The following is a 54021-nucleotide window of genomic DNA, read 5'->3' on the forward strand; positions in this document are numbered from 1 at the left end:
GTCTGGACGTAACCGCGCGCCACCGAGCGCACGGCGCGGCCGATCTGCGAATAGGCTTCGTCATTGAGGTTGGCGAAGGAGACGCGTGCCGACCAGCTCGGCGCATCGAAACCCGAGCCGTTGAGCAGCACGATGCCGTGGTCCTCGGCAAGCCGGAAGGGAATGTCGAGCGGGTGGATGTTGTCCTTCACCCAGGTGACGACATCCTCGCCGACATATTTGCGCAGCCAGAACTCGAAGTCGATGATGCCGTAATAGTGGTCGAAATAGATGCCCGGATTGGACTCGACCCCCATGCCCTCGATCAGGTTCCAGAAGCGCTTGGTGCAGATGGCGATGCAGGCCTTCTGGTAAGCCTTCTCGACGTCCATCAGCTCGACCAGGCCGAAGAGCGTCATCATCACCTGCTGGGGCAGCGACAGGCCGGCGGTGTGGTTCAGCGCCACGTCGCGGCTGTCGGCGACGATGCGGTCGATGAACTTCACCTCGCGCGGCTTCGGCGTCATCGCCTTGTAGCGTTTTTCGAGGAGCTTCTGGATCGGTTCACCATGGGCCTTGATCTTCTCGTCGAAGATGTTGTCCTCGGCGACGGCAATGACGCCGAGGCGCCAGCCGGTGCAGCCGAAGTACTTCGAATAGGAGTAGACGCCGATCGTGTTGCGCGGCAGATGCCCAAGCAGCGACTGGAAGCCCGGAACGAAGGTGCCGTAGACGTCGTCCGTCAGCACGATCAGGTCGGGGCGCTTCTTGTTGACGAGGTCGACAAGGCGCTTGATCGAATCCGGATCCATCGCCACGGCGGACGGGTTGCCGGGGTTGACCAGGAACAACGCCTTCACCTTGGGGTTCTCCAGCGCCTTGATGTCTTCGTCGGTGAACTGGAACCGGTCCTCCTGCTCGGCGCTGACGTTGATGGTCTTGAGATCGTAGTCCTCCAGCTCCGGCATTTCGAGATAGGGCGTGAAGATCGGCGTTCCGAGCGCGATCGTGTCGCCGGCGTTAAGCAGGCGGGCGTTCTTCAGTGCCTTGAAGATGTAGCACATGGCGGCGGTGCCGCCTTCGACCGGGTAAAGGTCGAACTTTGCCTTCGGTCGGTGGCCGGCGCACATCGCCCACATCAGGTATTCGTGGGTGATGATCTCGTTGTGGTGCAGCGCCCGATCGGGAACCGGATAGTTGTCGCCGATGATCGAGTCCGTGAGCTCGTGCACGAAGGCGTCCGCATCGAAGCGGAAGGTGGTGATGGCGTAGTTGACGGCGTCGGAAAGCGTCTTTGCCGGCGGGATGCCTTCATCCTCTTCGTCCCAGTCGGCCGTGTTCTGCAGCAGCTTCTTCGTCCACTTTTCGAACCGCGCGTGGGCGCCGTCCTTCGGCGGCATGCCGGCCACACCGGCCTTCGGGTCGTAATAGGCGCGCTTGGCTTCCGTCAGCGCAAACTGGCCGAGCAGGAAGAAGGCTTCGCGAGCGCGTGTCGCCGTCCAGTTCGGGTTGCCGCGGCCGGCATTGAGGAAAGCCTTGGCGGATTTCTGTGAGCTCGACTTGGCGAGCTTGATCAGTTCGTCCTTGATTTCGAACGGGCTGAGATCGGATAGGCTGTCGTAGAAATTTCTGTCCAACATGGTCCACACTCCCTGTGATCTATGCATTTTGAACGATGGTCGGCTTCGCCCGTTCGCCTCAGGCGAGCATGATGACGATGACGAGGCCGAAGATGGTCAGCAGCGTGTTTCCGATGGCGTAGGGCATGCCGTAGCCGAGCGCCGGCACCTTGCTCTTGGCCGCCTCCTGGATCATGCCGAGCGCTGCCGTCGTCGTTCGCACACCGGCGCAGGCGCCAAACAGGATCGCCGGGTGGAACTTGAAGACATAGTGGCCGAGGAGCACCGAAGCGATCATCGGGATCGACGTGGCGACCACGCCCCAGATGAACAGCGAAATGCCGACCTCCTGCAGGCCCGCGACAAAGCCCGGGCCGGCGCCGATCCCGACGACGGCGATGAAGATGTTGAGGCCGAGCGTGTTCATCAGCCACAGCGCCGGTGACGGGATGCGGCCGAAGGCGGGGTAGGTGGTGCGCAGCCAGCCGAGCACGAGGCCCGCCAGAAGCGCGCCGCCGGAGGTCGAAAGGCCGATCGGGATGCCGCCGATCGTGATCGTCAGCGCACCGATCATCGCGCCGATGAAAAGCCCCCAGCCGAGAAAGGCGATGTCGGTCGTCTCGACAGGCCGGTCGGCAAAGCCGAGCGCCTTGATCGCCGCTTCGACATGGCGTTTCGCGCCACCGATGGTGACGATGTCGCCGCGCTCGACCGTCGTCCCGGGCAGCACCGGGATCTCGACCAGCGAGCGGATGATCTTGCGAGCATAGACGCCGCGCGCCCAATCCATGGTGCTGACTTCCGCCAGCGTCTTGCCGGCGAGCGCCTTGCTGGTCACGTAGACATCGAGGACTTCGGCTTCCGCGTTGAGCAGCTCCTTGTCCTCGACCTCGAGCAGCTTGTTGTCGAGGTTTTCGACGAGCAGCGAACGCCGGCCCGAAAAGGCGACGACGTCGCCCGGCTGCAGCACGGTGTTGCCATCGGCCTCGATGATCTGGTCGCCGCGCCGCAGGCGCTCGACGAAGACGCGGATCCCGGGAAGGATGTCCTTCACCGGTTTCCCGGTGAGCCCGCTTGCCGCGTCGACGCGATAGGCCCGGAGGCCGAAGTCGTGATAGGCGCGGGTAATGCCGGGCTCGCTGCTTTCGCTGCCACCGCCGAGCTTGGCCTCGTATTCGCGGCAGGCCGCCGGAAGGTCGATGCCGAGAAGCTTGGGACCGAGCTGGGCGAGGATGATCGCCGAGCCGATCGTGCCCCAGATATAGGTCACCGCATAGGCGATCGGGATCTGGTCGGCAAAGGTCTTGGCCTGCTCCGGCGTCAGCCCGAGCGAATTGATCTGGTCGGTCGCAACCCCGATTGCAGCCGAGATCGTCTGCGAGCCGGCATACATGCCGGCGCCATAGCCGAGCGGCAGCCCGGCAATCAGCGCGCAGAGATAGGGAACGACGAGGCACAGCACCAGCACGGAGAGCGCAAAGGCGATCTGTTTCGGTCCATCGGTGCTCAAGCCCCGCACGAATTGCGGCCCGACGCCGTAGCCGACGGCGAAGAGGAAAATCAAAAACAGGGTGGATTTCAGGTCGCCGGAAACCTGGATACCCAGCTGTCCGATGAGAACGCCCGCAAGCAGCGTGGCGGTGACATTTCCAAGGTTGAACCCCGCGACCTTGATCGGACCGATGAGGAAGCCGATGCCGAGGGCGAGGAAGACGGCGACAGGCGGATAGGTCCGAAGCGTGTCGACGAAGAAATCAATGGGATTCACTGATGCTATTCCCTTCTGAAAGTTGAGTTGCCGTCACTTCATTTCGGGATCTGCGCGGCTAAGTTGAGCTTGTTTCCGAGGCTTGTCGATGCCCAATCTTAATCCCGGCAATTGTCGCTTCGGTCGTCGAAATTCTCAACGGGCATAGGGTTACGTGAGCGTAACGTATGTTACATTTCAGCGTTTTTACTTGGGGTTGGGGATCGAGGCCGCCGCGATGTGTCGGTCGCATTCGATCGCAAGACCGCGGCACTGGCCCGGATCGCGATGGCACTTCAACTCTGGTGTTGTAATTCGTAACGTTATCTCCCAACGTGAGGCATGAGGCGTTTTCTCTTGGTTATGCCTGGAAAAGTTGCTGGGCACGGAACGGCGCGTCTTGCTGCTTGCGATAGGGGCGGCAGAATTTCGAGGGCTTGAGAAAAAAGCGGTGTCGTCTCCGCAAGGCGGCCGGTTCGTAAGGTGACGAGGAGGGGAAGCAATGATGGACGAGGTTATCCGAAGGCTCGGCGCACTTGGCGTTCAGCTCCCGACGCCGCCGAGGCCGCTCGGCGCCTATCGCGCGGTGATCGAGGCGGGTGAGATGCTTCATGTTTCGATGCAGGGGCCATTGCTGGACGGGCGCTTCGTGCATACGGGGCTGCTCGGGCGCGATGTGACCATCGACGAGGGGCGCAAGGCCGCAGAGTTGGCAGTGCTCAACGCGCTGGCGCAGATCCATGAGCATCTCGGCCGTTTCGAGCGTATTCGCCAGATCGTCCGGCTGGAGGGACATGTCGCCTGCACTGAGGATTTCCTGGAGCACCCGAAGGTACTCGACGGTGCTTCCGAGCTTCTGGCGGCCGCCTTTGGCGAAAGGGCTGGCCATGTTCGCTCCGTCTGCGGCGTGCGCAACCTGCCGGGCAACGCCTCTGTCGCGGTGACGCTGACGGCCGAACTCTTGCCGCCGGAGTTCTGAGGTAGCACGGCACGTCTTTTAGCGTGGTCGCTATCGCGGGCGTCGGATTGTGTCCGGCGCCCAATTTTTGGCTTGCGCTACGTAATGTTATTTTATAACAAATCTCGCATGACGAAACGCCGCATGTTGATAGATCCCTCCCGCCTGTGTCGTGCGGTTGTCTCATCCGCCGATTCATGCGAGGAAGGCGTTGATGGTGCTGCGTCCGCGACAATGCGGAAGCGGCTGAAAAGGGAACACGGAACGGACGACCCTGATGGGGCCGAGACCGTGGCTGCCCCCGCAACTGTGAGCGGAAAGCGCATTCACACCATGTCACTGGTCGAAGACCGGGAAGACGTGGATGCGCCACGACCCGCGAGCCAGGAGACCTGCCATCGAACCGATCAACCACAACGGACGGGGTGTTCCGATGGAAAAGAACTGGCTTTCATACGACGGTTTTCCGTCCTCTTGCCGCTTCGCCATCTCTTGCCGTCAGTCCGGCGGAGGGCAGGAATGGCTGAGCCGAATTTCCGACAGCACAAGATAACGGTCTGCACCGATTGCCGCTTCACCGGCGGCCCATGCGTGCCCGGTGCCGAGCTGATCAAGCGGCTCAACCTGAGCATCGCAGCGCTCGGCGCACCGCTCGATCGCGATTTCTCGATCGCCGGAACGGTCTGCATGGCGGCCTGCACGCGGCCCTGCACCATCGCCTTCCAGGCGACGGGGAAGGCGACCTATCTCTTCGGCGACGTCTCGCCGGAAGAGGACATCGACGATCTCGTGCGCTTTGCCACAACCTATGCCGAGCGTGGCGATGGCATGACGCGGGCGGCGGAACGGCCGCGCGGGCTGAAAGGCAAGACGCTTGCCCGCATTCCCGCGGCGATGCTCGTCTCCGAAGATCTTGGCGGGCACTTCCAATGAGGTCGCGCAGAGGAACGAACCCATGAGCTGCAACGCAACGGGTGCAGCCCTCACGGTCGAGGGCCTTCGCTGGGGGCCGCGTTCGGGCCTGACGCTGGTCAACGACATCGGCTTTGCGATCGCGGCCGGCAGCCGGCTTGCGATCCTCGGGCCGAATGGCGCCGGCAAGACCTCGCTTCTGCGCTGCCTCTACCGGGCGGTGCAGCCGAACGCCGGCCGTGTTTCGGTCGATGGCGTCGATCTCTGGTCGATCTCAGCGCGCGAGGCGGCAAGGACAATCGCCGTCGTCTTGCAGGAGATGCCCGGCGATTTTCCCTTCAGCGTGCGCGACGTCGTGATGATGGGACGCATTCCGCGGCGGGAGGGCCTGAGCGGCTGGAACGATTTCGACCGCGAGCGGGTGCAGCATGCGCTCGCGCATCTCGATCTCGCCCATCTTGCCGGTCGCCAGTTCTCGACGCTTTCGGGCGGTGAGAAGCAGCGGGTGCTGATCGCCCGCGCGCTGGCGCAGGAACCGCGCATCATCATCCTCGACGAGCCGACGAACCATCTCGACATCCGCCACCAGCTCGAAATCCTCGAGCTCTTGCAGACGCTGAAGCTGACAATCGTCTCGACGCTGCACGACATCAACCTCGCCGCCGAGTTTGCGACAGATGTCGCGATCTTGACCGCCGGGCGGCTGACGGCCTTCGGCCCGCCCGAAGAGGTGCTCAGCCCCAGCGAGCTTTCGGCCGCCTTCGGCGTCACCGCCACCGTTCACAATGCCGCTGCCGGCGGCGCCCGCTTTTCCTTTTCACTTCCTCGACAGGGATCGATTTCATGAAGATCAATATTGCCCCATTTTCCCTTCTTTTCGTGCTTGCCGCCGCCACGCCGGCGCTCGCCTATCCGGTCACCGTCAAGAGCTGCAACCGCGAGGTGACCTTCGACGCGGCGCCGAAGCGCGCGATCGCCAACGACGTCAACCTGGTGGAGATGATGCTGGCGCTGAGGCTCCAGGACCGCATGGTCGGCTATACCGGCGTTTCCGGCTGGAAGACGCTGGACGAGAAGCTGCGCGAAGGCGTCAAGGAACTGCCGGAGCTTTCGGAGAAATATCCGATCAAGGAAGTGCTGCTCAACGCCGATGCCGATTTCCTCTTTGCCGGCTGGAACTACGGCATGAAGGTCGGCGGCGAGGTCACGCCCGAGACATTGGCGCCCTTCAAGATCGGCGTCTACGAGCTGACCGAATCCTGCATCCACGTGATGGCCAAGCAGAAGCCTGATATGAACGACATGTTCGTCGATCTTCTCAATCTCGGCCGCATCTTCGGCGTCGAGGATCGCGCCGAGACGCTGGTTGACGGCTATCGCCGCCAGCTTGCCGAAATCACCAAGGCGACCGCCGGCAAGGCTAACCCGACGCGGGTCTTCGTCTATGATTCCGGCGAAGAGAAGCCGTTTACTTCCGGCCGCTTCGGCATTCCGACGGCGATGATCGAGGCCGCCGGCGGCGCCAACATCATGGACGACGTGGAAAAGAGCTGGGTGGAAATCTCCTGGGAACCGGTGATCGAGCGCAACCCGGAAGTGGTGGTCATCGTCAACTACGGCGAGGTGAAGGCCGAGGACAAGATCGCCTTCATGAAGAACAATGCGGCCTTCAAGAATGTCGATGCCGTCAAGAACGATCGCTTCGTCGTGCTCGATTATGTCGAGGCGACGCCAGGCCCGCGCAACATCGACGCCATTGCCAGGCTTGCCAAGGCCTTTCAGGGCGAGGGCCTGTAAGCGATGCTGGCTGAGGATGCGTCGCCTGGTCCCGTCGCCGTTTCACGCCTAGCGCCGGCACGGGCGCTGAAGGCGGGTGCCGGTCTCATGACGGCGCTTTTGCTGCTGGCCTTGACCGTCACGGCCGGCGTATCGCTCGGCTCGGCGCCGATCCCGGTTGCGACCGTCTGGTCGATCATCGCCAGCAAGATTTCGCCGGGCAGCGTCGAGGCTTTCTGGTCGGCGGGGCGCGAGAGCATCGTCTGGGACGTGCGCCTGCCGCGCGTCATGCTGGCGGGCCTCGTCGGCGCCGGGCTGGGGCTGACTGGCGCCGTGCTGCAGGCGGTCACGCGCAATCCACTTGCCGATCCGCATCTGCTCGGCGTTTCCTCCGGCGGCGCGCTCGGCGCGATCGTGGCGCTGCTGCACACCGGCATGATCCTCGGTCTTGCCACGGTGCCGCTCTTTGCCTTTGCCGGCGCGCTGCTCGCAACCGTGCTCGTCGCCTTCGTCTCCCGCGTGCTCGGCAGCAGCGCCGACCGTCTCGTGCTGGCCGGCGTCGCGGTCGCCTTCGTCTTGACATCCGTCGGCAACCTCATGATTTTCCTTGGGGACCCGAGGGCGACCCATACGGTCATCTTCTGGATGCTCGGCGGTCTTGGCCTGGCGCAATGGTCGCAGCTCGTCTATCCCGGCGTGGTGCTTTTCGCCTCCCTCGGCTGGCTGATGATCCGGGCGCGCGAAATCAATGCGCTCGCCATGGGCGACGAAACCGCGATGACGCTCGGCATTCCCGTGCGCCGCTTCCGGCTGACGCTGTTCGTCGTCACCGCACTTCTGACCGGGGTGATGGTCGCCTTTTCCGGCGCGATTGGTTTCGTCGGGCTGATGGTGCCACATTTCGTGCGGCTTCTGGCCGGCAGCGACAACGTGCGGGTCATTCCGCTCTCGGCCTTCTTCGGGGCGCTGACGCTCATCCTTGCGGATCTGGCCGCCCGCGTCATCATGGCGCCGGAGGACATGCCGATCGGCGTCGTCACCGGGCTCGTCGGCGGCATCGCCTTCATTGCCATCCTGAAGCGACGCGCGTAAGGCGGGTAGGAACACGTTATGGACAAGGGCCGGTTCCGGCCTATGTGTTAGCGCAGCCGAGGGATCGGCGATTGGCCCGCATGAGGAGCATATGGCGAACGAAGCTGACATCTGCACGCCGCAGGACGTTCTGAATTTCTGGTTTGGCGAACTCACCTATGACGACTGGTTCGGGACGAGCCACGAACTCGACCAGGCCTGTATCCGCCGCTTCCAGGCGTCGCACCTGGCGCTGGCCCGTGGTGTCGACGAGATCTGGCGCGCGAGCCCGGAAAACCGGCTGGCGGCGATCGTGCTTTTGGACCAGATGCCGCGCAACATGTTTCGCGGCACGCCGCTCGCCTTTGCCACCGATTGCCTGGCACTGCACGAGGCCAAGCTCGCCGTTGGCGCCGGTGCCGACATGGCGATCAAGCCGGAATGGCGCGCCTTCGTCTATCTGCCCTTCGAGCATTCGGAAAACCTTACCGACCAGACCATGTCGGTGAAGCTCTTTGCCGAGCTCGGCGATGCCGATTATCTCGACTATGCCATCCGGCACCGCGAGGTGATCGAGCAGTTCGGTCGTTTCCCGCATCGCAACGCCTTCCTGGCGCGGCCCTCGACGGAGGCCGAACTTGCCTATCTGGCGCAGCCCGGCGCCGGTTTTTAACGGGAAAGCGGGCGCTGACGGGGATTTATCGCCGTTCTTTGCATCTTTCCGCCGTCTTTCGTATTCACATCGAAACGTGAAGACGGCCGGAGCGATTCCGGACCACGGTCTCAATCTGCAAGGATCATGAAATTGCGTTCTGTCGGAAAACTGCCCGCCATTCTCGTCTGCCTGCTGGCGCTTGCCGTGGGCGGCCCGGTCATGGCCCAGAAGGCGGCGCAGCCGACAGCGCAACAAACCGCACAGGCAAACGGGCAGGCGGGCCAGAAATCGGCACAGCCGGCGCAATCGCCGCAAGGGGCACAATCGTCCCAGACCGCCGCCCAGCCTGCTGCCGGCAAGCCGGCGCAGGAGGCGCAGCCAGCGGAGAACGGGGCGACCCCCGGTGCCACGGCGACAACCACACAGCCTGCCCAGAATGCCCAGCCGGCGGCCGATGCCTTGCCGGCGGATGCGACGCCGCCGGCCCAGAGCCAGGCGGCCGAGCAGCTGACCAAGGCCGACGAGGAACTGAAGGGACTGACCGAACGGGTCGAGAAAGCCAAGGACGACGACATCGTGCTTGCCGACCTCAAGGTTCAGGTCGACGCGCTCGCCAAACAGATCATCGGCGTTTCGGTTTCGACCCGCCCGCGCCTCGACGAAATCAAGGCGCGGCTGACCGAACTTGGCGATCCGCCGGCCGAGGGGCAACCGCCCGAAGCCGACATTGTGACGGCCGAGCGCAAGCGGCTGATGGCCGAACGTGGTGCCATCAATGCGCTGACCGGCGAGGCGGAAGGCCTGTCGGTGCAGGCGACGAAGCTCTCCAACGCCATTACCGCGACAAGGCGCGCGCTGTTTTCCAATACGCTCCTGAAGAATACCGAAGTGTCGACCGGAATGTTCGACGACGCGCTGACGGCGACGGCGGACGAGACCCGGGTGCTGTCGCGCAGCGTCGGTAGCTGGCTGAGCTTTGCCTGGAACTACAAGCGCGTGCCGCTCCTGACGGCGCTGTTCCTGTCGCTGCTGGCGGCGCTCGTGTTCCTTTCCGGCAGCCGCAGGCTCTTTCGCCCGCTGATCGAGCATGACATTACCGATGAGGAGCCGAGCTACTTCCGGCGGCTCTCCGTCGCATTCTGGTCGACACTGATCCCGACCATCGCGTCGGCCGCCTTCGCGGTCTCGAGCTTTCTGTTCCTGCGCGGCTTCAACGTGCTGCGTTCCGATATCGCACCGATCATTGCAATCACGCTCGGGGTCGCCGTCGTCGTCTTCTTCGTGACGAGGCTCGCTCAGGCCGTGTTGTCGCCGCGCGATTCGCGCTGGCGGCTCGTCCGGGTTTCCGATCGCGGCGCGCGGATGCTGATGATCGCGATCTTCGCCATGGCGCTGGTCAACGGCCTCGACTACCTCTTCGGCGGCGTCAGCGAGGCGCTCGGTTCGCCTGTCGTCCTGACCGTCGTCAAGAGCTACATTGCCTCCATCGTCATCGGCCTCATCATCATGGCTTCGGCCTGGATCAAGCCGACGCTCAGGAAGGATGAATCCTTCGATGCCCATGGCCGCGCCTGGCCGCGGGTGGTGTCCTTCGCGCTGCTCGCGACCGGCGCCTTGCTCATCATTGCCGCTGTGTCGGGCTATGTCGGTCTTGCCCGCTTCATCGCCACGCAGATCATCATTACGGGCGCGATCCTCGTCACGATGTATATCGGCATCCTCACCGGCCGGGCGGTTGCCAAGCAGGGCGCCTTTGCGGAGACCGCCGCCGGGCGTTATCTCGAGCGGCGCTATAATCTCGAACAGGTGGCGCTCGACCAGATCGGCCTTGCCGCGGGCCTCAGCATCTACGCGCTGGTCGTGATGTTCTTCATCCCGCTGATCCTCTTGCAGTGGGGCTTCCAGGTCGCCGACATCGAGTCCTGGGCCTACCGGATGGTGACCGAGATCAAGATCGGCTCGATCACGATTTCGCTGGTTGGCATCCTCGCCGGCATCCTGTTCTTCGCGCTCGGCTACGCCGTCACCCGTTTCGTGCAGCGCTGGATCGACGGCAACATCATGGCACGCAGCCGGGTCGATGCGGGCGTGCGCAACTCGATCCGCACCGGCATCGGCTATACCGGCGTCGGGCTTGCGGGGCTGATCGGCCTGTCGGCGGCCGGCATCGACCTCTCCAACCTCGCGCTCGTTGCCGGTGCTCTCTCGCTCGGCGTCGGTTTCGGCCTGCAGAATATCGTCTCGAACTTCGTTTCGGGGCTCATCCTGCTCGTCGAGCGCCCGTTCAAGGTGGGGGACTGGATCGTCAGCGGTACGACGGAAGGTTTCGTCAAGCGCATCTCTGTCCGCGCGACCGAGATCGAGACCTTCCAGCACCAGTCGATCATGATGCCGAACTCGCTGCTCATCAACGCCTCGGTCGGCAACTGGACGCACCGCAACAAGCTCGGCCGCTCCGAAATCGCCATCACCGTCACCTATGCCAGCGAGCCGCGCCGGATCATGGAGCTGCTCGCCGAGATCGCGGCCGCCCATCCCATGGTCTTGAAGAACCCGTCGCCGAGCGTCGGCTTCACCGCCTTTGGCGATGACCGCATGACCTTCGAATTGCGCATCTACGTGGCCGACGTCCTGACCGGCGGCGGCGTGCGCAACGACCTGCGTGTCTCGATCTACGAACGCTTCCGGGACGAGGGCATCGGTGCGCCGTTCCCGGTCAAGATCGAGGACGTGCCGGTCGAGGACCAGACCGGCATCGAAAGCCACCACCCGGAAGAGGTCGGCGAGCCGAAGGGCGCCACCTCCGCCGAGGAAAGGGCCGCAGCCAAGTCTGCCGCTTCGGACAAGAAAACTGCCGCTGCGGCGCCGCTCGACGAGGAGCGCGAAGTGGAGGGGGCAAGCAGCCGCCGGAGCGCAAGCCGCCGGGCAAACCCAAACCGCTGATAAACGGACCGTTCAGCCACTATTCAGCCGGCCTGCCATAAAAAGCATGCAATTCTTCTGGTGACCGACTACGCTGGTCATCGGCTGAAGAGGTGGCCGGCGCAGCGTCGCGTAACCGACGGGGCGGCCGGCTCGGCAAGAGGGCGGCGCGTCTGGCGTCGATGGGCGATGAAGAAATTTGTGATTGCTTTGCTTTCCGGTTTGCTGATGGCCGGCGCGCCGATGGCCGGTGCTGCCAGTGCCGCGACTGTCACGAACAAGGACAGCGAGACCGCCGTTCTGATCGTCGTCGAGGGTGAAAGCCGTGTGGAAGTGGCGATCGCATCCGGAGCGACCGAAATGATCTGCCCCAGCGGCTGTTTCGTCACCGCGCCGAGCGGTGACCGCATCGGCCTGCAGGGCGATGAGAACGTCGAGATCGTCAACGGCAACGTCGTCGTCAAGTAACCTTTCATTCCGCGACAGCGGTGCGGCAGGCGCGCCGCTGTCGGGCGGCACTCCATTCGCTCGATAGGTCGGCAGGTGCCGTCGCTGATGGCGCCGGCAGCCCCTTTAGTAACGGTCGCGGTGCTCTCTTCGCTCGAAGCCTAATCCCAAGGGATGGGCGAGGGCGCCGAAGCTCTCATTCGTTCGGGCGGGCAAGCCCGCGTCGGGCCTGCCGGACACTCTCCTTGCATTGACAGGCTGCATTGCCGGTAGCACGCTTGGGCGTTGGGGTGACGCTCGTGGTCGCGATCATCCGCGCATTGCCGGGGGGAGCCATGCCATTCCTTCGCATCGCCTTGTCCGTTCTGCTGGTGCTTTTCGCATCGGAGGCGCTGGCCGAAAAGCGTGTGGCGCTGGTCATCGGCAATTCCGCCTATCAGCATGTGGCCACCTTGCCCAATCCCGGCAATGACGCGCGCGACATGGCGGCAAAGCTCGAAGGGCTGGGCTTCGAGGTGGTGACGGGCGCCGATCTCGACCTCTCGGGCGTGCGCCGTGCGGTGCGGGACTTCGTCGGCCGGCTCGACGGCGCCGACCTCGCGTTGTTCTTCTATGCCGGCCACGGCCTGCAGGTGAACGGCGAAAACTATCTCGCCCCCGTCGATGCCACGCTCGCTTCCTCTGTCGATCTCGAATTCGAGGCGGTGCCGATGAACCTGATCCTGTCGGCGATGGAGCGCAGTACACGGGTCAATATCATCCTGCTCGACGCCTGCCGCGACAATCCGCTAGCGGTCAATCTCGCCCGCTCGATGGGCACGCGCTCCGCCTCGGTCGGCCGCGGCCTTGCCAAGGTCGGCACCGGCATCGGCACGCTGATCGCTTTCTCCACCCAGCCCGGCAATGTTGCCCTCGACGGATCGGGGGGCAATTCGCCGTTCACATCGGCGCTCTTGAAACATCTCGGCCAGCCGGGGCGCGACATTACCCGCGAACTGATCGACGTGCGCCGCGACGTGCTGGCGGCAACCGGCGGCAAGCAGGTGCCCTGGGACAATTCCTCGCTGACCGGCGAAGTGGTGCTGAAGCCCGCCGTTGACGGCAAGCCGGCGCCGGCCGAGGCGCCTGCGACGGGTCAGGCCGCCGAGCTTGCCTATTGGGAAACGATCAAGGATGCGACCGACCGCGACCTCTTCGACGCCTATCTGCAGCAATATCCCGACGGTGCGTTCGCATCGCTCGCCAAGGCAAAGATCAAGATCATCGAGCGGGCTTCAGTGCCTACATCCGAAGGCGTGCCCGGCGGATCGGGTGGCCAGGCCGTGGCGGCCATCGATCCGGCGCTGGCCGCGCCCAATGCCGACGACACGACATTGGCCCGTTCCGTACAGGTGGAGCTCAACCGGCTGGGCTGTCGCGCCGGCAGCGAGGATGGCGTCTGGGGTGCCGGCAGCCGCAAGGCGCTCGAAGCCTTCGGCAAGTTCGCAAAGGTCGACCTTGCGACGCTCGAACCCTCCAGCGACGTGCTCGGTCGCCTGAAGTCGGAGAAGGTGCGGATCTGCCCGCTTGCTTGCGGCCGTAACGAAGAGGCGAAGGATGGGCGCTGCGTCACAATCCGGCGCGAGGCGAAGCTGCCGCAACCAGGCGAGACGCAAGGCACGATCAAGGCACCGCAGAAAAACACCGGCACCCGTGCGATCAGCCCACCGGCCGAACTGCAGAAAAAGAGCTTTGCCAATTGCCCCGCAAATGCCGATGTCGCGTTCCGGCAGATGTTTGCCCGCGGCTCGGGCCGGGGCCGCATGACGATTTCCGCCACCCATTCCTGCGGCCGGGCCTTTGCCTGTCATCGCACCGCAAGGGGCCAGCCGTGGGATTGCGGCTGGCGGTGAAGCGGACAGCGCATGCTGGCGCCATCGAACGGGGTTGGCGTGAAGGACGGCGGCGTTTCTCAACCCTCGCGCGTCATTTCAGGGCTTGATTTCGCTGCCGCATGCGCAAGGATCGCCGCGATGGTCAAGGCCGGTTCCGGCAAGGGAGGACACCCCATGAAGCTCCAGCTTATCCGCAATGCGACACTCAAGCTCGACTATGCCGGTCACACGGTGCTGATCGATCCCTTTCTAGGGCCGAAGGACAGCCTGCCGTCCTTTGCGGGGCGGGCGCCCAATCCGCTGGTCGGGCTGCCGTTCGACACCGATACCATTCTTGCCGGGGTCGAACTCGTCATTATCTCGCATCTGCACGAGGACCACTTCGACGACACCGCCAAGCATCGCTTGCCGAAGGGGCTGCCGATCTTCTGCCAGCCGGGCGACGAGGAGGCGATCCGTGGCGCTGGTTTTCGCGACGTCACGCCCCTTCTCGGCAAGGCGCAGTGGCAGGGCCTGAAGCTCACCCGACGTGACGGCAGCCACGGCCTTGGTCCTGTCGTTCAGGACATGGGGCCGGTCATGGGTTTCAGCCTTGAGGCCAAGGGCGAGCCGACGGTTTACTGGGCCGGCGACACGGTGCTCTATCCGGCCATCGAAAAGACCATCCACGATACGAAGCCGGATGTGATCGTCACCCATTCCTGCGGCGCACGCTGGGACGGCGCCCTGATCGTGATGGATGCGGCGCAGACGATCGCGGTCTGCGAGGCCTCCAAGAAGAGCATCGTGGTTGCAACGCACATGGAGGCGCTCGACCATGCGACGGTCAGCCGAGGTGATCTCCGCGCTGCTGCCAGCGCCCACGGCATCGCTTTGCCCAGGCTGCTCATTCCGGATGATGGCGACGTGTTGACCCTGATACCGACCGTGGTCTAGGCGGCCGACAGGTCGCAGCAGGCAAGCTGTTGTGCGGCACGGCTGCCGGGGGCGCCTTCTTGACCGGCTGCGGTCTTGATCCGCTCTCGCTTGCCACAGGTATCTGTGAATATTCGAAAATTCGCGCATATTAAACACAACGAAATCCTCCGCCGCAGGAGCGGTCACCGTTGTGGATCGAAAGCTCGCAGCCATCCTTGCGGCCGATGTCGCCGGCTTCAGTCGCCTCGCAGCGCTCGACGAAGAGAACACGCTTCGCGCGCTCGACCTTTGCCGGGGGCGGATTGCCGAATTGGTGGATGACCATGGCGGCCGCATCTTCGGCAGTGCCGGCGATGGTCTCGTCGCCGAGTTTCCAAGCGCTGTTCAGGCCGTCCGCTGCGCGGTGGAAATCCAGCGCGGTCTTCTCGATGCGCAGGATCTGCCCCCCGAACGCCACCTGCAGTTTCGCATTGGTGTCAATCTCGGCGACATCGTCGTCTCGGGAGACGATCTGCTTGGCGACGGAGTCAATATCGCCGCGCGCCTGCAGGAGATCGCGGTCCCGTCGGGCATCTGTATTTCCGGGGCGGTGCGCGAACATCTCGACGGCAAGGTGCCCTTCGCGCTGACCAGCCTCGGCGAGCGGACCTTGAAGAACATCCCCCGGCCCATTCTGGTTTTCCGGGTCGACTGGCAAGACGAGATCGCTGTCGGAGGTGGCGTCCTCGATGGGGCGCCGCTGGCCGGTCGCAGCAAGGACCAGCCGTCGCTCGTCGTCATGCCCTTCGACAATCTGAGCGGTCCAGGCGACGAGTACTTCGTCGACGGTGTCGTGGAGGAGATCACTGCGGCGCTCTCGCGCGTCCGGGATTTCTTCGTCATCGCGCGCCAGTCCGCCTTCACCTACAAGGGGCGCTTCGTCGACGTGCGTGACGTCGGCCGGGAGCTCGGTGTCACCTATGTGGTTGAAGGCACCGTGCGCCGCGGTGGCGACCGGCTGCGCATTTCCGTGCAACTGGTCGACGCCGAGACGCGGACCCAATCCTGGTCGGATCGCTACGAGGGCGCGATCGAGGATATTTTCGAGTTCCAGGATCGGATCGCCGCGCAGGTGGCAGGCGCCATTCACCCCGCCATCCGCGATGCCGAGATCGAGCTTGCCAAGCGCAAGCCGCCGGCCAGTCTGCGCGCCTATGATTTCGTCATGCGCGCCTTCCCCAGTCTCTGGGGGCGCCGCAGGGATAGCAACAACCAGGCGATCGAACTGCTTCGGCAGGCGATCCTGGTCGATCCCGGCTACGGCCGCGCGCATGCGCTTCTGGCGTGGTGCCATGCCTCGAGCGCCTCCTACCTATGGACCGACCGGCCGGAGCAGGAACTGGATCAGGCGCGTGCAGCGATCGAAGGTGCAGGCTCGATCAGCGACGATCCGACCGCTTTGACTGCGGCTGGCGCGGCAATGAGCATCTGCGGCGATCAGGATCGCGCCGCCACCTTTATCGAAAAGGCGCTGGCGCTTGATCCGAACAATGCCTGGGCATGGGCTCGGCTCGGCTGGATCGCGATCTTCACGGACGATCCCGCACGCGCAACGGAGCGCTTCCGGCGTGGGATGACGCTGAGCCCGAGAGACCCGCTCGCATTCAACATGAGACTGGGGATGGCTTTTTCCATGGCCATGCAAGGGGCTCTCTCCGAAGCCATTGCGATCGCCCAGGACGTCGTCAACAACTATCCTGACGTGACCTGGTCCTATCGCCACCTCGCGGCCTGGTCGGCGATGACCGGGGACATGGAGACCGCCCGATGGGCGGCGCAGAAGCTGCTGGCAGCAGAGCCGGGGTTCACGATCGAGCGGTATCGGGCACTGCCCTGGTTTCAGAGGATACCGCAGTGGCAGCATCAGATGGCCGAGGCGCTACGGCAAGCCGGCTTGCCCGAACGCTGATCGCCGCTCGCGGGATATGGGCGTTCCGTTCCCGGCCAGCCTCACGGGATCGAGAAAATGCTGATCTCGTTCGTGATGCCTCTGAGCGCGACATTGTGCGATTGCGGGTTGAGGCCGCGATCGCTGAGCAGGCTCGAGGCGCGCGGATCGTCGAGCACCGAACCGGTCGCAAAGATTTCGCGCGAGCTGGCGAGGTGTTGCACCCGAGAGGCGATGTTGACCGTCTGGCCGAAATAGTCCTGCCGCTCGTTGAGGCTGACGGCGATGCACGGTCCCTCGTGGATGCCGATTTTCAGCAGCAGGTCTTCCGAGCCGCGGTCCTCGTTCAGCTGTCGCATGGCGTCGCGCATGCGCATGGCGGCCGCAACCGCCCGGTCCGGCGTCGGGAAGGTGGCCATGACGGCGTCGCCGATCGTCTTGACCACCGCGCCGGCTTCCGCCGCAACGATCTCGTTGACGACGCTGAAATGGGTCTTCACCAGATCGAAGGCGGCGAGGTCGCCGACCCGCTCGTAAAGCTCGGTCGAGCCGCGCAGGTCGGAGAAGAGAAAGGTGAGACTGGTGATCTTCAGCCGCTGGTCTACGTCGATCGTGTCGGTGCGGTAGATGTCGCGGAAGGTCTGGTTGGAGAGCAGCCGCTTGGCGGTCAGGAACGGCCGGCGGCGGCCGAGGATATCGTGCAGCGCGTCGTTGGCGATGCAGACCGAGGGCAGGGTGCGGACATCCGTGTGGTTTTCCACCTGGATGCGCAAGGGACCGGGCTGCATGGTCAGCGCTTCGTCGTGGCGATGGCCGCGGTCGAAGACCAGCGACAGCGTGCGCCGCTCCTTGGTCGGCTCGCCCTTGACGTCGATGAACTGCGCGGCATGGGTGACCGGCTCGAAGATGATGATGAATTCCGCCGGCATCTGCAGCGAGATCACCGCCTTTTCGCCGGGCGGCAATTCCAGCGCCTCGATCATGAAGTCGTCGACCTGGGCCTCGTAGCCCTCCTCGGGCAACTCGATGCCGGAGCCCCAGTAGATCTGCCGGAAGTATTCGAGCGGCGTCAGTTCGTGCGGGCTGTGGGCCTCGATGTGGCGTATGCGCGGGTTCACGGTGAAGGTCACCTCCACCATCTCGTCCAGCGTCGGCTCATAGCCGGCGGCGCAGAGAGAGCAGGTATAGGTGTCGCTCTGCACGGTCTTCAGCGAGGTGTTGGCATCGAGTACTCCGCCGCAGCCGGGGCAAAGCACATTCCAGGAAAGCTCGAAAAGGCCGAGGCGGGAAGCATGCAGGAAGGCGGCGATCGCCTTCTCCTCGTCGAGCCCGTGCTCGGCGGCAAAGGCGAGTGCGTTGATGCGGCCGAGTTTGCGGTCCGGCGCTTCCCGGACAAATCGCTCCAATACGCCGGCGATTTCAGGCTGCACGGTCTGGCGCAGCATATCGAACAGAGGCTGGGCTTCACTCATGCCGGCATCCTACACCGAAAACGGGCGCCGGGGCAGACGGTTTATCGGTGAGGATTGGTCGAGGGGAAAGCGGCCGACCGCCTTCCCGTCATTCGCTACGCTCTACCTCGCCAGCACTCCTCAGGCTACCTTGCGGTCGCGACCGAAGGGATCGCCAAGCACGGACTCCGTGTGCAGACAGGCCTGCCAACCGCTGTTCTCGCGTATCCAGGTGGTGGCGTCGGCGGCTTTCAGTGTCAAAGGCTGCCCGTCCACATCCATCTCTTCCGTCACCGTATAGGCGATGACGGCGACGTCCTCGCGCGGAAAGACCACGCTGACGTCGTCGAGGCGGAACGACTTGAGCTTCCAGGAACGCTCGGCCTGTTCTGCCATTCTGCGATAGTCGTCCGGCGTGAGCACCGCTGCGCCTTGCGCGCCGACGACAATCGAGCGTTCGGGCAGCATGGCCACGGATGCCTCGGTGTCCTTCTCCAGAATGGTTCGCCAGAATTCCTGTTCGAGGTCGATAATCTCCTGTTCGTCGGCATGTGCCATGGTTCGTACCTCCGTTTGGCATACCGGCAGAAGGCGTCAAACCGCGAAAGGTTCCGCCAAGACAGTCGGGTTCAGGCGATCTCAGAGCGCATCTTGATGCCGGCAACAAGCGTGGGAACCGAACAACCGACCACGTCGTTTCCTTGGTCTGGCATCACGGTTGGGACAGGGGGTAGGAACATGACGGCGCTATCGGGAAAATGCCTTTGCGGTCGGGTCGCGCTCTCGGTGCGCGGCGAACCGATCCGGGTCGGCATCTGCCATTGCATGGACTGCCGCAAGGAGAGCGGATCCGCCTTCACCTTCTATGGCATCTGGCCCGCGGAACAGTTTGAATATTCGGGCGAAATTTCGGATTTCCAGGGCCGGTGCTTCTGTTCGCATTGCGGCTCGCGTGTCTTTTCGGTCGACGCGCGCGAGGCGGAGGTCAAGCTCGGCATCCTGTCCCAGGCGCCGACGCCGCTGAAGCCGAGCTACGAACTCTGGGTCAAGCGCCGGGAGCCTTGGCTGCGGCCAGTGGAGGGTGCCGCGCAGTACCAGGAAGATCGCGAACGCACAGGCGACGAGGAGCCGTCCGACACCCGCTACTAGGCCTGTTTCGCTACAAATTCGAATCCCCTTAAATGAGCATCGATTCATGCAGTGAATTGTGCTTTAGATCAAAGCGTTGCCGCCCCCGTCCGGCCGAGGCGTCGTCGGCGAGCGGACGCTGGGGGAGTGAATGTCGGCACGGCCTTCCTTACGAATTTCCACGCCGCTCAACGGACTGCTGGCAGCGCTCGGCCTTGCCGCCGTCGCGGCGCTGACGACGCGCAATATCGGCGCGACGGCGCGGCTCTCGCTGGAGCTGGTGCTTGGCGGCCTCTGGCTTTTCTATGTGCTGCAGCTGGCCGATACGCTCGCCGCCTGGCCCACGGCGGATCGTCGCGCGCTGATGCCGCATCTCGTCATCGATATGGTGGCCGTCGTCGTTCCGCTGGCCGCCTTCCTGTTCGCCGATCCGCGCGACCAGAGCCTTTATTGCGGAGTCTGGCTCTTGAAACCCTTGCGCCATTCCACCTTCTTCCGGCTGCTCGGCCGGGTGGTGGCGCGCGCCGCGCCCAATCTCGTCGGCGTCACCTCGCTCTTCGGCATCGTGCTCTTCGGCGCATCGCTGGTCGCCTATCTGATCGAGCGCGACATCCAGCCGGACAAGTTTGGCAGCATTCCGCAGGCCATGTGGTGGGCGGTGGTGACGCTGTCGACCACCGGCTATGGCGACGAGATCCCGCAGACGCTGGCCGGCCGGGTGCTTGCCGGTCTGGTGATGATGAGCGGTATCGGCATCTTTGCGCTCTGGGCGGGCATTCTCGCCACCGGGTTTTTCGAAGAAGTGCGCCGCCAGGATTTCGTGCGCAACTGGCAGCTGGTCGCGGCGGTGCCGCTGTTCGAAAAGCTCGGCTCGGCCGCCTTCGTCGAGATCGTCAGGGCATTGCGGCCGCGGGCGGTGCCGGCAGGTAGCATCATCTGCCGCAAGGGCGAGCCGGGCGACCAGATGTACTTCATCGTCGAGGGGCGCGTGACGATTGCAACGTCGTCACCGACGCCGGTCGAGCTGGGGCCCGGCAGTTTCTTCGGCGAGATGGCGCTGATATCGGGTGAGCCGCGCTCTGCGACCGTCACGGCCGCCACAGAGGTCTCTTTGCTGTCGCTCTATTCGGAGGATTTCCAGATGCTGTCGAGCAGCAATCCGGAGATCGCCGAGGTCATCCGCCGGACCGCCGAGACGCGGCGTGGCCGAACCCCGGAGGCATGAGAAAAGCCGGCGTCACGGCGGCCGGACGTCTCAAGCCGGCACGCCGGTCTCGTTAATTCGCCGGCCGCTTATTAACACCGAAGAAAGCCTTTCTCCTCTAGCATGGCGCCTGCAAGTTACAGCGACTAGGCGGGCATGAAGAACGCGCGGAGCTGTAGGGGGACACTCTTTCACATAGGCGTTCAATGTCATTTTTTGGCGTTTCCGGAATGTATTATTCCGGCGAATCCCTTGCCGAGCACCGCATCGTGCTTGCCGAGGACTCCAACCTCTTTTCCTCGATGGTCTCGAAGCGGCTGAAAGAGCTGTTCGACATCGATGTCATCGTCTGCCGCGACTATGACGATCTGCAGTTCGCCGTCGAAAACGCGACATTCCCGGCCTCGCTCGCCATCTCCAACATCAACCTGCCGGGGGCGGAAAACGGCGAGGCGCTCAACTACCTGATCGAGATGAGCGTGCCGACCGTCGTCTTCACCGGCTCGTTCCAAGAATCAACGCGCGAGAAGATTCTGGCCAAGGAGATCGTCGACTACGTCATCAAGGACAGCGTCTTTGCCGTCGACATGCTGGCGGAATCGGTCTGCCGGTTCCTCACCAACCACAAGCACCATGTGCTGATCGTCGACGACAGCCCGACCGCACGCGCGCTGCTGACGACGCAGCTCAAGCGCTACAACTTCCGCACCAGCTCGGCCGAAAACGGCGCGATGGCGCTGGAGCTCCTCAAGAACAATCCGGACATCGGCCTCGTCATCACCGACTACAACATGCCCGATATCGACGGCTTCGAGCTGACGCGGCGCATTCGCAGTTCCTACGGGCCGCACCAGCTGCGCATCATCGGTGTTTCGTCGTCGACCAACCGGCTTCTGTCGGCGCGCTTCCTCAAGGCCGGCGGCAACGACTTCGTCGTTCGTCCCTTCGTCAACGAGGAATTCTACTGCCGCGTCAACCAGAACCTGGATACGCTGACCAAGATCCGCACACTCAGTGAAAAAGTTAGGGTTCCTGCTTAACCATCAATGCAGGATGGGTAAAAACCCCTAAGAATTATTGGGTGGGCGCATCAAAAACGCCGCGCACAGGTTGCCGTATTAACGAAATTGCAATCCGAACGGTCTTCAATCCGCCGCAGCAGGAGCGGGGAACCCGGTCACACGGATCACGCCGGCCGAAAGGCCAGGCGCGGCAAGTGGCCGGGTTGAAGATTTCGGGAGCCAGCGTCACCCCTTGAGGGAAGCACGCCTGTGGCTCGAGAGGGGTTGCAGGGACGTGAGATTGCGCCGCACGCCAGGCCGGCTGAATTCTGTGCAGAAGCACAGTGACAAGCGCATGCTGCTTGTCGAAGATTCCCGGATGTTTGCGACGGCGCTGAAGTACGGGCTTGAGTCCGTCCACGGCATTCGCGTTACCCATTGCAACTCGCTGGCGGCGCTGAAGGAAGCGCTGGAGCAGGCGCCGGAGAGCTTCTCGCTCGCCGTTCTCGATCTCAACCTGCCGGATGCGCCCAATTGCGAGGCGCTCGAATTTATCCTCGACAACCAGGTGCCGGCCGTCGTCTTCACCGCGGCCTTCAACGACCATACGCGCGAGGAAATCCTCAGGCGCGGCGCGCTCGATTGTGTCATCAAGCACCAGCCGGAATCGATCAATCTCTTGATTGGCGCCGTCGATCGGGCGCTGACCAACGGCAAGACGACGGTGTTGCTTGCTGATTCCGATGCCGCCTCGCGCAGCGAACTGGCCGGCATCTTGAGGCGCAAGCGGATTTCCGTCTGCGAGGTCGCATCTGCCGCCGATGCGCTGCAGGTGCTCGACAGCGGCGAGGCCGTCGATCTCGTCGTCACCGACCTTGATCTCTCCGACATGTCCGGCGCAGCGCTGCTTGCCGAGGTGGAACGGCGGCGGGGCGACGGCGCGGTGCCGGTCATCGGTCTCTCCGACAGCGGCGACCGGCGTGCCGGTGCCCGCTTCCTCGAAGCGGGCGGTACGGATTTCATTCAGAAGCCCTTCCTCGAAGCGGAGTTCAATGGGCGCATTGCGCAGGCGGCCGGTGTGCAGAAGCGGCTGCAGACGCTGCAGCGGCAGGCGGCCAGCGACTACCTCACCGACCTCTACAACCGCCGGCACTTCTTCGTCGCGGGGCCGCGGTTGGTCGAGCAGTGCCTCAGGCGCGGCGAGCCGACGGCGATCGCCGTGCTTGATATCGATCATTTCAAGCGCCTCAACGACACCTATGGCCACGAGATCGGCGACATCGTGCTGAAGCATGTGGCCAAGCGCCTCTCCGTGCTCGTTGGCGAGGACCATCTGCTCGCCCGCCTCGGCGGCGAGGAGTTCGGCATCCTCTTCAACGGCTGCGACGTGCGGCGCGCCTTCGCCTTTTGCGACGCGCTGCGCCTGGAACTCGCAAAATCCCGCATCGTCGCCGACGACGAGGAGCTGACGATTACCGTCTCGATCGGGCTTGCCACGATCGAGACCTCGGAGGCCTTCGAGAACTACCTGCATGCCGCCGACCAGTTTCTCTACATGGCCAAGCATGCCGGCCGGAACCGGGTGATTTCCGAGTTGGCGCTGCTCGACGCGCTGGCCTCGTAAACTGCCGGGCCAGACCGGCAGGCCCACCCTCGGAAATAATGATCCGTCACCTGTCGGCTTGGAACGAAGTCGATCGTCCTTCGGTTACCGCACATGATCAGGCGGCACGAGGAGGACCAAATCATGACCAATGTCGTTTCAAATCTCTGGTTTGCGAAGGAGGCGCGCCAGGCCGTCGACTTCTATGTTTCGCTCGTTCCCAATTCGGCAATCATCCGCGTCACCACCTTGCCGGCGGAAAGCCCGAGCGGACCGCCCGGCAGCGTGACGACCATCGAGTTCACGCTCGGCAACCAGGAATTCCTGGCGCTCGAAGCCGGGCCCCTCGATCCGTTCAACCATTCCTTCTCGATCATGATCCAGTGCGATACCCAGGAGGAGATCGACCGGATTTGGAACGCGATCAGCGAAAACGGTGGACAGATCGAACAATGCGGCTGGATCCGCGACCGCTGGGGGTTGTGCTGGCAGATCGTGCCAAGGGTGCTCGGCGACATGGTCGCCCATTCCGACCGTGCGCGCGCCAAGCGCGTCACGGAGGCGATGCTCGGTATGATCAAGCTCGATATCGCCGAACTGGAGCGGGCGTTTCACGGCTAGAAGCCGGCTGTCTCGTGGGTGCGGGACCCGCAAGTTGTGGATGCGGCAGGCGGGCCATGCCCCGCCTCCAGCGACGCTCGAGATGCCAGGCACAAGGCCGACTGCCTGCGCAACCATGGGGCGCTTTTTGTCGCGAAGACATCTACCCGTTTATGAGGGAACCTTTTATAGGATGACAAGGCTGGCCGGCGCGCGGGCACTTGGAAGCGCACTGGCTGTTGGGGGGAGACGACGTGAATTTACAGATGTTTACGAGTGTTGATGGCCGTATCGGACGTCAGGCCTGGTGGTTGGCGCAGCTCGTTATCTGCATTGCGGCGATAGCCGCGATGTTCGCCGGCGGGGCGTTGTTGGCGCTTTCGGGCGTCGACAATTATGCTGCGGGCTTCAGCCTTATGCATATGCTTGTCATCCTCATCATCACCGCGAGTTTCTATTTCGGCTTCACGGTCAACACCAAGCGCTGGCACGACCATGGCCGTTCCGGGTGGTGGAACCTTGCGCTGTTCGTCCCTGTCGTCGGGCCGCTCTTGGGCCTCGTCATGTTGGGCTTCCTCGCGGGCGAGGAGGGTGACAACCGCTTTGGTCCGCCGGTCCTACGCTTCGTCGGAGGTGGTGCCACGCGCTTCGGCCGCGCCGGTCAGTGACGCCGGGCTGTAAGTCAAAGGGCTACGGCGACGTTTGTGTGCGTCCGACAGAACGCGTGTCGCCTTCGGCGTTCATTTTTCGCCTCTGCACGTGCCAAGCGCGTGACGGTGGCGATGCCGGGCATGATCAAGCCGGATATTGCCAAGATTGAGCGTGCGAACAGCTTTGGGCCCCCGGCCGTCGGGCGTCGAGCCTTGCCGGTGCCGGATCGGTCTCAGGCTATGCCGGTCCGCCAGGACGAAGGCCGACCTTTCGGTCGTGCCCCCGCAATAGCTTTACTTGCTCTTCTGCGGATAGATCGTTTCGCCGCGCTTCAGCATCTCGACGAAGGTCTCGATCTTCTTTTTGCGCCCGGCTTCGGTCTTCATGTTGTGGGTGCGGAAGGCGAGCGCGAAGCGGTTCTGTGCGCTGAGCTTGCCAAGCATTTCGCGGGCTTCGGGCTCAGCGTCGATCGCCGCCTGCAGGTCGTCGGGGATCTGCATGTCCTTGCCGCTGGCATAGGCCCGGTCCCAGCGGCCGTCGGCCTTGGCGGCATCGACCTGTTTGAGCCCGTGCTCAGTCATCCGGCCCTCGGCAATCAGGCGCGAGACATTGTCGACATTGATCTGGCTCCAGATGCTCTTCTTGCCGCGCGGCGAATAGCGCTGGAGGAAACTCCTGTCGTCGTGCCCCTTGCGCACGCCGTCGATCCAACCCCAGCAGAGCACCGCGTCGATCGCCTCCTTGGGCGTGACCGAGGCGAGGCCGGAGCTGACCTTGTGGGTCTTGATCCACACTTCGGTTTCGCTCTGGTGGTGAGCGGCGAGCCAGTCGTAGAAGCTCTGGAAGTCCTTGAATTCGTGAACCTTGGCGGGATCGATCTCCACGGGGGCCATCGTTCGTTGTGCTCCTCGCTCCGCTGAAACGCCGACCATTCAATCCAAGACAGCGGCGCGTGCAAGCGTCATGACGGCACAAGCGGAAAGTGTCACCAACGAAAAAGGGCGGAGAAGCTCCGCCCTTGTCTGATCCATATGATTTGCCGCTTATCGCGCCATCTGCAGCGTCAGCTTGCGGTCGGCGCGCTCCTGCTGCGGCGAGCGGTTGTAGAGTTCGCGATAACACTTGGAGAAGTGCGAGGCGGAGACGAAGCCGCAGGCTACGGCCACTTCGACCACCGGCATCGACGACTGGACCAAGAGGTGCCTTGCGCGGTCGAGGCGGATTTCGAGATAGTAGCGCGCAGGCGAGCGGCCCATTTCCTGGCGGAAGAGGCGCTCGATCTGGCGGCGGGAGAGATCGGCGCCCTCGGCGATTTCGAGCAGCGAAAGCGGCTCGGCGAGGTTTGCCTCCATCAGTTCGATGATGGACAGCACCTTGGCGTTCTGCACGCCGAGACGGGCGCGCAGCGGCAGGCGCTGGCGGTCATGGGGCCCGCGCACGCGATCGGTCAGCGCCTGTTCGCAGACGCGGTTGACGAGGCTCTCGCCGAAATCCTGGTCGATCAGGTTCAGCATCATGTCGAGCGAGGCGGTGCCGCCGGCGCAGGTGTAGATGTTGCTGTCGATTTCGTAGAGGTCGGCATAGACGTCGACCTGCGGGAAGCTTTCGGAAAAGCCCGGCAGGTTTTCCCAGTGGATGGCGCAGCGCTTGCCGGTCAGAAGACCGGCCGACGCCAGCACATGGGCGCCGGTACAGAGGCTGCCGACGGCCACGCCGCGGTTATAGACCTCGCGCAGCCAGGCATTGACCGACTTGTTGTTGAAGTCCTCGACATAGATGCCGGAACAGACCAGCACCATCGAGGGGCGGTTTTCGCCGCCGAGAAACTTGCGCTCGTCTGCAAGCGACGAGTTGACCTCGAGCGCGATACCGCTCGACGACAGGACCTTTTCGCCGTCGGACGAAGCGAGGCGCCAGGAATAGGCCTCGTAGCCGAGCATGCGGTTGGCGATGCGGAGCGTTTCGATCGCCGCCGAAAAGGGCAGCATGGAAAAGTTCGGCACCAGGAAGAAGACGAGAGAACGCTTTTTGGTCAGTGGCTTGTTCATGAGGCTTCCCATGCTTGGCGATGCGGTATATTCGTCGCTTGGAAGATACTCTTCGGCTTGTCTGTTTGCGACATTCGCATGGATAGCAGCGACCGCAAAGAGATTTCGCATTGCGACATCGCGCGGTGAAAGGCGGCTCGGCCCCGCTTTCAGGCTTTTGTAAGGAAAGCGACAGTTTTTACAGCGCTGTTGACGCTATCGGACAAGAACTGCCAGAGATACGCAACATTCGCAAAGCGCTCTCCAGGGTTGTGTTTGCCGATTGCGACGCTTCACACGGCTGGTGCGGGTGTCGGTAAAAGACAAGTGAACCTCGTGGGATCGATCGCTAGCCTGATTAACGGCACTGCGAGTAGAGGTGCGAGCCAAATCGGCCGATGATCACACACCATTGGCGGCGCGTGCTTTCGACATTACATGCGATGCGGCGGTCTCTTTGGAAGGGTACTTTGCGTGGGGCAGAATCAGCCAACAGTTCTGAGGCGCGCCGTTTCGCTGCTGAAGGCCCTGTGGACTGTTTCGGTCATCGTCGCGACAACCGCCATCGGTGCCCACGCCGGATGGTTGGGCCACGGCATCGTGGGGTCGTTGGCGCTCGGGTTCGTGGGGCTTGTCGCCGGCTGTTTCCTCTGTCGGCCGTCGCTTCTCGCAGAGTTGCTGACTAGGCCGCATTGCGTTTCGGATTGCGCGGCGACACGTTCGAACGCAAAGGAAAAGGGCACCGCCTTGTCGGCGATGCCCTTCGATTCATCCGGTTCGTGACGCCCTCAGAAGGGACAGATCACGCCGTCATTCATTGTTCGGTCTTATGCACCGCATCGTCCACCGACGGGAAGCCGATGTCCTTCAGCGTGTCATAGGACAGGTTCTCGAGGGCCCGTTCCTGGCGATAACGCTTCCATACTGCCCAGGCACGAACCTGCAGATTGAAGAGACCCGGAAGGGACGAGTGGGAGGATGCCCGTTCCGAGGCCGATGAAAACTGAGTGTTGGACATTTCATGGCTCCTTCTGAGTGTCTCAGCCGGTCGCGACCATGATGGTATTTATGGCCTAACCTGACTTATCATTCCAACGAATATGTTTGATGCCTTTCATCAAACATGGTGATTGATTAGCGGGTCCGCAAACATCACGTCGTCACGGACTCTCTGTGGCAGTTTGGCGAGTTCGCGCCGGGCTTCCACCCGATTCCGCGCGATCTGTTTTTCGCGTCGTTGCCTTGCAACACCGTCGAGGACGGCGATCATTTGATTGAGGGCGTTGAGGACCATGTCGTTGCTCCTGCTATGCTCTTTTTTTACCACTGCCTGCGGCAGGCGGCTGTTACGGAGGGAACTCTTCGAAGCGGCGATAACAAGGGCTGCGGTGGACATGCGTTTCTCCTTCCTGCGTCGTCCTTGAGCTTGACTATCGGCCATTGCTGATGTTCAATCAAACGAAATGAAGTGAAGCTATCTTTCAATTTTTTTGAATGAGGTTGACGCCATGAACATGCTGATGCGCCATGCGCTTCCGCTTCTCGAAATGGACGTGCTGAAGACTTTCATCGCGATTGCCGAGACCGGCAACTTCACCACCGCCGCCGAAACCGTCTACCGCACGCCGTCGGCTGTCTCGATGCAGATCAAGAAGCTCGAAGAGATGCTCGGCTGTACGCTGTTCCTGCGAGACGCCCGCTCGGTCACCTTGACGCCGAAGGGCGAGTTGCTGCTCGGCTTTGCCCGCCGCCTGCTGTCGCTCAACAACGAAACGGTTTCCCGCTTTCTCTTGCCGGATATGAACGGCGTCGTGCGCGTCGGCGCGCCTGAGGACGTTGGCGAGCGCATCCTGCCTGAGGTGCTGAAGCGTTTCGCCGAATCCTATCCGAACGTCACGGTCGATGTGTCGATCGGTATGAGCAACGCCATGCGCAAGAAGGTGGATGAGCACCGGCTCGATATCGCCATCTTCAACAGCCTGACCGAGGGAACGCCCCGCAATGGCGAAATTCTGATGCAGGAAAAGCTGGTCTGGGCCGGCGCAAAGTGCGGCAGCGCGCATCTGAAGGATCCGCTGCCGGTGTCGATGTGGGAGGACGGCTGCGTCTGGCGGGCGGATGCGGTAGAAAAACTCGCGCGCGCCGGCCGCAAGTTCCGCATTGCGTTCCTCAGCGCCTATACCACCGGGCAGCGCGCCGCCGTGCTTGCCGGTCTCGCGATCGCGCCGCTGCCGCGTTACCTCGTCCAGGGGGAAATGGTGCAACTCGGCGAGCGCGACGGCCTGCCGGATCTCGGCCACTACAATATCGGCCTGCAGGTGATCAGCGATGCGCCGGCGCCTGTACTGGCGGTCGCCGACCATGTGCGCGACGCCTTCGCCGATCTGCAGGTCCAGTAAGGGGAGATATCGCGGTTGCGCTCTTCCCGGTCGCTGCCCGCCGCCTTCCTGTCGTCCTGGCCACTTTCGTCGGGTGCCCGGCCATGAGCGAACGGTCGCGCGTCCTCGATCCGATCGACCGCCTGTCGGAGATCATCTTCGGCCTCTTGATGGCGCTGTCCTTCACGGGAACCATGAGCACGGTCACGGCCGGCGAGGGCGGCGTCAATGCCGTGCTTGTCGCTGCCCTCGGCTGCAACATCGCCTGGGGCATCGTCGACGGCGTCATGTATGTGCTGACGACGGTGGTGGAGCGCGTGCGACGGCGCGGTTTTCTCGACAGGCTCAGGTCTGAGCGGCTCGATCGCGCCCGCGAACTGTTTCTCGAAAGCCTGCCGGACGATGTGCGCCGCGTCTCTTCGCCCAAGGAAACGGAAGCGCTGCTTGTCCGGGTGAGGGCGCTCTCCGCCGACCCCAGGCACAGGGTGGTGACCGCACACGACCTTAAGGCAGCCGTCGCGATCTTCCTGCTGGTCGTCGCCTCGACGTTGCCGCCAAGCATTCCCTTCCTGCTGACGGACAATGTCGCGCTCGCCATGCGCGCCTCCAACGCCATTGCGCTCGTCATGCTCTTCGTCATCGGCGCACGCCTCGGCCGCTACATGGGCCGAAGCCCCTGGCCGATGGCCTTTGCGATGGCTGCGATCGGCGCGGTTCTGGTGGCGGTGACGATCCTCTTTGGCGGATAACTTTCGTCCTTGAGCGACGAGGGTTTGCTCACACCTTGATCGGTGCCTGGCGGATGTGGATTTCGATCAGCCGTTTCAGTTCTGGCAGATCCCGGGCTTCCAGCGCGTCGACCATCAGGTGGTGCTCGCGGGCCGATTGCTCGATGCGGGCGCGGGTGCGCCATTGCGATACCGGGGCCGATACGGTGCGCTGGCGGATTTCGGCAACGACGTCGACGAGTTCGGAATTGCCCGAGAGCATGAGAAGCGCGCGGTGGAAGGCGAGGTTGGCGTCATAGTGCTCCATGATGGAGCCGCGAAACGACATCTCGTCGAACTGCCGGGCGAGTTGCCGCAGTTCGGCGATGGTGGCGGGCGTTGCATTGGCAACCATGCGGTCGGCGACGCCGGTTTCGAGAATCACGCGGATATCGCTGATTTCCTGCGTGCGCTGGTCGTCGAGTTCATAGACCTGGTAGCCGCGGTTGGGATTGTGCTGCACCAGCCTGCGCTGCGACAGCCGGTCGAGCGCCCGGCGCACCTCCGGCCGCGTGCAGTCGTAGCGGCGCTCCAGGTCGATCTGCTTCAGCCAGGCGCCGGCCGGCAGGGTCCCGGTCAGGATGTCGTGCAGCAGGAGGTCGGTAACGTCCTTCTTGTCCTCGGGCTTTTCCTCGGTCGCCAGCATTTCCGTCAGATCGTCGCTCATTCCTGCCTTACACTCTCTTTCCGCCTGTCACCGGCCTCTGACGCACGTTGCTGGTGCATGTCCCAGGTCCCCGGCGCGTGCCTCGCGTCGCCCGCCGCAGCGGAATTGGCTCCATTTTTGGAGAAACTATGATGCTGTCCTGAACAATTCAATGCGGGAGAGCGGCGTTGCCTGCCTGCCTCTCGCCGTTGTGCACATCGCTTGAAATGTTTCAGGACCCTCTTGTGTATCCAAAAATGTTATCATAAATTGGCGCCAATTCTGGTTACTATTGTTGCGGAAGTCAAGAAACGATGAAAAATGCCGATGCCGTCTGGGACCTCCTCGAAGCCAAGCGCGAACGGTTCTTCGTGCTCAGCGACCGGGTCTGGGATACGCCGGAAACCAATTACGAGGAGTTTTCCTCGTCGGCCGAACACGCCGCGCTGTTGGAGGCCGAAGGTTTCCGTGTGTCGCGCGGCATCGCCGGCATGCCGACGGCGGTGATGGGCGAGGCGGGCGAGGGCGGGCCGGTCATCGCCATTCTCGGCGAGTTCGATGCGCTGCCGGGCCTCAGCCAGGAGGCTGGTGTCGCAGAGGAACGGCCTCTGGTCGACGGCGGCAACGGCCACGGCTGCGGCCACAATCTGCTCGGCGCCGGCGCGATGATGGCGGCGACCGCCGTCAAGGATTACCTCGCGGCCAGCGGCATCAAGGGGCGGGTGCGCTATTACGGGTGCCCGGCGGAAGAGGGCGGCTCGTCCAAGGGCTTCATGGTGCGCGCTGGCGTGTTCGACGATGTCGATATCGCGATTTCCTGGCACCCCGCACCCTTTGCCGGCGTCAACAACCCCATTTCGCTTGCCTGCAACGAGCTCGACTTCCGCTTCAGCGGCCGGGCGTCGCATGCATCGGCCGCCCCCCATCTCGGCCGCAGCGCGCTCGATGCGCTCGAACTGATGAATGTCGGCGTCAACTATCTTCGCGAACACATGCCATCGTCGGCGCGCATCCACTATGCGGTGACGGACACCGGCGGCAACGCGCCGAACGTGGTGCAGGCCCGCGCCAAGGCGCGCTATCTCGTGCGCGCCCGCAGCCTGCCGGAACTGCTCGATCTCGTGGAACGTGTCCGCAGCGTTGCCAAGGGCGCGGCGCTGATGACGGGCACCACGGTCACGGACGAGATCGTCAGCGGCGACGCCAACCTCGTCGGAAACACCCCGCTCGAAGCGCTGATGCACCGCCAGCTTGAGCATCTGGGACCGCCGCAGTTCGACGAGGACGATCGGCGGACGGCGGCAAAGTTCCAGGAGACCTTTACCGGCGAGGATATCGCCTCTGCCTTCGAGCGTTTCGGGCTCAAGCTGCGACGGGGCGTTTCGCTCTGCGACACGATCTTTCCGCCGGAAAACGGCGCCGGCACGCTTGTCGGCTCCACCGATGTCGGAACGGTGAGCTGGGTGGTGCCGACCGTGCAGATGCGCGGCGCGACCTACGCGATCGGCACGCCCGGCCATTCCTGGCAGCTGGTGGCGCAAGGCAAGCTGCCGGCCGCGCACAAGGGCATGGAGCACGCGGCCAAGGTGATGGCGAGCACGGCGGTGGAGCTGATCCTCGATTCCGCGCTCATTGCCGCCGCCAAGGCCGACCATGCCGCAAGGCTCGAGGGTACGCCCTTCGTCAATCCCATTCCTGACGATGTCGACCCGCCGATCCCCGGGGTGAGCCATGGTTAAGTCATCGATCGACAAGCGAAGGGAGGCGCTGCGATGACTGAGCCCGGTTTCCTCGACATCATCAGCTTCGGGCCGGACGGCTGGGGCCCGGCGCTTGCCGCCGGCGCCTGGATGACGATCCTGATCGCGATTGCCGGTTTTGCGATCGGCGGCCTCATCGGCACCTTCGGCGCCTGGGCGAAGATCTCCGGCGGCCCGGTCGTCCGTGGCTGCGCCGAGGCCTACACGACGGTCCTTCGCGGCATTCCCGACCTCCTGGTCATCTATCTCTTCTATTTCGGCGGCAGCGCCGTCGTGACGGCCATCGGCCAATTGTTCGGTGCGGAGGGTTTCGTCAGCTTCCCCGGTTTCATCGCCGGTGCACTTGCGGTCGGCATCACCTCAGGCGCCCAGCAGACCGAGGTCTATCGCGGCGCCTTCCGCGCCGTGCATCCGGGCGAGTTGGAGGCGGCAACCGCCTGCGGCATGGGCCGGCTCCTCAAGTTTCGCCGCATCATTGCACCCTTGACGCTGCGTTATGCGCTGCCCGGTCTCGGCAATGTCTGGCAGGTGGTGTTGAAGGAGTCCGCACTGGTGTCGGTCACGGGTGTCGTCGAACTCTTGCGTCAGGCGCAGATCGGCGCCGGATCGACCAGCCGTCCCTTCGACTTCTTCTTCATCGCAGCCATGATCTATCTCGCGATTTCGACCGTGTCGGGCCTGGTTCTTCAGGTTACCGAGCGCCGGTTCTCGCGCGGCGTCAGGAGGGGCTGATGGATATCAAATTTGCCCTCGAAACCTTCTGGAGCTTGGCGGCGGCGCTGCCGCTGACGCTGGAGCTTGCCGCGACATCGATCGCGCTTGGTTCGGTGCTGGCTCTTGGGCTGGCGCTCTCCCGTCTGTCGGGCATTCTTGCGCTCGATCTCTTTGCCCGCACTTACGTGTTCCTGTTTCGCGGAACGCCGCTGCTCGTGCAGATCTTCCTGATCTATTACGGCCTCAGCCAGTTTCCCGCCGTCCGCCACAGCATCTTCTGGCCGCTTCTGCGCGAACCCTACTGGTGCGCCGTGCTGGCGCTGATGCTGAACACGGCCGCCTATGCGAGCGAAATCATCCGCGGGGGCCTCCTTTCGGTTCCGCACGGCCAGGTCGAGGCAGCGCGGGCCTGCGGCATGGGGCGCGTCATGATCTTTCGCCGCATCGTCATGCCGCAGGCGCTGCGCCAGGCGCTACCCGGTTACGGCAACGAGATGATCTCCATGGTCAAGGCGACCTCGCTCGCCTCGATCATCACGCTGATGGAAATCACCGGCGTCGCCGCCAAGCTGATCTCGGAGAGCTACCGGGTGATCGAGGTCTTCGTCGTCGCCGGTCTCATCTATCTCGCCATCAACTTCGCGCTGACCCGGCTCGTTGCGTTTGCCGAACACCGGTTTAACCCGCAGCTGCGCGCGCCATTGCCGATCTCCGCCGAACTCAAGGGAGAAGCCCATTGAACATGTCCGCCGCCGTCACCGCACCGGTCGCGATCCGCGTGCACGACCTTCACAAGAGTTTCGGCCCGGTCGAGGTGCTGAAAGGCGTGTCGCTCGACGCGCGCGAGGGCGAGGTGATTTCCATCCTCGGATCCTCGGGCTCCGGCAAGTCGACGCTGCTTCGCTGCATCAACATGCTGGAGGTTCCGAATTCGGGCACGATCGAGGTCGCCGGCGAGGCGATCCGGCTGAAGACATCGAACGATGGGCGCAGCCGCCCGGCCGACCAGAAACAGGTGGACCGCATCCGCTCCGAACTCGGCATGGTGTTTCAGAGCTTCAATCTCTGGTCCCACAAGACCGTGCTTGAAAACGTCATCGAGGCGCCGGTGCATGTGCTGAAGCGCCCGCGCGTCGAGGCGATCGAGGAGGCCGAAGCCCTGCTTGCCAAGGTCGGCATCGCCGACAAGCGCAACCATTATCCCTCGCATCTCTCCGGCGGCCAGCAGCAGCGCGCCGCGATCGCCCGTGCGCTTGCCATGCGCCCGAAGGCGATGCTCTTCGACGAACCGACCTCGGCGCTCGACCCGGAACTGGTCGGCGAGGTGCTGCGCGTCATGCGAGGTCTGGCGGAGGAGGGGCGCACCATGCTGGTCGTCACCCACGAGATGGGCTTTGCCCGCGACGTCTCGAGCCGCGTCGTCTTCGTACACAAGGGCACGATCGAGGAGGAGGGGCCGCCGCACGAGGTCTTCACCCATTCGAAGTCCGAACGCTTCCGCCAGTTCATCAAGAGTTGAAGCCTGTCGTGATCGGCGGGCCGAAAAACAAAGCAATCAACATCCACAAAAGGGGAATGCTGCAATGAAAAAGACCACCGCAATCATGGCATCGGCGCTTGCCGTTGCCGCGGGGCTGATGTCCATGCCGGCGCAGGCCGAAGACAAGAAGTGGACGAAGGTGACGATCGCCACCGAAGGTGCCTTTCCGCCCTATAACCTGACCAAGGCGGACGGCACGCTCGACGGCTACGAGATCGAGCTCAGCAAGATCCTCTGCGACCACATGAAGGTCGAATGCACCGTCATCGCGCAGTCCTTCGACGGCATGATCCCAGCGCTCAACGCCGGCAAGTTCGACGCGATCATGGCCGGCATGTCGGCCACCGAGAAGCGCAAGGAAGTCATCGACTTCTCGATGTCCTACGGCAGCACCGGCCAGGCCTTCGCGACGCTGAAGGGCGGTGATCTCGAAACCCTGCCGATGAAGGGCGAGCTCTTCTCGCTTGCCTCCAACGAGGCCGGCGCGCGCAAGGCGGTCGACGAGCTGAAGCCGCTGATCGAAGGCAAGACCATCGGCGTCCAGACCGCCTCGATCGCGGCGCGCTTCATCGACGAATATCTGAAGGACGTCGTCGAGGTGCGCGAATACAAGACGACCGAGCAGCACGATCTCGATCTCGTCGCCGGCCGCGTCGATTTCGTCATGGCGTCCATGGGCTACCTGAAGACGACCGTCGAAAAGCCCGCCAACAGCGACATGGTCATCACCGGCCCCCGCTTCCAGGGCGGCTTCCTCGGCGCCGGCAGCTCCGTCGGCCTGCGCAAGAGCGATCCCGAATTGAAGGCGCTGTTCGACGACGCAATTGCCGCTGCCAAGGCCGATGGTACCATCAAGCGCCTGTCGGAGAAGTGGTTCGGCTTCGACCTGACGCCGCAGTAATCCGGGTCGGTTCGCCCTCTCAACCAAAGCATCGCGCGTTCCGTCGAACGCGCGGTGCTTTCTGTGTCTGGAATGCCCGGCGCTTCCTCGCGCGCTTGCGAGGCGGTTGGCAGGGCTGTTTATTTAATAGCGACGCGCAGCGCGTGTGGACATCTTTCGAACACAATCGCTTCGTATAAGCCCATCTGTCGACATTTGCTTATGAGCGCTGAATGTGTTCGCCGCTCGCAACTGTCGCGTCGCTTTAGACTTTTGACCACGGATGTACTGGCACTGGTGTAAGAGCGATGGTGAGGAAGGTCGGTGCGGTTTCGCCCCGGCCTTTTTTATTGCCGGATGATCACTTCAGCGTTTTCGACGCGAGCACAAAGTCGATCAGGTCGCCGACCGTGACGAGCTTTTCGACAGAGTCGTCAGTCAGATAGATCTCGAACTCTTCCTCCACCAACATCGCCAATTGAGACACTTCGAGCGAGTCGGCGCCCAGATCCTCTTCGATCTCGGCATCGTCTTTCACTTCGGAAGCCTTCACGCCGAGCAGCTCGACGAGGATCGCCTTTACGCGTTCGGAAACATCGGATCGTGTGGGTGCCATGGATCTACTCCCTCCCTTAAAGCATAACACAAAGGGCGGTGAACGGCCGTCTAGGCCTATAGGATCATTCGCTGATTTCGTCATGATCCAAATGGGTTAGGCCATTTCGGTGAGGGAGAGCCCCTGGGTGTTTGCCAGTGCCAGACCTCGGCACCTCGGCGAACTCCTGCGATATGTCGGCGAACGCGTCGATCAGGGTGCCGCCGAGCGATATGAAACCCTGAAGATCGACTACAGGTCGCGCTATACGCCCCTGTTGCGCGCGCTTGCCGCCGGCGCCGAGACCGTCACCGAGATCACCAGCAACAGCAGTCTCACCCAGGGCGCGATCAGCCAGACGGTCAGCCTGATGCTGAAGGGCGGGCTCCTTGCCCGGCGCGGCCTCGACGACGGCAGGAAGACTGGCCTGCGGTTGACGAAAAAGGGCGTCGCGCTCCTGACAACTCTGGAGCCGCACCGGCAGATGACATTCCTGGCGATCCGGTGCCTCGAGCTGGAAATCGGATATCCGGTCCTTGCGGTGCTACAGGCGCTCGGGGCGGCGCTGGAGCGGGAAGGGTTCGCGAGCCGCCTGAAGGCCGCCCCCCATCGTCAAGAGAAGGAGGCTTCCGGTGGCCGCTGAAGTCGGGACCAGAAACTGGTTCGATGCCGCAGCCACCGCCTATGCCCTGTTCCGGCCGGACTATGGTCGGTTCATGGAACGGCTTAAGGAAAACCTTCCTCGATCCAGCCTTGAGGGAGGCGCCGCAGCCACCGCGCCAAGCCCAATCCGACGCGGCAAAGCCGCCCCGGTCACCTTCCAACGATGCCCTATTTCGTCGGAGCAGGCGTCGGCCGCACCAGCGAGACGACGCGCGGCTTCGAGGGGGCGTCCAGCCACTCGATCCACTTGTCCCGTTCCTCGGTCGTGTCGAAGAACCGCCAGAGCTTGTAGTCTTCTTCGGTGGTCTGCAGCATTTCGCCGATCGAAACGAGCTCCATCGGCAATTCCACCTCGTTGCCGTCGTAGCGAATGAAGTAGATCCCCTCGGCGGCAAGCCGGATGATCTGACCGGTGCCATAGGTGCCATCGGGATCGTCGACGGTGAAGTACATGCCGGTCAGGGTATCGAGAATTTTGTCGTTCATGGGTTCTGGATGCCAGTTTAAGGAATAGGTTTCATCAGACCGTCGCCCGCCGCCGGAATTAAGGCAAGCTGAAATCTCCAGTGTCCACATTCACCAAACAGCAAGATAGCCCGATGCGCGACCAAACGAGGACTTTCGCCTGTGCCGTCGGCCGCCACTTTCATGGCGAGAGGGCGGCTGGTGCCGCCCTTCGTTTGCGTCAACCAAAGTACGAGGTTTTGCCGCGCGTGAGGTTGGACCTGCCCGTGCCTGGCGTCGTGTTGGGTTTCCCGCTACCGCCCGCCAACTCGATTGCTTCAATGGCTTTGGCGGTCGGCTGATTTTCAGCGGCCCCCAGCGAAGTCGCTGCGAAGGCGGAGCCGGCAAATGCAAGCGATGCCGCAAATGCGATGATGATTTTCATTGGTCTCTCCTTGGTTCAAAGCACGCGCAAAAGCGCGCCAACCTCGGCGTAGACCTGCTGTGAGAACGAAGACATACGGCGGTTGTCGTATTTCGACACGGCAGAGACTTGTGAGAGCTCGGAATGGTTACCGGACTACTCCCGGCTCCTCCTCCTCCGCCGTCCGCCGCCTTCACCGTCATCGCTACTCACCTTGCGCTCCGGCAAGGTGACGACGGTCGAAAGCTTCGGGAAGCTGTCGACCTTGTTCGGCATCGCCATGGCGTTGACGAAATGCTCCTGAAACTTTGATTCAAGCGCCGTCTCTATCTTCTCGATTTTGCTGACAGTTTGCTCGATCTCGCGGCGGTGGCCGCGGTTCAAGAGCGCCATCAGTGCGCCGGTACCGGCGGCGTTGCCGACGGCCTTTACGTCGTCGAGATCGCAGTCCGGGATGAGGCCCAGCACCATCGCATATTTGGGATCGATGAAGGAGCCGAAGGCGCCGGCAAAGCGGATGGTGTCGACGTGGTCGACGCCCTGCTTTTCCATGAGCAGCTTGATGCCGGCATAGAGCGCTGCCTTGGCGAGCTGGATGGCGCGGATGTCGTTCTGCGTCACGGTGATGCGCTGCTCACCCTCGTGCAGGAGGTAGGAGAAGGTGCGGCCGTTCGGGATGATGCGCGGGCTTTTTGCCGCCATGGCACCATCGACGACACCGTCCTCGGAGATGATGCCGGAAAGATACATCTCGGCGACGATCTCGATGATCGCCGAGCCGCAGATGCCGGTGACGCCGACTGATGCGGCCGCCTCGGCAAAGCCTTCCTCGTCAGACCACTTTTCGACGCCGATGACGCGGAAGCGCGGCTCCAGCGTTACGGGATCGATGCGCACGCGCTCGATCGCGCCGGGGGCGGCGCGCTGGCCCGACGAAATTTCCGCACCTTCGAAGGCCGGGCCCGTGGGCGAGGAAGCGGCGACGACGCGGTCCTTGTTGCCGAGCACGATTTCGGCATTGGTGCCGACATCGACGAGCAGCATCATCTTGTCCTGGCGATAGGGCCCTTCGGCGAGGGTTGCTCCCGCCGCATCGGCGCCCACATGGCCGGCGATGCAGGGCAGCATGTAGAGGCGCGCGCCGCGGTTGACGTCGATATCGATCTCATGCGCCCAATATTGCAGCGCGCCTGACACGGCGAGCGCGAACGGCGCTTGGCCGAGTTCCGTCGGGTCGATGCCGAGGAAGAGGTGGTGCATGATCGGGTTCGCGACGAAGACCATGTCGAGAATGTCGTGGCGGTCGACTTCACCCTCGGCGCAGACCTTGCCGATGAGACCATTGACCGCCTCGCGCACGGCCTTGGTCATCGCCTCGCGGCCATCAGGATTCATCATCACATAGGAGACGCGGCTCATCAGGTCCTCGCCGAAGCGGATCTGCGGGTTGGAGGCGCCGGACGAGGCGGCGATGCGACCCGAGAGCAGCGACACGAGATGCATGGCGATCGTCGTCGAGCCGATGTCGCAGGCAACGCCATAGGCCTCGTTCTTGAGGCCCGGCCACAGGCCGACGATGAAGGGGCGCGAACTATCCATGTCGCGGTGGATGGCGGCGGTGACGGCCCAGTTGCCTTTGCGCAGAATGCCTTGCACCTGCGGGATCAGGTGCGGCGCAATCAGCAGATCCTTCCAGCCCCAGTCCTTCTCCAGCATCACCTTCAGCCGGTCGAGATCGCCGAGCGGCTTGTGCATGTCGGGCTCGTCCACCTCGACATAGCAGAGCTGAACGGCGGCGTTGCGCTCGATCACCCGGTCGGTTGCGGCCTTGCGCACGACCTGGGCGTTGATAACGGTATCCTGCGGCACGTCGATGACGAGATCGCCGAGGATCTGGGCGGAACAGGAAAGGCGGCGGCCGTCGGGCAGGCCGCGGATCTTCTCGTAGCGATCTTCCTTGGCGCCCTTTTCAGAAATGTGGTCGTTGGACGAGACGATCTTGTGCTTGGCGAAGTTGCCTTCCTGCACCACGATCTGACAGCGTCCGCAGGTGGCGCGCCCGCCGCACACGCTTTCGACATAGACGCCGAGCTTGCGCGCCGCATCGAGAACCGGCGTGCCGACCGGGAAGCGGCCGCGCTTGCCCGAAGGCATGAACAGCACGAGAGGGTCCTTTTGCGCGGCTTCGGTCATGTTGGTCTCGATCTCGGAGGTACCTTCAATGCGCATGCTCTGTGGTCTTTCGTCAGGTCCGCTTCAATGGGTCAAGCGAAGCACGGGTAAACGGTTTCAGACTGCACCGGAACGGCGCCCGATAGTTGTCCAATCCCGACATGGAAGCTTCTGTTTCAAACAGTTAGGCGTGGGGCACGGTGGCGCGTCAGGCTTACTTGCGCGACAGCCGCCGGGCGTTGCTGCGCACGCGCTTGCCATAGGGCCTGAGGGCTGCGGACGCAATCGCCGTTCCGTGGCCAGACGCCGTGCCGCCGGTCATCAGGCGCAAGGTGTTGTCGAAAGCGGCCTTCCAAAGGGCCATGTTCACGGCCATGACGCTCTCGGCCGTGGCGGCGATCTTCTCGGAGACCATGCGATGAAGCTCGGTCACGTCCTGGGTCTTGCCGGTGAGCGCCGCCAGTTGCATCTCCTGCAGTCGGACGGCGATGACGAAGGGGGCCTCGAACCAGAGGGTGGCGGCATCCAGGCGTAGGCTGCGTGTCATGGTGATCTCCACTTTGCGTTGGCGGATGGATGAACCGACGTGCGTTGCTACGGCGCCCCGGCAAGTTTTACGACTGCGAATGTATAGGCAAGAGTCGCGGCCAGCACGGCCGAGCTGCCCCAGAGGCAAGCCTTGATCACCTGCTCCTGCGGACCGAGATAGACCTTCCTGGTGACGGTGGCGATCATTATTGTTCCAAGTACGGCAGCCGTCACGATGATCACGGGCGCACCATAGGTGCGGAGCGCGGCGTAGAACCGCTGAAACTCGGCCGCATCGTCAAACAGTGTGTACCTGGCGATAACGACCAGAGGGAGAACGACGGCAAGGAGGCGCAACTGGCTTCTCATCGTCCTTCTCCCTCGAGCGCATCAGCGCCGATCCAGGAACTACTCGCTGGCAGCCGCACCACCCGTGCGGGCCGCGCGGCCACCGCGACGTCCGCCACCGGCGGCTGCCACTGGTGCTGCCGCAACCACGTGGCCACCTTCGGCCGGCTTGTGGTCGCGGTAGGTCTTGATCCAGTGGGTGCAGTTCGGGTCGGTGCCGTTCAGCACGTTTGCCGCACGCACGGCTTCCATTTCCTGCGGGCGGCAGGGGTTCATGATTGCCGACGTCATGCCGGCGCCGATGACCATCGGAATGAAGCCGGCATTGATGCCGTGGCGGTGCGGCAGGCCGAAGGAGATGTTGGACAGGCCGCAGGTGGTGTTGACCTTCAACTCTTCGCGCAGACGCCGCAGAAGTGCGAAGACCTGCTGGCCGGCGGTGCCCATGGCGCCGATCGGCATGACCAGCGGGTCGACGACGATGTCGTGCGGCTTGATGCCGAAGTCGGCGGCGCGCTCGACGATCTTCTTGGCGACGGCAAAACGCACATCCGGATCTTCGGAAATGCCGGTTTCGTCGTTGGAGATGGCAACGACCGGAACGTCATACTTCTTGCAGAGCGGCAGGATCGCTTCGAGCTTTTCCTCTTCGCCGGTCACGGAGTTGACCAGCGGGCGGCCCTTGGCGACGCGCAGTGCCGCCTCGATCGCGGCCGTCACCGAACTGTCGATCGACAGCGGCACGTCGACGAGGCCCTGGACGATTTCGAGTGTCTTGACCAAGAGCGGCGGCTCGGTCTCGTTCGGATTGACGGCGGTCACGCCGGCGTTGACGTCGAGCATCGTCGCCCCGGCGGCGACCTGTTCCAGCGCATCCTTGATGACGGTGTCGAAGTTGCCCTCGATCATTTCGGCGGCCAGCTTCTTGCGGCCGGTCGGGTTGATGCGTTCGCCGATGACGCAGAACGGCTGGTCGAAGCCGATGATGATCTCGCGGGTGGCGGAAGCGACGATGGTCCGGGTCATGCAGGGTCCTTTGTCATTTGGCGTCTATGTAATCACGCCCGTGAAGTCGATGATAGGCGCCTTGTGGCCGGCGCCAGTTTTGTCTGCGGTCAGTGCGGGTGATGGGCCGCGGCTTCGGCCATCTGTTGCTGGTTTTCTTCCTTGCCCTCGCGAATGTGCTCCAGGCGCTCGGCAACCATTGCATCCTCCGGCAGCGTCTCGTGCTTCCAGGGGCGGCGGCCCTTCAGGACGCCCGATTCATGCACGATTTCTGCGACATATTCTTCCTGGCGGTAGGCCATGACGTGAATGCCGGAGACGCCTTCGATCTCCTTCACCTCGTTGATGATGTCGATGCAGAGCTGCTTGCCTTCCTTCTTCTGGTCCTGCGCGCCCTCAAGGCGGGTAATCACGCTGTCCGGAATATGGATGCCCGGCACGTTGGAGCGGATCCAGCGGGCGGTCTTGGCCGATGCCATCGGCCCGACGCCGACAAGGATATAGCACTTCTCGTGCAGACCGAGGTCGCGCACCTTCTTCATGTATTCGCGGAACATCGGCACGTCGAAGCAGTACTGGCTCTGCACGAACTGGGCGCCGGCCTCGATCTTCTTGGCCAGACGATAGGGGCGGAAATCGTAAGGCGGGGCAAAGGGGTTGATCGCAGCGCCGAGGAACACCTGCGGCGGCGTCGTCAGCTTGCGGCCCGAGAGGAACTTCGAGTTGTCACGCATGATGCGCACGGTTTCGAGCAGCGACATGCAGTCGAGGTCGAAGACCGGCTTGGCGCCCGGCTGGTCGCCGGCCTGCACGCCGTCGCCGGTCAGGCACATGATGTTCTGCACGCCCATGGCGGAGGCGCCGAGCACGTCGCCCTGGATGGCGATGCGGTTCTTGTCGCGGCAGGCGATCTGCATAATCGGGGCGTAGCCCATGCGGGTCAAAAGGGCGCAGATGCCGACCGAGGACATGTGGCAGTTGGCGCCGGAGGCATCGACCGCGTTGATGCCGTCGACCCAGCCGTCGAAGATCGCGGCGCGCTCGTAGACGTCCTGCGGGTTTGCGCTGTCAGGCGGGTTGAGTTCGGCGGTGACAGCGAACTCGCCGCGGCGCAAAACCCGCTCAAGACGGCCGCGGGAGGAATGGCCGGGCAGGGGCTCGAGCGGCGCGCCGGGATCGAAGGGATTGATGTCGGGGCTCATGCCTGGCCTTCCTTGGATGCCGCTTCACGGCGCGCTGCGGCTTCCGCCGTCACGCGCAGCCAGGACGAGGTTTCGCGCAGCGACTGGTTGACCGGCTTCTGCACGTTCATGATGGCGTTGCCCTTCTCCATGTTCTGCGAGCCCTTCCAGGCCTGCACCCAGACGCAGGGCATGTCCGGCTCGACCTCGCAATTGCCGTTGGCGCGCACGCCGCCGCAGGGGCCGTTGCGTAGCTGCTTCGGACAGTTCATCGGGCAGGACATGCCGGTCGAGGACAGCGCGCACTGGCCGCACATGCGACAGTCGAAGAGGAAGCCTTTCACGTGGCGCTCGACGAAGGTCACTGGACGCTCGACCCGGCCATAACCGATGGCGTTCCACAGCGGGTGAAGCAGCAGGAACAGATCGGCGAAGCGGTGGTAGAACCATTCGAGGAAGCGGGAGTTGCGGACCGCCCAGAGGCGGACCGTATATTTGTGGCGCGAGCGGCGGCTCGGCGAAACGCCAGACGGCGTAAACGCGCCGGTTGCGGCCTTGGCGGCCGGGGCGGCGTTGCCCTTCATGACCTTCGGCTCGCTCGGCGGTTTGGCGTCAGCCATTGTCGCGGCCTCCGGCTTTGACGAGGGCGACGAGGCGTTCGCGGTCATAGGCGGCTTCGAGCTCGGCGGCGGCCTGGTCGGCTTCCGTTTCCAGATCGTCGGAGACCGGCACCGGATCGGCCTTGCGCCATTCGGCGAGGTAGTCGTCGGTTTCAGCCGCACCGGTGCGCATGGCGCACATGTCGATCGCTTCGGTGAAGCGCAGAGACAGCTCGCGCTTCGCCGTCGTGCGGCCCTTCTTGATGATGACCTGGGCCGGAATGTCGCGCCAGTAGACGATAATGCGATCTGCCATGGGGTGTTGTTCTCCTCGTTCTGCGACAATGCGCATGTACCGGCGTCCGGGCTCATCTCGCCACGACGTCGGATATGTCCAAAAACGACGCTGGCGCGGATGCCATATCAGACGTCTTGGCGGTGATGCGCAAGTCGCAGTTGAGGCGCTTGTTGCAGCCAGGAACCATCGGCAAGGATTACCCGCAGTTTCAGGCTTTTAGCCGATGTCGGAAGGAGGTAAGGGGCGGCTTGTCAGCCTACCAGATGCCGCGCTTCAGGCCGTTCCATATCCAGGTCCAGATCGGCGGATGATACCATTGCCGTGACGGGCCTGCGACATCGATGACCTGCAGCTTTCCGGCGAGCGCATCGCCGACGGCGGCAATCGCAATATCCGTGGAAGCCGCCGTCTGCAGCAGCGGATAGGTGTGCATCGTATCGTGAGGGGCAGGCTTCTGGCGCGACTGGTAGAGCACGCCGCCGGTATCGACGCCCGCATCGACCAGATGCACGGTCGCTCCGAAGTTTTCGAGGTCGTTGTTGGCCCGCGCCCAGTAACCGCCCATCAGGCCGCGATAGGCCGGGTTGATGCCGGCGTGGAAGTTGAGGACCGGGCAGGGGATGGCGGCCAGCGTTTCGGCCTTCAGCATGCGGCAGCTCATGAGGAAGACGACATCGGGTTTGAGCGCGCGCACTTGGGCGGTGGCGTCCGTGTCGTTGATGGAGGCGATGGATATTACCGGGATCGACGGATCGGGTTTTCCCGAGACTTTGTAGGTCGCGAAGATCTCGTCCGCGCGCTTGCGGGTAAAACGCTTGCCGAAGCGCGAGGCGATCATGGTCGCAAGCTGCCCCAGCGCCGTCAGCCAGCCGAGCTTGCATGCGCGGCGGCGCAGGAACAGGCCCTTCGATTCCGGCTGCTCCTCGACGACTGCAACGTCGGCGAAATGCGCGGAGAACGCGTTGATCATGATCCAGGGGTTCTCGCCGCCCGCGGTCACCACGACGACGCGGCCGGGGCGTCCGCCTGCGGCTTGATTTTGGCTGGCGATGTCGGTCATGGCGGCCCCGCGGATGAACAGGGCCGAGTTATGAAGGCTTGCCCGTTACCGCCGGCTTAACTGGTTCCAGTACCATTCGGCGACACCGCCACCGAGCACGACGAGGGCGACGGATTCGACCATCTTCACGTCATCCGAGAGGCTGCAGACCGCGCCGACGACCAGCGACAGCAGCAGCCCGGCGGCGCAGCCGATGGCGTAGGGCAGATAGTCGAGGATTTTCACTGGCGCCTCCCATCCCAAGACGCAGCCGTCGCGCACTGAGATGTAACGCAGGGTAGCGCAGATATGGGGATTAGGAAGAGCTTATTTTTCGTTGCAGGGGCGAGCGCTCACGTAAGCCGCTGCGCTTCGGCCAGCATCGGTGGACGAGGCTAGCCGGAGTCCTTGCAAACCGGATTGCCCCTCACCCTAACCCTCTCCACGCAGGCGGGGAGAGGGGACGTGGCCCGATCTTAGTTTCGCCGAGCGGAGCCGCAGCGAGGCGGAAATCGTGGTGTTTATTGTTGGCGGAGTGGGTGCCGCGAATTTCCTCCGCCCCGCTTGCGGGGAGAAGGTGGCCGGCAGGCCGGATGAGGGGCTTTTCTCACGACGCTGCGGTAATCCGCCGGTGGATGCCGCCGAGACTTTCCCTGAATTTTTCGAAGGTGCCGTGCTCCGTCAACTCCCGCAGCACCTGCTCATTGATGCCGCCGCGTGTCGCGTAGTCCTGCGCCAGATGCGCGAAGCTCGCGTCCGGGGTCGTTTCCGGCGCCTGGCCGAGCGCGCCAAACAGGCTGGCGATATAGGCGCGGCCCTTCGCTTCGTCGACGCCGTTGTCCTTTAGCCAGCTATGGATCGTTTCCAGGTACTTGAAGTAGCTGGCATAGGTGGCGGTCGCCACACTTAGCGCATCGAACTCGCTCTCGCTTGTTACTTCGATCGCCGTGCCGAGCCGGCCGAAAAACGCCGCCATATCCGGATCCGGCGGGAAGATGATCGTCGGGCCCTGGCGGATCGCGATCATCGGCATCGGCAAGGCCTTGGTCACGCGCTTCACTTGGCCGACCATGGCGGCGATCTCGGCGCAGGAGAAGGTCGCAATCAGGCTGACGACGTGGTGATCCGGGCGAAAGCGCAGGGTCGGCAGCACGTCGCGGGCGATCTGCGGGCGGACGCCGAGCATGACCGTGTCTGAGGCGTCGAGCACCGCCTGATTGTCGGCAGCGACAGTCACGTCAGGAAAGCGGGCGGCAAGGCCCGCAGCGATCTCTTCGTTGCGCGGCGAAAGGACGACGGTGGTGATCTCGCCGGGAAGCGTCTTGAGGCCGGTGACGATCGCCGAGGAGAGTGCGCCGGTGCCGATGAATCCAAGTTTCATGAAAGTTCTGTCGCCTGGTGATTTCAGAAGGTCCGTGAAACTGCCGGGTGTGGCATGCACGGGTACGGGTTTGGAATTGGCGGAATAATAATAGCAAAGGCGCCGGCGACAAGCGCTCGCCATGGCGTCGCCCACAGGAGAGCAGGACGCATTTCAACAGTGCGGTTGAGATTGCCACGCCCTTTCGGCCGCTGCGGGGCGTTGCGCATAAGGCGGAGACCCCTGCTAGGCCAAGGGGTGTTGGTCGAAAGGCTGCTGCGTTTTGGCCCGGGACCTAGCGAAAGTCATCGGCGGTGAGGACATAGATCGTCCGGCGCCCCTTGGCATAGGCTGCCGTCGCGGCCTCGTGGATTGCGTTGCGCGCGGCATCGAAGGCCAGCAAGCAGGCTGCTTCGGTCGTCCGGGTGGGCGCGCCACGGGAGAGGGCGGCCGCCTCAACATAGAAGGGCACTTCGAACATGCCATCGTGGCCAAGGAAACGTACGGCCTTGCGCGCTTCATCGAAGCTTCGGCATGGGTTCGGAAAGGTCAGCGGCATGGTCGTAATCCTTTTGGCGGTAAGCCAGGCCGGCCAGAGACGGGCCGTCACAAGATCCGCCCGAAAAGGATCGTGGTCACGACGACGGCGACCGCCAGCGAAAGGGCGATCCAGGCAAGCAGGCCGCGGTAGTCGAATAGATAGATCTGAGCCGGTATGTGGTACTTCATGATCGCCTCCTGCAGCTGATCTGTTAGGAAGATGGTTTGGATCTAAAGGGCGTGTCTGGACTTGAAGGCCCGTTCGGCCAGGGCCATTCGCTCATCGGCGGGACGAATCAGTTCGAGATTGCCTTCATCGGTCACGCGCTCATGGCATTCGTCGCTGCTGCGTATGCGGTACTGGAGCGCATTGTCGCGGATGGGGAGCGTGGCGGTTATGCGGTAGGTGTCCCCGATGATCGACTCTCTGGTCAGCGCTCCCTTCGAGCGAACAAGCTGGCCGACCTGGAAGCGGTGAACCGGCGACTGGTCGCGGGGGCCGCGGATGATGCGTTTCGTAAAAGATAAAGCGTTCATAGTGGTCTCAGTCCTTTTAGGTGTGGGCAGGCACGGTCGGTCGGCTGCGATGAGCCGGTTATCGACCGATCAACCAAGGTTCGGGGAACGAACAGACGTTACAATGCGCGATGTGCTTCGAGGCGAAGCATGGACCAAGCACTGGATCCGAAGCTTGCGTGTCGTTCGAAAATTTAGGAGAATAGGTGCGGTTAGAAATTCTGATACCGCGAAAGCCACATCGGCCAAATTTACTTGGATATACTATTGCGCGTCGATTGAGTTTCAATTGAGGCGCGTGTGTCGGCCGGCGCAGATTTAAAGTGTTTTTGGCGCGACGCCGGTGTTTCTCCCGAGTTTCTCGCTGCTCGCGTGATAAAAGCCACGTGCCGATCGAGGATGTGTTAAGCTCGTCGCTTGGAACTGGAGACTGTCATGTCCGAGCCGAACAAACTCTACCAGAGCGAAATCATCACCCTGCACAAGGCGCCGCTGATCGGCACTCTCTGCCTGGAATGCGACGACGGCCAGATCGAGGTCGCGCTGAACCGAGTGGCTGCCGAGACCCTGCAGAAGGTTATTGCGCGCTTTCTTTCCCCAGCCGCGTGACACCCCCCAGCCGCGATGGCCTCATTCGATGAAGGAGAGGCGCGATGTCCTCCCGTTTGGTCTTCTCACTGTTTCTGGTCGCCCTGTCGGTTTTTCTTGTCTGGGCCTTCAGGCCACCTCAGGGCAATGCGAGCGATCGCCCCGCCATGCCGCATGTGGCTGAGCAAGGGCAGGCGGTAAACCCCGATTACGGACTGGGCTGATGACAACACTAAGGTACGGTCTCAAGGTCGAAGCCAACAATGTTTGGGCGGTTGTCGATGTCTTCACCGGGCAACCGGTTGTTGTTGACGGTTATCTGATGTCCAACTTGCCGCGCGACGAAGCGGATGATCTTCTCGATATTCTCAATCTCAAAGACCGCATACGCAGGGGCACGATCCAGCTTCCGCCCCGGCCGCCGGAAGATAGGGGTTAGATGGGTGGGCTGGAAACCCACGATGGTGGCTCAGCGGGGCACGCTGCCGGTCTTTCGATCAACTGCAGCCTGTCTGAATTGCTCATAAGGCGCCGGACGGGAAGGGGCCCTCGGAAACTCCGCGGCAGTGCCCGGCTCGGCCAGCGCCGCCTCCGGAGTGGCGTGGCTGTCGACGCCGCTTTCAAGTGCCGCAATCAGGAAGCGCGTGGCAGCAAGCCGTCCGCCCGGGTCTGCCGTCGCAGTCGTTCCGTAGTAACCGGCAGCGGCGAGTACCTCGACCAGAAGGCTGAGGTCGTCGGAGTGAAGATAATGTTCTGGATTGCTGGAAGACATTGCGTCCTCCTTTGGTTGGGGCCCAGGCACGAAGGCCCGTAGGCGACGGCGCCCGCTTCAATCGCCGTCGATGAAGCACCCTGCACGCGTTGTCGCGCCAGCGCAACGAACTTCACTCAAGCACCGGGAGGTATGTTTTGGCCGAGCGCGCGTTTCGCTTCGTCGCCCGTCGCTGTGCTGCGCGCATCCATCGCATTCGCCAGATCGAGCCTGCGCGGGCCGACTTTTGCGAAGATGTCACGCGCTGCCAGCGGTGCCAAGTGATAGGCCAGAATGAACTCTTCGAGATCGTAGACCGCATCCCAGCCGTGAAGCAGTCTCTTTTTGTCGTTCGTGAAATTCTTGGTCATGGGACGCTCCCGCGTTCTGGCTCCGTGCTTGGCGCAAAGACGGCCAATTGTCAGGCGGCTGAGGAAGCGTCAGGGATGAGTTACGCCAGCTAAACGGGCTGGCGCGAACATGGTTTCAAATTAAGAGTTCAGACGGCGAAGAAGGGGACCTGGCAAGGGGCCCGGCAATGAGGGGGCCCGGGCGGAAGCCGGATCGTCGGCCTCTGACGGAACGTGATCACCGGCGATCAGGCGGACGACGTGCTGTTGCGGCCGGCAGGACTTCGCGGTCAGTCTGTGAGCTGGCAGAAAACATGACCGGTCGCCATCGCCGAGCACAGCATGGTTCTCGGCGGCAACGGTGACCTTGGCAAAGTGCGCGGCAGCGACGCTATTTCAGGTAGGCGCGCACCACATCCACCAGTTCGGCCGCCGCTTCCTCCCGGTCCTTCTGCGACAGCTCGGCTGCGGCGACATGCATGTGGATATGGTCTTCGACCACTTCCGCCATCAGCCCGTTGACCGCGCCGCGGATGCCGGCGATCACCTGCATGACCTCGGCGCAGCCCTTCTCCTCCTCCAGCATCCGCTCGACCGCCTCCATCTGGCCGCGCAGGCGCCGGACCCTGTTGATGAGCTTCTGCTTCTCGCGGATGGTATGGGTCATCGCAAACTCCGGTTTCGGGCGCCGCCGCTATGCGGCCCGTGGTTCCACCTCCACGGTCACATGCGACAAATCGTGAATGGCGGCAAGCTTTTCGCGATAATAGGACGGTGCCCGCGGGTTGTCGGCGACGAGCGAGACGATTGCACCGTGGTGGCCGGGCCCGAGTTGCCAGACGTGCAGATCGACGATCTCGGCGTCTTCCCTGGCGACGATCTCGCCGATCTCGTCCGGCAGGTCTTCGCCATCGGGGATATAGTCGAGCAATGTCGCGCCGGTATCGCGAATGAGGCCGAAGGACCAGCGCGCAATGACAAGTGCGCCGACGATGCCCATGGCGGGATCGAGCCACAGCCAGCCATAGATTGCGCCGAGACCAAGGGCGACGATGGCGAGCACCGAGGTCAGCGCGTCGGCAAGGACGTGCAGATAGGCGGCGCGCAGGTTGCGATCCTGCCCACCATGGTGCCCATGGTGGTGGCCGTGATGATCGTGGTGATGATGGTCGTGATCGTCCTTCAAGAGCCAGGCGCAGACGAGATTGACGATGAGGCCGGCAACAGCGACGAGGATCGCCTCGCTGAAATCGATCGTCACCGGAGCGTGTAGGCGGCGCAGGCTCTCCCAGCCGATCAGAAGCGCGATCAGGGCCAGCACAATGGCACTCGAAAAACCGGCGAGGTCCCCGAGCTTTCCCGTGCCGAAGGTAAAGCGGCGATTGTTCGAATGCTTGCGTGCATAGAGATAGGCAAGCGCTGCGATCAGCATCGCGGCCGCATGGGTCGACATGTGCCAGCCATCGGCAACCAGCGCCATCGAGCCGAAGATCTGACCTGCTGCGATCTCGATCACCATCATCGTTGCGGTCACCGCGATGACAATCCAGGTCCGCCGCTCGTTGCGCTCGTGATTGCCGCCGAGGAAGACGTGATCATGGCTGGCCGCGAGCACGCGCGCGGCGTCATGCGAATGCCCGTGGTGGTGATGATGGTCGCGGCCGTGATTGCCCATGTCGATGCCTCCAATATTATATAGGGGGGTACCCTATATTGGATTCGACGTAAAGTCTCTGTTTTGGGTCTGCGATTTCAGCTTGATGATGTCGCTAATTCACGCCGTCAGCAGCGACGTCGTCAGATCGCCGTAACCGGTAAACCGATATTCGTATTCGAGCCCGAGCCGCTCGGCGGCCTTTCTCGCCTTCTCCTGCAAGCCTTCATCCTCCTGCTGCGAGAGATAGACGAGCTTGCGGTAGTGGCCGAAATACATGTCCCGGAGCTCCGGGTGCCGGTTGAGGCCGAGCGGTTCGATGACGAAGGCCTCGAACTGGCGGGCGAGAAAGTCGGTGAGGAAGAAGGCGGTGAGGTCGTCGTCCCAACGGCGGGCGAAATCATCGTTGCCGGCAAAGAAGGAGTAACAGTGCGGACCGGGGATACGCTCGACCTTTTCCTCCTCCAGAAGTCGGTCGAGCTGGCCGCCGGTGCCGCAGTCGGCATAGGCGACGAAGATGCGCTCGAAGCCTTCGGCGCGGGCCTTGGCGATGGCGTCGCGAATGCCCGGGGTGATCTTGTCGGGCGTGTTGTGCCAGATGGCGGGCAGACAGTTGAGGTCGATATGGCCAAGCCCGTTCGCCTCGCAGATCGCCAGGATTTCGCGGGCGATGGCGCCGCAACCGATCACGTGAACTTTTTCCGGTTGTGCACGTTCTATTGCGGGCGATACTTTTTCCATCTTGATTCCATGTGGCTATCAGCGGGAAGGACCCTGACCATGACAGTAAAGACCCTTGCAACCGTCGGCGCCGTTCTCGTCGCCCTTTCGACGCTTACCGCCTGCGGCAACACCATCCGCGGCATCGGACAGGATACCGCAAACACGGTCAACGCGACACAGTCGGCCGGCAAGAAGGTGGCAAACTCCGTCAACTAACCCGGCAAACCTGCCAGGCACGCTCGCCAGACATAGGAAAGCCGGCCGCGGATTTCACCCACGCGGCCGGCTTTGTCATTTCGGACTGTCCGAAGCTCAGCCGGCCAGGCGGTTGTGCTTGCGCTTCATGAAGTCCTTGGCGGTTTCGACCGCAATCGCCGCATCGCGGCAATAGGCATCGGCACCGACGGCCTTGCCGAATTCTTCGTTCAGCGGCGCACCGCCGACGAGAACGACGTAGTCGTCGCGCAGGCCCTTTTCCTTGAGCGTGTCGATGACGACCTTCATGTAGGGCATGGTGGTGGTCAGAAGCGCCGACATGCCGAGAATATCCGGCTGCTCGCGCTCGATCGCTTCGAGATAGTTTTCGACCGGGTTGTTGATGCCGAGGTCGACGACGTCGAAGCCGGCACCTTCCATCATCATGCCGACGAGGTTCTTGCCGATGTCGTGAATGTCGCCCTTGACGGTGCCGATCACCATCTTGCCGAGCTTCGGCGCGCCGGTTTCGGCGAGAAGCGGGCGCAGGATGGTCATGCCGGCCTTCATGGCGTTGGCCGAGAGCAGCACTTCCGGCACGAACAGGATGCCATCGCGGAAGTCGATGCCGACGATGCGCATGCCTTCGACCAGCGCCTGGGTCAGGACGTCGTAAGGCGTCCAGCCGCGCTTGAGCAGGATGTTGGTCCCGTCCTCGATTTCCTCCTTCAGGCCGTCATAGAGGTCGTCGTGCATCTGCTGCACGAGTTCTTCGTCGGAAAGGTCCTCGAGAATGATTTCATCGTCTGCCATATTGGGGTTCCTCGGTTCCTGGCACGGTCGCGCGAAATTTTCGGACGCGTCCATCAATCCATAGCGGTCGATGTCTAAAAATCTGTTTTCGAAAGCGACGTCGCATATGACAAAAAGCGACGGGAGGGCGGCTTCTTTTGCCGCCTGTATATTCTTAACAAAAACAATATATTCGCGCCACGCGGTTTTTGCGCCCCCTTGTCGCCGCTCGGCAGTGTTCGAGTTGCGCCACGCCTTGGCGCATTGAGACCCGCAAGGCCCCTGATGCTTGGTAGCATTAAGGTCAAATGATGCTTGAAGGCGCAAAAAGTGATGCGCGGGAGAGGAAAAGCGAATGAGCGACGTGACAGATCAGGGCGCGGTTGAAGGCGGCGGTCGCCGCGCACGCGGCGAGGGACGGGGAGCAGCAGCAAGGCGCGCATCGCGCACCGGCGGCGGCCCGGGGCCGTCTTTGCCCTATATCCAGCGCAAGATTCGCGAATACGAGGTGCTCGACGAGGAAGGCCTGCAGCTGATCGAGCGCAATGCCGATACGATCCTCGAGGAAATCGGCATCGAGTTCCGTGACGACGCCGAGGCGCTCGAACTCTGGAAACAGGCCGGCGCCGACGTGCGCGGCCAGCGCGTGCATTTCCCCAAGGGTCTCTGCCGCGAGCTTCTGAAAACGGCACCGTCCGAATTCACCTGGCATGCCCGCAATCCGGAGCGCAGCGCCCAGGTCGGCGGCAAGGCGACGATCTTCGCGCCGGTCTACGGCCCGCCCTTCGTGCGCGATCTGGAAGGCAATCGCCGCTATGCGACGATCGAGGATTTCCGCAACTTCGTGAAGCTCGCCTATATGGCGCCGTCGATGCACTCGTCCGGCGGCACGGTCTGCGAGCCGGTCGACATCCCCGTCAACAAGCGCCACCTCGATATGGTCTACAGCCATATCAAATATTCCGACAAACCCTTCATGGGCTCGGTGACGGCGCCGGAGCGGGCGGAAGACACGATCGCCATGGCGAAGATCGTCTTCGGCGACGACTTCGTCGAAAACAACTGCGTTACGCTGAACCTCATCAACGCCAACTCGCCGATGGTCTTCGACGAGACCATGGTGGGCGCGCTCAAGGTTTACGCCCGCCATAACCAGGCCTGCGTGCTGTCGCCGTTCATCCTGTCGGGCGCCATGAGCCCGGTGACGGTCGCCGGCACGCTGACGCAGATCCTTGCAGAAGTTCTCGCTGGTGCCTCCTTCACCCAGCTCATCCGCAAGGGCGCGCCGGTGCTCTTCGGCACGTTTGCCGCCTCGATCTCGATGCAGTCGGGCGCGCCGACCTTCGGCACGCCGGAGCCGTCGCTCGTCTCCTATGGCGCAGCCCAGCTCGCGCGTCGCCTGAAGCTTCCGTTCCGTACCGGTGGTTCGCTCTGCGGCTCCAAGGTTCCGGACGCGCAGGCAGCGCACGAATCGGCCAACACGCTGAACATGACGCTTCTTGCCGGCACCAACTTCGTGCTGCATGCGGCCGGCTGGCTCGAAGGCGGTCTGATCTCGTCTTACGAGAAGTTCATGATCGACCAGGACCAGCTCGGCATGATGCAGAAGATGGCCGAAGGCGTGGATCTCTCGGAAAACGCCCAGGCGCTCGACGCGATCCGCGAAGTCGGTCCGGGCAGCCACTATCTCGGTTGCGCGCATACCCAGGCCAACTTCCAGACGGCGTTCTACCGTTCTCCGCTCGCCGACAACAATTCCTTCGAACAGTGGGAAGTGGAAGGCGAAAAGCGCATCGAGCAACGCGCCAATGCCCTTTGCCGCAGTTGGCTGGAGCATTACGAGGCGCCTTACCTCGATCCCGAGATCGACGAAAAGCTGAAGGCGTTCATCGCCAGCCGCAAGGACTCGATGCCGGACGCTTTCACCTGAAAGGGTCCCGAGCGAGCCAGGGAGCAAGGCGGCGCGGCGCAGGTGGCCGACATGATCCAGAAGGAGGTCTGGCGCCCGCATTACGAACACCAGGGGCCGAAACCGAAATGACGGCGCCTTCCGCGACAGCGGACAAGACAATCGAAACGATCCGTGCGGCGCTGGCGCCGC

The 54021-nt window shown here is 63.1% G+C and carries 62 protein-coding genes and 1 riboswitch (1 of these 63 cut by a window edge); of the genes, 31 read left to right on the forward strand and 31 right to left on the reverse strand.

Annotated features, from left to right (window positions below; all coding sequences use genetic code 11):
• Window positions 1-1619, reverse strand: a 1619-nt coding sequence (locus ASE71_RS35170; protein WP_082620424.1) for a bifunctional aspartate transaminase/aspartate 4-decarboxylase, incomplete at its 3' end; no start/stop codon positions are given.
• Window positions 1620-1677: 58 nt separating this feature from the next.
• Window positions 1678-3366, reverse strand: coding sequence for an aspartate-alanine antiporter (gene aspT / locus ASE71_RS21955; protein WP_226020693.1), 1689 nt, complete (start codon window positions 3364-3366; stop codon window positions 1678-1680).
• 481 nt (window positions 3367-3847) lie between these two features.
• Between aspT and ASE71_RS21960 the strand changes: the two genes are divergently transcribed.
• The 11 genes from ASE71_RS21960 (at window position 3848) to ASE71_RS22010 (ending at window position 16826) form a co-directional block, all read left to right on the forward strand.
• Window positions 3848-4324: a RidA family protein gene (locus tag ASE71_RS21960; protein WP_200949942.1), complete on the forward strand. Its 477-nt coding sequence runs from the start codon at window positions 3848-3850 to the stop codon at window positions 4322-4324.
• 177 nt (window positions 4325-4501) lie between these two features.
• Window positions 4502-4718: riboswitch (cobalamin riboswitch) on the forward strand.
• A 104-nt stretch (window positions 4719-4822) separates the two neighbouring features.
• On the forward strand, window positions 4823-5236 hold the full coding sequence (locus tag ASE71_RS21965) for a DUF1636 family protein (protein WP_034788085.1): 414 nt from the start codon (window positions 4823-4825) through the stop codon (window positions 5234-5236).
• A 22-nt stretch (window positions 5237-5258) separates the two neighbouring features.
• A complete protein-coding gene (locus ASE71_RS21970) occupies window positions 5259-6062 on the forward strand; it encodes an ABC transporter ATP-binding protein (protein WP_034788088.1) in 804 nt (267 codons plus the stop codon).
• The gene (locus ASE71_RS21975; RefSeq protein ID WP_060520575.1) at window positions 6059-7012 is read left to right on the forward strand and encodes an ABC transporter substrate-binding protein; all 954 of its coding nucleotides are present in this window, start codon (window positions 6059-6061) and stop codon (window positions 7010-7012) included. Before ASE71_RS21970 ends, ASE71_RS21975 begins: the two co-directional genes overlap by 4 nt.
• An 87-nt stretch (window positions 7013-7099) precedes the next feature.
• On the forward strand, window positions 7100-8083 hold the full coding sequence (locus ASE71_RS21980) for a FecCD family ABC transporter permease (protein WP_060520775.1): 984 nt from the start codon (window positions 7100-7102) through the stop codon (window positions 8081-8083).
• Between the two features lie 91 nt (window positions 8084-8174).
• Window positions 8175-8735, forward strand: a complete 561-nt coding sequence (locus ASE71_RS21985; protein WP_060520576.1) for a DUF924 family protein — start codon at window positions 8175-8177, stop codon at window positions 8733-8735.
• 126 nt (window positions 8736-8861) lie between these two features.
• The gene (locus ASE71_RS21990) at window positions 8862-11660 is read left to right on the forward strand and encodes a mechanosensitive ion channel family protein (RefSeq protein WP_082566457.1); all 2799 of its coding nucleotides are present in this window, start codon (window positions 8862-8864) and stop codon (window positions 11658-11660) included.
• Window positions 11661-11828: 168 nt separating this feature from the next.
• Window positions 11829-12107 carry a hypothetical protein gene (locus ASE71_RS21995; protein WP_034788099.1) on the forward strand — a complete coding sequence of 93 codons (279 nt, stop codon included), beginning with the start codon at window positions 11829-11831 and terminating at the stop codon, window positions 12105-12107.
• A 314-nt stretch (window positions 12108-12421) separates the two neighbouring features.
• The gene (locus ASE71_RS22000) at window positions 12422-13978 is read left to right on the forward strand and encodes a caspase family protein (protein ID WP_060520577.1); all 1557 of its coding nucleotides are present in this window, start codon (window positions 12422-12424) and stop codon (window positions 13976-13978) included.
• 156 nt (window positions 13979-14134) lie between these two features.
• Window positions 14135-14896 (forward strand): MBL fold metallo-hydrolase, encoded by a 762-nt coding sequence (locus ASE71_RS22005; RefSeq protein WP_060520776.1) that lies wholly within the window; start codon window positions 14135-14137, stop codon window positions 14894-14896.
• Window positions 14897-15068: 172 nt separating this feature from the next.
• Window positions 15069-16826 (forward strand): adenylate/guanylate cyclase domain-containing protein, encoded by a 1758-nt coding sequence (locus ASE71_RS22010; protein WP_060520578.1) that lies wholly within the window; start codon window positions 15069-15071, stop codon window positions 16824-16826.
• Window positions 16827-16867: 41 nt separating this feature from the next.
• Here ASE71_RS22010 and ASE71_RS22015 read toward each other — a convergent pair whose 3' ends face one another.
• The gene (locus ASE71_RS22015; protein WP_034788105.1) at window positions 16868-18277 is read right to left on the reverse strand and encodes an adenylate/guanylate cyclase domain-containing protein; all 1410 of its coding nucleotides are present in this window, start codon (window positions 18275-18277) and stop codon (window positions 16868-16870) included.
• A 120-nt stretch (window positions 18278-18397) separates the two neighbouring features.
• Window positions 18398-18814 (reverse strand): nuclear transport factor 2 family protein, encoded by a 417-nt coding sequence (locus ASE71_RS22020; RefSeq protein WP_034788108.1) that lies wholly within the window; start codon window positions 18812-18814, stop codon window positions 18398-18400.
• A 180-nt stretch (window positions 18815-18994) separates the two neighbouring features.
• Here ASE71_RS22020 and ASE71_RS22025 point away from each other — a divergent pair, with 180 nt between their 5' ends.
• From ASE71_RS22025 to ASE71_RS22050, 6 genes are all read left to right on the forward strand, one after another.
• Window positions 18995-19405 carry a GFA family protein gene (locus ASE71_RS22025; RefSeq protein ID WP_060520579.1) on the forward strand — a complete coding sequence of 137 codons (411 nt, stop codon included), beginning with the start codon at window positions 18995-18997 and terminating at the stop codon, window positions 19403-19405.
• Window positions 19406-19535: 130 nt separating this feature from the next.
• The gene (locus tag ASE71_RS22030; RefSeq protein WP_060520580.1) at window positions 19536-20609 is read left to right on the forward strand and encodes a cyclic nucleotide-gated ion channel; all 1074 of its coding nucleotides are present in this window, start codon (window positions 19536-19538) and stop codon (window positions 20607-20609) included.
• 185 nt (window positions 20610-20794) lie between these two features.
• On the forward strand, window positions 20795-21628 hold the full coding sequence (locus ASE71_RS22035; RefSeq protein WP_034788121.1) for a response regulator: 834 nt from the start codon (window positions 20795-20797) through the stop codon (window positions 21626-21628).
• A gap of 292 nt (window positions 21629-21920) precedes the next feature.
• Window positions 21921-23213 (forward strand): sensor domain-containing diguanylate cyclase, encoded by a 1293-nt coding sequence (locus tag ASE71_RS22040; RefSeq protein WP_226020692.1) that lies wholly within the window; start codon window positions 21921-21923, stop codon window positions 23211-23213.
• Window positions 23214-23336: 123 nt separating this feature from the next.
• Complete coding sequence (locus tag ASE71_RS22045; RefSeq protein WP_034788525.1) at window positions 23337-23813, forward strand: VOC family protein; 477 nt, start codon at window positions 23337-23339, stop codon at window positions 23811-23813.
• Between the two features lie 245 nt (window positions 23814-24058).
• Window positions 24059-24460: a DUF805 domain-containing protein gene (locus ASE71_RS22050; protein ID WP_060539312.1), complete on the forward strand. Its 402-nt coding sequence runs from the start codon at window positions 24059-24061 to the stop codon at window positions 24458-24460.
• A 276-nt stretch (window positions 24461-24736) separates the two neighbouring features.
• Here ASE71_RS22050 and ASE71_RS22055 read toward each other — a convergent pair whose 3' ends face one another.
• The 4 genes from ASE71_RS22055 to ASE71_RS22075 all read right to left on the reverse strand — a co-directional run bounded on the left by ASE71_RS22055 (window position 24737) and on the right by ASE71_RS22075 (window position 27866).
• Window positions 24737-25336, reverse strand: coding sequence for a YdeI/OmpD-associated family protein (locus tag ASE71_RS22055; RefSeq protein WP_060520583.1), 600 nt, complete (start codon window positions 25334-25336; stop codon window positions 24737-24739).
• 150 nt (window positions 25337-25486) lie between these two features.
• The gene (locus ASE71_RS22060; protein WP_060520777.1) at window positions 25487-26491 is read right to left on the reverse strand and encodes a GlxA family transcriptional regulator; all 1005 of its coding nucleotides are present in this window, start codon (window positions 26489-26491) and stop codon (window positions 25487-25489) included.
• A gap of 793 nt (window positions 26492-27284) precedes the next feature.
• Window positions 27285-27488: a DUF1127 domain-containing protein gene (locus tag ASE71_RS22070; protein ID WP_034788135.1), complete on the reverse strand. Its 204-nt coding sequence runs from the start codon at window positions 27486-27488 to the stop codon at window positions 27285-27287.
• Window positions 27489-27587: 99 nt separating this feature from the next.
• Window positions 27588-27866, reverse strand: coding sequence for a hypothetical protein (locus ASE71_RS22075; protein WP_051659126.1), 279 nt, complete (start codon window positions 27864-27866; stop codon window positions 27588-27590).
• A gap of 112 nt (window positions 27867-27978) precedes the next feature.
• Between ASE71_RS22075 and ASE71_RS22080 the strand changes: the two genes are divergently transcribed.
• Both ASE71_RS22080 and ASE71_RS22085 read left to right on the forward strand, forming a co-directional pair.
• Window positions 27979-28869 (forward strand): LysR substrate-binding domain-containing protein, encoded by an 891-nt coding sequence (locus ASE71_RS22080; protein ID WP_034788138.1) that lies wholly within the window; start codon window positions 27979-27981, stop codon window positions 28867-28869.
• Between the two features lie 83 nt (window positions 28870-28952).
• Window positions 28953-29597, forward strand: coding sequence for a VIT1/CCC1 transporter family protein (locus ASE71_RS22085; protein WP_060520584.1), 645 nt, complete (start codon window positions 28953-28955; stop codon window positions 29595-29597).
• A gap of 28 nt (window positions 29598-29625) precedes the next feature.
• On the opposite strand, the gene ASE71_RS22090 is transcribed toward ASE71_RS22085, so the two are convergent.
• Window positions 29626-30282: a GntR family transcriptional regulator gene (locus ASE71_RS22090; protein WP_060520585.1), complete on the reverse strand. Its 657-nt coding sequence runs from the start codon at window positions 30280-30282 to the stop codon at window positions 29626-29628.
• Window positions 30283-30575: 293 nt separating this feature from the next.
• On the opposite strand from ASE71_RS22090, the gene ASE71_RS22095 reads away from it, so the two are divergent.
• The 5 genes from ASE71_RS22095 to ASE71_RS22115 all read left to right on the forward strand — a co-directional run bounded on the left by ASE71_RS22095 (window position 30576) and on the right by ASE71_RS22115 (window position 35176).
• Window positions 30576-32000 (forward strand): M20 family metallopeptidase, encoded by a 1425-nt coding sequence (locus ASE71_RS22095; RefSeq protein WP_060520586.1) that lies wholly within the window; start codon window positions 30576-30578, stop codon window positions 31998-32000.
• A gap of 33 nt (window positions 32001-32033) precedes the next feature.
• On the forward strand, window positions 32034-32753 hold the full coding sequence (locus tag ASE71_RS22100) for an ABC transporter permease (protein WP_060520587.1): 720 nt from the start codon (window positions 32034-32036) through the stop codon (window positions 32751-32753).
• On the forward strand, window positions 32753-33475 hold the full coding sequence (locus tag ASE71_RS22105) for an ABC transporter permease (protein ID WP_060520588.1): 723 nt from the start codon (window positions 32753-32755) through the stop codon (window positions 33473-33475). The genes ASE71_RS22100 and ASE71_RS22105 overlap by 1 nt, the downstream gene beginning before the upstream one ends.
• A 2-nt stretch (window positions 33476-33477) precedes the next feature.
• A complete protein-coding gene (locus tag ASE71_RS22110) occupies window positions 33478-34254 on the forward strand; it encodes an ABC transporter ATP-binding protein (protein ID WP_034788153.1) in 777 nt (258 codons plus the stop codon).
• A 64-nt stretch (window positions 34255-34318) separates the two neighbouring features.
• Window positions 34319-35176, forward strand: coding sequence for a transporter substrate-binding domain-containing protein (locus ASE71_RS22115; RefSeq protein ID WP_034788156.1), 858 nt, complete (start codon window positions 34319-34321; stop codon window positions 35174-35176).
• A gap of 340 nt (window positions 35177-35516) precedes the next feature.
• Here ASE71_RS22115 and ASE71_RS22120 read toward each other — a convergent pair whose 3' ends face one another.
• Window positions 35517-35771, reverse strand: a complete 255-nt coding sequence (locus ASE71_RS22120) for an acyl carrier protein (protein WP_034788158.1) — start codon at window positions 35769-35771, stop codon at window positions 35517-35519.
• Window positions 35772-35898: 127 nt separating this feature from the next.
• On the opposite strand from ASE71_RS22120, the gene ASE71_RS22125 reads away from it, so the two are divergent.
• Window positions 35899-36393 (forward strand): MarR family transcriptional regulator, encoded by a 495-nt coding sequence (locus tag ASE71_RS22125; RefSeq protein WP_060520589.1) that lies wholly within the window; start codon window positions 35899-35901, stop codon window positions 36391-36393.
• Window positions 36394-36581: 188 nt separating this feature from the next.
• Here the strand turns inward: ASE71_RS22125 and ASE71_RS22130 are convergent, their stop codons facing one another.
• From ASE71_RS22130 to ASE71_RS22195, 15 genes are all read right to left on the reverse strand, one after another.
• On the reverse strand, window positions 36582-36899 hold the full coding sequence (locus ASE71_RS22130) for a hypothetical protein (protein ID WP_034788160.1): 318 nt from the start codon (window positions 36897-36899) through the stop codon (window positions 36582-36584).
• A gap of 199 nt (window positions 36900-37098) precedes the next feature.
• The gene (locus tag ASE71_RS22135; RefSeq protein ID WP_060520590.1) at window positions 37099-37302 is read right to left on the reverse strand and encodes a hypothetical protein; all 204 of its coding nucleotides are present in this window, start codon (window positions 37300-37302) and stop codon (window positions 37099-37101) included.
• A gap of 135 nt (window positions 37303-37437) precedes the next feature.
• Complete coding sequence (locus ASE71_RS22140) at window positions 37438-39510, reverse strand: ASKHA domain-containing protein (RefSeq protein ID WP_051659127.1); 2073 nt, start codon at window positions 39508-39510, stop codon at window positions 37438-37440.
• 157 nt (window positions 39511-39667) lie between these two features.
• Window positions 39668-40000 carry a hypothetical protein gene (locus ASE71_RS22145; protein WP_060520591.1) on the reverse strand — a complete coding sequence of 111 codons (333 nt, stop codon included), beginning with the start codon at window positions 39998-40000 and terminating at the stop codon, window positions 39668-39670.
• 47 nt (window positions 40001-40047) lie between these two features.
• Complete coding sequence (locus ASE71_RS22150; RefSeq protein ID WP_034788169.1) at window positions 40048-40350, reverse strand: hypothetical protein; 303 nt, start codon at window positions 40348-40350, stop codon at window positions 40048-40050.
• A gap of 39 nt (window positions 40351-40389) precedes the next feature.
• Window positions 40390-41355 carry a methyltetrahydrofolate cobalamin methyltransferase gene (locus ASE71_RS22155; protein ID WP_034788171.1) on the reverse strand — a complete coding sequence of 322 codons (966 nt, stop codon included), beginning with the start codon at window positions 41353-41355 and terminating at the stop codon, window positions 40390-40392.
• 89 nt (window positions 41356-41444) lie between these two features.
• Complete coding sequence (locus ASE71_RS22160; protein ID WP_034788174.1) at window positions 41445-42536, reverse strand: methylenetetrahydrofolate reductase; 1092 nt, start codon at window positions 42534-42536, stop codon at window positions 41445-41447.
• Window positions 42533-43135, reverse strand: coding sequence for a methylenetetrahydrofolate reductase C-terminal domain-containing protein (locus tag ASE71_RS22165; RefSeq protein WP_034788176.1), 603 nt, complete (start codon window positions 43133-43135; stop codon window positions 42533-42535). Before ASE71_RS22165 ends, ASE71_RS22160 begins: the two co-directional genes overlap by 4 nt.
• Window positions 43128-43430, reverse strand: a complete 303-nt coding sequence (locus tag ASE71_RS22170) for a virulence factor (protein ID WP_060520592.1) — start codon at window positions 43428-43430, stop codon at window positions 43128-43130. Before ASE71_RS22170 ends, ASE71_RS22165 begins: the two co-directional genes overlap by 8 nt.
• A gap of 238 nt (window positions 43431-43668) precedes the next feature.
• Window positions 43669-44472 (reverse strand): formyl transferase, encoded by an 804-nt coding sequence (locus ASE71_RS22175; protein ID WP_060520593.1) that lies wholly within the window; start codon window positions 44470-44472, stop codon window positions 43669-43671.
• Window positions 44473-44517: 45 nt separating this feature from the next.
• Window positions 44518-44697, reverse strand: a complete 180-nt coding sequence (locus ASE71_RS22180; protein ID WP_034788185.1) for a hypothetical protein — start codon at window positions 44695-44697, stop codon at window positions 44518-44520.
• Between the two features lie 361 nt (window positions 44698-45058).
• A complete protein-coding gene (locus ASE71_RS22185; RefSeq protein ID WP_034788187.1) occupies window positions 45059-45832 on the reverse strand; it encodes a pyrroline-5-carboxylate reductase in 774 nt (257 codons plus the stop codon).
• A 274-nt stretch (window positions 45833-46106) separates the two neighbouring features.
• On the reverse strand, window positions 46107-46370 hold the full coding sequence (locus ASE71_RS22190) for a DUF1488 domain-containing protein (protein ID WP_034788542.1): 264 nt from the start codon (window positions 46368-46370) through the stop codon (window positions 46107-46109).
• A 47-nt stretch (window positions 46371-46417) separates the two neighbouring features.
• Window positions 46418-46540: a hypothetical protein gene (locus tag ASE71_RS37410; protein WP_034788190.1), complete on the reverse strand. Its 123-nt coding sequence runs from the start codon at window positions 46538-46540 to the stop codon at window positions 46418-46420.
• A gap of 42 nt (window positions 46541-46582) precedes the next feature.
• Window positions 46583-46888 (reverse strand): hypothetical protein, encoded by a 306-nt coding sequence (locus ASE71_RS22195; protein WP_060520594.1) that lies wholly within the window; start codon window positions 46886-46888, stop codon window positions 46583-46585.
• A 414-nt stretch (window positions 46889-47302) separates the two neighbouring features.
• On the opposite strand from ASE71_RS22195, the gene ASE71_RS35870 reads away from it, so the two are divergent.
• From ASE71_RS35870 to ASE71_RS22200, 3 genes are read left to right on the forward strand one after another with little or no spacing between them, the layout of a single operon-like run.
• A complete protein-coding gene (locus ASE71_RS35870; protein WP_156400734.1) occupies window positions 47303-47476 on the forward strand; it encodes a hypothetical protein in 174 nt (57 codons plus the stop codon).
• 44 nt (window positions 47477-47520) lie between these two features.
• Complete coding sequence (locus ASE71_RS35875) at window positions 47521-47679, forward strand: hypothetical protein (RefSeq protein ID WP_156400735.1); 159 nt, start codon at window positions 47521-47523, stop codon at window positions 47677-47679.
• Complete coding sequence (locus ASE71_RS22200; protein WP_034788194.1) at window positions 47679-47894, forward strand: hypothetical protein; 216 nt, start codon at window positions 47679-47681, stop codon at window positions 47892-47894. Before ASE71_RS35875 ends, ASE71_RS22200 begins: the two co-directional genes overlap by 1 nt.
• A gap of 30 nt (window positions 47895-47924) precedes the next feature.
• On the opposite strand, the gene ASE71_RS22205 is transcribed toward ASE71_RS22200, so the two are convergent.
• The 5 genes from ASE71_RS22205 to ASE71_RS22225 form a co-directional block, all read right to left on the reverse strand.
• Window positions 47925-48227 carry a hypothetical protein gene (locus tag ASE71_RS22205; RefSeq protein ID WP_060520595.1) on the reverse strand — a complete coding sequence of 101 codons (303 nt, stop codon included), beginning with the start codon at window positions 48225-48227 and terminating at the stop codon, window positions 47925-47927.
• Window positions 48228-48343: 116 nt separating this feature from the next.
• Window positions 48344-48577, reverse strand: coding sequence for a hypothetical protein (locus tag ASE71_RS22210; protein WP_060520596.1), 234 nt, complete (start codon window positions 48575-48577; stop codon window positions 48344-48346).
• 370 nt (window positions 48578-48947) lie between these two features.
• Window positions 48948-49223, reverse strand: coding sequence for a metal/formaldehyde-sensitive transcriptional repressor (locus ASE71_RS22215; protein WP_034788200.1), 276 nt, complete (start codon window positions 49221-49223; stop codon window positions 48948-48950).
• 27 nt (window positions 49224-49250) lie between these two features.
• Window positions 49251-50231, reverse strand: a complete 981-nt coding sequence (dmeF, locus tag ASE71_RS22220; protein WP_082566458.1) for a CDF family Co(II)/Ni(II) efflux transporter DmeF — start codon at window positions 50229-50231, stop codon at window positions 49251-49253.
• Window positions 50232-50330: 99 nt separating this feature from the next.
• Window positions 50331-50951, reverse strand: coding sequence for a DUF1638 domain-containing protein (locus ASE71_RS22225; RefSeq protein WP_060520597.1), 621 nt, complete (start codon window positions 50949-50951; stop codon window positions 50331-50333).
• Window positions 50952-50990: 39 nt separating this feature from the next.
• Here ASE71_RS22225 and ASE71_RS22230 point away from each other — a divergent pair, with 39 nt between their 5' ends.
• Window positions 50991-51149, forward strand: coding sequence for a hypothetical protein (locus tag ASE71_RS22230; RefSeq protein WP_034788206.1), 159 nt, complete (start codon window positions 50991-50993; stop codon window positions 51147-51149).
• 96 nt (window positions 51150-51245) lie between these two features.
• Here the strand turns inward: ASE71_RS22230 and ASE71_RS22235 are convergent, their stop codons facing one another.
• Window positions 51246-51941, reverse strand: coding sequence for a corrinoid protein (locus tag ASE71_RS22235; protein ID WP_034788208.1), 696 nt, complete (start codon window positions 51939-51941; stop codon window positions 51246-51248).
• 334 nt (window positions 51942-52275) lie between these two features.
• Here ASE71_RS22235 and ASE71_RS22240 point away from each other — a divergent pair, with 334 nt between their 5' ends.
• Together ASE71_RS22240 and ASE71_RS22245 are read left to right on the forward strand one after the other, a co-directional pair.
• On the forward strand, window positions 52276-53850 hold the full coding sequence (locus tag ASE71_RS22240) for a trimethylamine methyltransferase family protein (protein ID WP_034788211.1): 1575 nt from the start codon (window positions 52276-52278) through the stop codon (window positions 53848-53850).
• Window positions 53851-53957: 107 nt separating this feature from the next.
• Window positions 53958-54021, forward strand: partial view of a 4Fe-4S dicluster domain-containing protein gene (locus ASE71_RS22245; protein WP_060520598.1) — the beginning only. The gene runs 641 nt beyond the window's last position; 64 of the gene's 705 nt are visible here — the first part of the coding sequence; its start codon is at window positions 53958-53960; its stop codon lies off the right edge, out of view.

Source organism: Ensifer sp. Root954 (assembly GCF_001429005.1).
Taxonomy (GTDB): Bacteria; Pseudomonadota; Alphaproteobacteria; order Rhizobiales; family Rhizobiaceae; genus Ensifer; species Ensifer adhaerens.

What these genes read in the sequence shown, in the direction of transcription:
- ASE71_RS21960 (WP_200949942.1), top strand. Translation starts at nt 3,848, where the DNA reads ATGATGGACGAGGTTATCCGAAGGCTCGGCGCACTTGGCGTTCAGCTC.
- ASE71_RS21965 (WP_034788085.1), top strand. Translation starts at nt 4,823, where the DNA reads ATGGCTGAGCCGAATTTCCGACAGCACAAGATAACGGTCTGCACCGAT.
- ASE71_RS21970 (WP_034788088.1), top strand. Translation starts at nt 5,259, where the DNA reads ATGAGCTGCAACGCAACGGGTGCAGCCCTCACGGTCGAGGGCCTTCGC.
- ASE71_RS21975 (WP_060520575.1), top strand. Translation starts at nt 6,059, where the DNA reads ATGAAGATCAATATTGCCCCATTTTCCCTTCTTTTCGTGCTTGCCGCC.
- ASE71_RS21980 (WP_060520775.1), top strand. Translation starts at nt 7,100, where the DNA reads ATGACGGCGCTTTTGCTGCTGGCCTTGACCGTCACGGCCGGCGTATCG.
- ASE71_RS21985 (WP_060520576.1), top strand. Translation starts at nt 8,175, where the DNA reads ATGGCGAACGAAGCTGACATCTGCACGCCGCAGGACGTTCTGAATTTC.
- ASE71_RS21990 (WP_082566457.1), top strand. Translation starts at nt 8,862, where the DNA reads ATGAAATTGCGTTCTGTCGGAAAACTGCCCGCCATTCTCGTCTGCCTG.
- ASE71_RS21995 (WP_034788099.1), top strand. Translation starts at nt 11,829, where the DNA reads ATGAAGAAATTTGTGATTGCTTTGCTTTCCGGTTTGCTGATGGCCGGC.
- ASE71_RS22000 (WP_060520577.1), top strand. Translation starts at nt 12,422, where the DNA reads ATGCCATTCCTTCGCATCGCCTTGTCCGTTCTGCTGGTGCTTTTCGCA.
- ASE71_RS22005 (WP_060520776.1), top strand. Translation starts at nt 14,135, where the DNA reads ATGAAGCTCCAGCTTATCCGCAATGCGACACTCAAGCTCGACTATGCC.
- ASE71_RS22015 (WP_034788105.1), bottom strand. Translation starts at nt 18,277, where the DNA reads ATGAGTGAAGCCCAGCCTCTGTTCGATATGCTGCGCCAGACCGTGCAG.
- ASE71_RS22020 (WP_034788108.1), bottom strand. Translation starts at nt 18,814, where the DNA reads ATGGCACATGCCGACGAACAGGAGATTATCGACCTCGAACAGGAATTC.
- ASE71_RS22025 (WP_060520579.1), top strand. Translation starts at nt 18,995, where the DNA reads ATGACGGCGCTATCGGGAAAATGCCTTTGCGGTCGGGTCGCGCTCTCG.
- ASE71_RS22030 (WP_060520580.1), top strand. Translation starts at nt 19,536, where the DNA reads ATGTCGGCACGGCCTTCCTTACGAATTTCCACGCCGCTCAACGGACTG.
- ASE71_RS22035 (WP_034788121.1), top strand. Translation starts at nt 20,795, where the DNA reads ATGTCATTTTTTGGCGTTTCCGGAATGTATTATTCCGGCGAATCCCTT.
- ASE71_RS22045 (WP_034788525.1), top strand. Translation starts at nt 23,337, where the DNA reads ATGACCAATGTCGTTTCAAATCTCTGGTTTGCGAAGGAGGCGCGCCAG.
- ASE71_RS22050 (WP_060539312.1), top strand. Translation starts at nt 24,059, where the DNA reads ATGTTTACGAGTGTTGATGGCCGTATCGGACGTCAGGCCTGGTGGTTG.
- ASE71_RS22055 (WP_060520583.1), bottom strand. Translation starts at nt 25,336, where the DNA reads ATGGCCCCCGTGGAGATCGATCCCGCCAAGGTTCACGAATTCAAGGAC.
- ASE71_RS22060 (WP_060520777.1), bottom strand. Translation starts at nt 26,491, where the DNA reads ATGAACAAGCCACTGACCAAAAAGCGTTCTCTCGTCTTCTTCCTGGTG.
- ASE71_RS22070 (WP_034788135.1), bottom strand. Translation starts at nt 27,488, where the DNA reads ATGTCCAACACTCAGTTTTCATCGGCCTCGGAACGGGCATCCTCCCAC.
- ASE71_RS22075 (WP_051659126.1), bottom strand. Translation starts at nt 27,866, where the DNA reads ATGTCCACCGCAGCCCTTGTTATCGCCGCTTCGAAGAGTTCCCTCCGT.
- ASE71_RS22080 (WP_034788138.1), top strand. Translation starts at nt 27,979, where the DNA reads ATGAACATGCTGATGCGCCATGCGCTTCCGCTTCTCGAAATGGACGTG.
- ASE71_RS22085 (WP_060520584.1), top strand. Translation starts at nt 28,953, where the DNA reads ATGAGCGAACGGTCGCGCGTCCTCGATCCGATCGACCGCCTGTCGGAG.
- ASE71_RS22090 (WP_060520585.1), bottom strand. Translation starts at nt 30,282, where the DNA reads ATGAGCGACGATCTGACGGAAATGCTGGCGACCGAGGAAAAGCCCGAG.
- ASE71_RS22095 (WP_060520586.1), top strand. Translation starts at nt 30,576, where the DNA reads ATGAAAAATGCCGATGCCGTCTGGGACCTCCTCGAAGCCAAGCGCGAA.
- ASE71_RS22100 (WP_060520587.1), top strand. Translation starts at nt 32,034, where the DNA reads ATGACTGAGCCCGGTTTCCTCGACATCATCAGCTTCGGGCCGGACGGC.
- ASE71_RS22105 (WP_060520588.1), top strand. Translation starts at nt 32,753, where the DNA reads ATGGATATCAAATTTGCCCTCGAAACCTTCTGGAGCTTGGCGGCGGCG.
- ASE71_RS22110 (WP_034788153.1), top strand. Translation starts at nt 33,478, where the DNA reads ATGTCCGCCGCCGTCACCGCACCGGTCGCGATCCGCGTGCACGACCTT.
- ASE71_RS22115 (WP_034788156.1), top strand. Translation starts at nt 34,319, where the DNA reads ATGAAAAAGACCACCGCAATCATGGCATCGGCGCTTGCCGTTGCCGCG.
- ASE71_RS22120 (WP_034788158.1), bottom strand. Translation starts at nt 35,771, where the DNA reads ATGGCACCCACACGATCCGATGTTTCCGAACGCGTAAAGGCGATCCTC.
- ASE71_RS22130 (WP_034788160.1), bottom strand. Translation starts at nt 36,899, where the DNA reads ATGAACGACAAAATTCTCGATACCCTGACCGGCATGTACTTCACCGTC.
- ASE71_RS22135 (WP_060520590.1), bottom strand. Translation starts at nt 37,302, where the DNA reads ATGAAAATCATCATCGCATTTGCGGCATCGCTTGCATTTGCCGGCTCC.
- ASE71_RS22140 (WP_051659127.1), bottom strand. Translation starts at nt 39,510, where the DNA reads ATGCGCATTGAAGGTACCTCCGAGATCGAGACCAACATGACCGAAGCC.
- ASE71_RS22145 (WP_060520591.1), bottom strand. Translation starts at nt 40,000, where the DNA reads ATGACACGCAGCCTACGCCTGGATGCCGCCACCCTCTGGTTCGAGGCC.
- ASE71_RS22150 (WP_034788169.1), bottom strand. Translation starts at nt 40,350, where the DNA reads ATGAGAAGCCAGTTGCGCCTCCTTGCCGTCGTTCTCCCTCTGGTCGTT.
- ASE71_RS22155 (WP_034788171.1), bottom strand. Translation starts at nt 41,355, where the DNA reads ATGACCCGGACCATCGTCGCTTCCGCCACCCGCGAGATCATCATCGGC.
- ASE71_RS22160 (WP_034788174.1), bottom strand. Translation starts at nt 42,536, where the DNA reads ATGAGCCCCGACATCAATCCCTTCGATCCCGGCGCGCCGCTCGAGCCC.
- ASE71_RS22165 (WP_034788176.1), bottom strand. Translation starts at nt 43,135, where the DNA reads ATGGCTGACGCCAAACCGCCGAGCGAGCCGAAGGTCATGAAGGGCAAC.
- ASE71_RS22170 (WP_060520592.1), bottom strand. Translation starts at nt 43,430, where the DNA reads ATGGCAGATCGCATTATCGTCTACTGGCGCGACATTCCGGCCCAGGTC.
- ASE71_RS22175 (WP_060520593.1), bottom strand. Translation starts at nt 44,472, where the DNA reads ATGACCGACATCGCCAGCCAAAATCAAGCCGCAGGCGGACGCCCCGGC.
- ASE71_RS22185 (WP_034788187.1), bottom strand. Translation starts at nt 45,832, where the DNA reads ATGAAACTTGGATTCATCGGCACCGGCGCACTCTCCTCGGCGATCGTC.
- ASE71_RS22190 (WP_034788542.1), bottom strand. Translation starts at nt 46,370, where the DNA reads ATGCCGCTGACCTTTCCGAACCCATGCCGAAGCTTCGATGAAGCGCGC.
- ASE71_RS37410 (WP_034788190.1), bottom strand. Translation starts at nt 46,540, where the DNA reads ATGAAGTACCACATACCGGCTCAGATCTATCTATTCGACTACCGCGGC.
- ASE71_RS22195 (WP_060520594.1), bottom strand. Translation starts at nt 46,888, where the DNA reads ATGAACGCTTTATCTTTTACGAAACGCATCATCCGCGGCCCCCGCGAC.
- ASE71_RS35870 (WP_156400734.1), top strand. Translation starts at nt 47,303, where the DNA reads ATGTCCGAGCCGAACAAACTCTACCAGAGCGAAATCATCACCCTGCAC.
- ASE71_RS35875 (WP_156400735.1), top strand. Translation starts at nt 47,521, where the DNA reads ATGTCCTCCCGTTTGGTCTTCTCACTGTTTCTGGTCGCCCTGTCGGTT.
- ASE71_RS22200 (WP_034788194.1), top strand. Translation starts at nt 47,679, where the DNA reads ATGACAACACTAAGGTACGGTCTCAAGGTCGAAGCCAACAATGTTTGG.
- ASE71_RS22205 (WP_060520595.1), bottom strand. Translation starts at nt 48,227, where the DNA reads ATGTCTTCCAGCAATCCAGAACATTATCTTCACTCCGACGACCTCAGC.
- ASE71_RS22210 (WP_060520596.1), bottom strand. Translation starts at nt 48,577, where the DNA reads ATGACCAAGAATTTCACGAACGACAAAAAGAGACTGCTTCACGGCTGG.
- ASE71_RS22215 (WP_034788200.1), bottom strand. Translation starts at nt 49,223, where the DNA reads ATGACCCATACCATCCGCGAGAAGCAGAAGCTCATCAACAGGGTCCGG.
- dmeF (WP_082566458.1), bottom strand. Translation starts at nt 50,231, where the DNA reads ATGGGCAATCACGGCCGCGACCATCATCACCACCACGGGCATTCGCAT.
- ASE71_RS22225 (WP_060520597.1), bottom strand. Translation starts at nt 50,951, where the DNA reads ATGGAAAAAGTATCGCCCGCAATAGAACGTGCACAACCGGAAAAAGTT.
- ASE71_RS22230 (WP_034788206.1), top strand. Translation starts at nt 50,991, where the DNA reads ATGACAGTAAAGACCCTTGCAACCGTCGGCGCCGTTCTCGTCGCCCTT.
- ASE71_RS22235 (WP_034788208.1), bottom strand. Translation starts at nt 51,941, where the DNA reads ATGGCAGACGATGAAATCATTCTCGAGGACCTTTCCGACGAAGAACTC.
- ASE71_RS22240 (WP_034788211.1), top strand. Translation starts at nt 52,276, where the DNA reads ATGAGCGACGTGACAGATCAGGGCGCGGTTGAAGGCGGCGGTCGCCGC.